The organism is Citrobacter sp. CK202, assembly GCF_030333225.1.
Taxonomy (GTDB): Bacteria; Pseudomonadota; Gammaproteobacteria; order Enterobacterales; family Enterobacteriaceae; genus Citrobacter_B; species Citrobacter_B koseri.
Genome location: NZ_JAOWGI010000019.1, coordinates 56,710 through 114,380, shown reverse-complemented (window position 1 = coordinate 114,380; position 57,671 = coordinate 56,710). Strand labels below are relative to the sequence as shown.

Annotated in this window: 46 protein-coding genes (2 of these 46 only partly in view); 30 read left to right on the top strand and 16 right to left on the bottom strand. The window is 53.1% G+C overall.

Annotation, left to right across the window (positions count from 1 at the left end):
- From aroA to OGX84_RS03510, 11 genes are all read left to right on the top strand, one after another.
- Positions 1 to 631, top strand: partial view of a 3-phosphoshikimate 1-carboxyvinyltransferase gene (gene aroA, locus OGX84_RS03560; RefSeq protein ID WP_012133019.1) — the 3' end only. Its footprint begins 653 nt before the window's first position; only the last 631 of its 1,284 coding nucleotides appear in the window; its start codon lies beyond the left edge, outside the window; the stop codon is at positions 629 to 631.
- Positions 632 to 812: 181 nt separating this feature from the next.
- Positions 813 to 1,496, top strand: a complete 684-nt coding sequence (gene cmk, locus OGX84_RS03555) for a (d)CMP kinase (RefSeq protein WP_012133018.1) — start codon at positions 813 to 815, stop codon at positions 1,494 to 1,496.
- 113 nt (positions 1,497 to 1,609) lie between these two features.
- On the top strand, positions 1,610 to 3,283 hold the full coding sequence (rpsA, locus tag OGX84_RS03550) for a 30S ribosomal protein S1 (RefSeq protein ID WP_012133016.1): 1,674 nt from the start codon (positions 1,610 to 1,612) through the stop codon (positions 3,281 to 3,283).
- 157 nt (positions 3,284 to 3,440) lie between these two features.
- Positions 3,441 to 3,725 carry an integration host factor subunit beta gene (ihfB, locus tag OGX84_RS03545; RefSeq protein ID WP_000167332.1) on the top strand — a complete coding sequence of 95 codons (285 nt, stop codon included), beginning with the start codon at positions 3,441 to 3,443 and terminating at the stop codon, positions 3,723 to 3,725.
- 682 nt (positions 3,726 to 4,407) lie between these two features.
- Complete coding sequence (locus OGX84_RS03540) at positions 4,408 to 6,672, top strand: ComEC family protein (RefSeq protein ID WP_286457383.1); 2,265 nt, start codon at positions 4,408 to 4,410, stop codon at positions 6,670 to 6,672.
- 36 nt (positions 6,673 to 6,708) lie between these two features.
- Positions 6,709 to 8,457, top strand: a complete 1,749-nt coding sequence (gene msbA / locus OGX84_RS03535; RefSeq protein WP_012133012.1) for a lipid A ABC transporter ATP-binding protein/permease MsbA — start codon at positions 6,709 to 6,711, stop codon at positions 8,455 to 8,457.
- Positions 8,454 to 9,431 (top strand): tetraacyldisaccharide 4'-kinase, encoded by a 978-nt coding sequence (gene lpxK / locus OGX84_RS03530; protein ID WP_112002304.1) that lies wholly within the window; start codon positions 8,454 to 8,456, stop codon positions 9,429 to 9,431. The genes msbA and lpxK overlap by 4 nt, the downstream gene beginning before the upstream one ends.
- Positions 9,432 to 9,474: 43 nt before the next feature.
- Positions 9,475 to 10,707, top strand: coding sequence for a winged helix-turn-helix domain-containing protein (locus tag OGX84_RS03525; RefSeq protein WP_275166827.1), 1,233 nt, complete (start codon positions 9,475 to 9,477; stop codon positions 10,705 to 10,707).
- Positions 10,708 to 10,758: 51 nt separating this feature from the next.
- On the top strand, positions 10,759 to 10,941 hold the full coding sequence (ycaR, locus tag OGX84_RS03520; RefSeq protein WP_012133009.1) for a protein YcaR: 183 nt from the start codon (positions 10,759 to 10,761) through the stop codon (positions 10,939 to 10,941).
- On the top strand, positions 10,938 to 11,684 hold the full coding sequence (kdsB, locus tag OGX84_RS03515) for a 3-deoxy-manno-octulosonate cytidylyltransferase (RefSeq protein WP_012133008.1): 747 nt from the start codon (positions 10,938 to 10,940) through the stop codon (positions 11,682 to 11,684). The genes ycaR and kdsB overlap by 4 nt, the downstream gene beginning before the upstream one ends.
- A gap of 154 nt (positions 11,685 to 11,838) precedes the next feature.
- Positions 11,839 to 12,732 (top strand): YcbJ family phosphotransferase, encoded by an 894-nt coding sequence (locus tag OGX84_RS03510; protein WP_012133006.1) that lies wholly within the window; start codon positions 11,839 to 11,841, stop codon positions 12,730 to 12,732.
- Here the strand turns inward: OGX84_RS03510 and elyC are convergent.
- Positions 12,709 to 13,488: an envelope biogenesis factor ElyC gene (gene elyC, locus OGX84_RS03505; protein WP_012133005.1), complete on the bottom strand. Its 780-nt coding sequence runs from the start codon at positions 13,486 to 13,488 to the stop codon at positions 12,709 to 12,711. The two genes, OGX84_RS03510 and elyC, sit on opposite strands and share 24 nt — an antisense overlap.
- Before the next feature lie 135 nt (positions 13,489 to 13,623).
- On the opposite strand from elyC, the gene cmoM reads away from it, so the two are divergent.
- From cmoM to OGX84_RS03470, 7 genes are all read left to right on the top strand, one after another.
- The gene (cmoM, locus tag OGX84_RS03500) at positions 13,624 to 14,403 is read left to right on the top strand and encodes a tRNA uridine 5-oxyacetic acid(34) methyltransferase CmoM (RefSeq protein WP_115626555.1); all 780 of its coding nucleotides are present in this window, start codon (positions 13,624 to 13,626) and stop codon (positions 14,401 to 14,403) included.
- A 3-nt stretch (positions 14,404 to 14,406) separates the two neighbouring features.
- Positions 14,407 to 15,729: a chromosome partition protein MukF gene (mukF, locus tag OGX84_RS03495; protein ID WP_058668967.1), complete on the top strand. Its 1,323-nt coding sequence runs from the start codon at positions 14,407 to 14,409 to the stop codon at positions 15,727 to 15,729.
- Positions 15,710 to 16,414 (top strand): chromosome partition protein MukE, encoded by a 705-nt coding sequence (gene mukE, locus OGX84_RS03490; protein ID WP_024130476.1) that lies wholly within the window; start codon positions 15,710 to 15,712, stop codon positions 16,412 to 16,414. Before mukF ends, mukE begins: the two co-directional genes overlap by 20 nt.
- Complete coding sequence (gene mukB, locus OGX84_RS03485) at positions 16,414 to 20,883, top strand: chromosome partition protein MukB (protein WP_115609422.1); 4,470 nt, start codon at positions 16,414 to 16,416, stop codon at positions 20,881 to 20,883. The genes mukE and mukB overlap by 1 nt, the downstream gene beginning before the upstream one ends.
- 272 nt (positions 20,884 to 21,155) lie before the next feature.
- Positions 21,156 to 23,018 carry a L,D-transpeptidase gene (gene ldtD, locus OGX84_RS03480; protein ID WP_049009175.1) on the top strand — a complete coding sequence of 621 codons (1,863 nt, stop codon included), beginning with the start codon at positions 21,156 to 21,158 and terminating at the stop codon, positions 23,016 to 23,018.
- A 180-nt stretch (positions 23,019 to 23,198) separates the two neighbouring features.
- Positions 23,199 to 23,747: a peptidoglycan L,D-endopeptidase MepK gene (mepK, locus tag OGX84_RS03475; protein WP_012132998.1), complete on the top strand. Its 549-nt coding sequence runs from the start codon at positions 23,199 to 23,201 to the stop codon at positions 23,745 to 23,747.
- A gap of 28 nt (positions 23,748 to 23,775) precedes the next feature.
- Positions 23,776 to 24,423: an MBL fold metallo-hydrolase gene (locus OGX84_RS03470; protein WP_012132997.1), complete on the top strand. Its 648-nt coding sequence runs from the start codon at positions 23,776 to 23,778 to the stop codon at positions 24,421 to 24,423.
- Between the two features lie 73 nt (positions 24,424 to 24,496).
- Here the strand turns inward: OGX84_RS03470 and aspC are convergent, their stop codons facing one another.
- The 4 genes from aspC to pncB all read right to left on the bottom strand — a co-directional run bounded on the left by aspC (position 24,497) and on the right by pncB (position 30,404).
- Positions 24,497 to 25,687, bottom strand: a complete 1,191-nt coding sequence (gene aspC / locus OGX84_RS03465) for an aspartate transaminase (protein WP_047457753.1) — start codon at positions 25,685 to 25,687, stop codon at positions 24,497 to 24,499.
- Positions 25,688 to 25,871: 184 nt separating this feature from the next.
- A complete protein-coding gene (ompF, locus tag OGX84_RS03460) occupies positions 25,872 to 26,990 on the bottom strand; it encodes a porin OmpF (protein WP_047457749.1) in 1,119 nt (372 codons plus the stop codon).
- 595 nt (positions 26,991 to 27,585) lie between these two features.
- On the bottom strand, positions 27,586 to 28,986 hold the full coding sequence (gene asnS / locus OGX84_RS03455) for an asparagine--tRNA ligase (protein WP_024130475.1): 1,401 nt from the start codon (positions 28,984 to 28,986) through the stop codon (positions 27,586 to 27,588).
- A 215-nt stretch (positions 28,987 to 29,201) separates the two neighbouring features.
- Complete coding sequence (gene pncB / locus OGX84_RS03450; RefSeq protein ID WP_112002301.1) at positions 29,202 to 30,404, bottom strand: nicotinate phosphoribosyltransferase; 1,203 nt, start codon at positions 30,402 to 30,404, stop codon at positions 29,202 to 29,204.
- Positions 30,405 to 31,089: 685 nt separating this feature from the next.
- Here pncB and OGX84_RS03445 point away from each other — a divergent pair.
- Positions 31,090 to 32,097 carry a stealth family protein gene (locus tag OGX84_RS03445; protein ID WP_012132987.1) on the top strand — a complete coding sequence of 336 codons (1,008 nt, stop codon included), beginning with the start codon at positions 31,090 to 31,092 and terminating at the stop codon, positions 32,095 to 32,097.
- 214 nt (positions 32,098 to 32,311) lie between these two features.
- Complete coding sequence (gene pepN, locus OGX84_RS03440) at positions 32,312 to 34,924, top strand: aminopeptidase N (RefSeq protein ID WP_286457380.1); 2,613 nt, start codon at positions 32,312 to 32,314, stop codon at positions 34,922 to 34,924.
- 72 nt (positions 34,925 to 34,996) lie between these two features.
- Here pepN and ssuB read toward each other — a convergent pair whose 3' ends face one another.
- The 5 genes from ssuB to ssuE are packed head-to-tail and all read right to left on the bottom strand — an operon-like array spanning position 34,997 to position 39,248.
- Positions 34,997 to 35,764 (bottom strand): aliphatic sulfonates ABC transporter ATP-binding protein, encoded by a 768-nt coding sequence (gene ssuB / locus OGX84_RS03435; RefSeq protein ID WP_112002299.1) that lies wholly within the window; start codon positions 35,762 to 35,764, stop codon positions 34,997 to 34,999.
- Complete coding sequence (gene ssuC / locus OGX84_RS03430; protein WP_012132983.1) at positions 35,761 to 36,552, bottom strand: aliphatic sulfonate ABC transporter permease SsuC; 792 nt, start codon at positions 36,550 to 36,552, stop codon at positions 35,761 to 35,763. Before ssuC ends, ssuB begins: the two co-directional genes overlap by 4 nt.
- Positions 36,553 to 36,563: 11 nt before the next feature.
- Complete coding sequence (gene ssuD, locus OGX84_RS03425) at positions 36,564 to 37,709, bottom strand: FMNH2-dependent alkanesulfonate monooxygenase (protein ID WP_286457379.1); 1,146 nt, start codon at positions 37,707 to 37,709, stop codon at positions 36,564 to 36,566.
- Positions 37,706 to 38,680 (bottom strand): sulfonate ABC transporter substrate-binding protein, encoded by a 975-nt coding sequence (locus OGX84_RS03420; protein ID WP_012132981.1) that lies wholly within the window; start codon positions 38,678 to 38,680, stop codon positions 37,706 to 37,708. The genes ssuD and OGX84_RS03420 overlap by 4 nt, the downstream gene beginning before the upstream one ends.
- Positions 38,673 to 39,248: an NADPH-dependent FMN reductase gene (ssuE, locus tag OGX84_RS03415; protein ID WP_012132980.1), complete on the bottom strand. Its 576-nt coding sequence runs from the start codon at positions 39,246 to 39,248 to the stop codon at positions 38,673 to 38,675. The genes OGX84_RS03420 and ssuE overlap by 8 nt, the downstream gene beginning before the upstream one ends.
- A gap of 243 nt (positions 39,249 to 39,491) precedes the next feature.
- Here ssuE and pyrD point away from each other — a divergent pair, with 243 nt between their 5' ends.
- Entirely contained in the window at positions 39,492 to 40,502 is a 1,011-nt protein-coding gene (pyrD, locus tag OGX84_RS03410) for a quinone-dependent dihydroorotate dehydrogenase (RefSeq protein ID WP_049009865.1), read from the top strand.
- 170 nt (positions 40,503 to 40,672) lie between these two features.
- Positions 40,673 to 41,215 carry a cell division protein ZapC gene (gene zapC, locus OGX84_RS03405; protein WP_024130474.1) on the top strand — a complete coding sequence of 181 codons (543 nt, stop codon included), beginning with the start codon at positions 40,673 to 40,675 and terminating at the stop codon, positions 41,213 to 41,215.
- On the opposite strand, the gene OGX84_RS03400 is transcribed toward zapC, so the two are convergent.
- Positions 41,212 to 42,321, bottom strand: coding sequence for a YcbX family protein (locus OGX84_RS03400; protein WP_049009867.1), 1,110 nt, complete (start codon positions 42,319 to 42,321; stop codon positions 41,212 to 41,214). The genes zapC and OGX84_RS03400 overlap by 4 nt on opposite strands.
- Before the next feature lie 153 nt (positions 42,322 to 42,474).
- On the opposite strand from OGX84_RS03400, the gene rlmKL reads away from it, so the two are divergent.
- The 6 genes from rlmKL to rmf all read left to right on the top strand — a co-directional run bounded on the left by rlmKL (position 42,475) and on the right by rmf (position 50,400).
- The gene (gene rlmKL, locus OGX84_RS03395) at positions 42,475 to 44,583 is read left to right on the top strand and encodes a bifunctional 23S rRNA (guanine(2069)-N(7))-methyltransferase RlmK/23S rRNA (guanine(2445)-N(2))-methyltransferase RlmL (RefSeq protein WP_012132976.1); all 2,109 of its coding nucleotides are present in this window, start codon (positions 42,475 to 42,477) and stop codon (positions 44,581 to 44,583) included.
- Between the two features lie 12 nt (positions 44,584 to 44,595).
- Positions 44,596 to 46,503, top strand: a complete 1,908-nt coding sequence (locus OGX84_RS03390; protein WP_024130472.1) for an ABC transporter ATP-binding protein — start codon at positions 44,596 to 44,598, stop codon at positions 46,501 to 46,503.
- A 14-nt stretch (positions 46,504 to 46,517) separates the two neighbouring features.
- A complete protein-coding gene (pqiA, locus tag OGX84_RS03385) occupies positions 46,518 to 47,771 on the top strand; it encodes a membrane integrity-associated transporter subunit PqiA (protein WP_112002298.1) in 1,254 nt (417 codons plus the stop codon).
- Between the two features lie 4 nt (positions 47,772 to 47,775).
- Positions 47,776 to 49,416 carry an intermembrane transport protein PqiB gene (gene pqiB, locus OGX84_RS03380; RefSeq protein WP_047457720.1) on the top strand — a complete coding sequence of 547 codons (1,641 nt, stop codon included), beginning with the start codon at positions 47,776 to 47,778 and terminating at the stop codon, positions 49,414 to 49,416.
- Positions 49,413 to 49,976 (top strand): membrane integrity-associated transporter subunit PqiC, encoded by a 564-nt coding sequence (gene pqiC / locus OGX84_RS03375; RefSeq protein WP_012132972.1) that lies wholly within the window; start codon positions 49,413 to 49,415, stop codon positions 49,974 to 49,976. The genes pqiB and pqiC overlap by 4 nt, the downstream gene beginning before the upstream one ends.
- A gap of 256 nt (positions 49,977 to 50,232) precedes the next feature.
- Positions 50,233 to 50,400, top strand: coding sequence for a ribosome modulation factor (gene rmf, locus OGX84_RS03370; protein ID WP_012905338.1), 168 nt, complete (start codon positions 50,233 to 50,235; stop codon positions 50,398 to 50,400).
- Between the two features lie 142 nt (positions 50,401 to 50,542).
- Here the strand turns inward: rmf and fabA are convergent, their stop codons facing one another.
- On the bottom strand, positions 50,543 to 51,061 hold the full coding sequence (gene fabA / locus OGX84_RS03365) for a bifunctional 3-hydroxydecanoyl-ACP dehydratase/trans-2-decenoyl-ACP isomerase (RefSeq protein ID WP_012132970.1): 519 nt from the start codon (positions 51,059 to 51,061) through the stop codon (positions 50,543 to 50,545).
- 68 nt (positions 51,062 to 51,129) lie between these two features.
- Positions 51,130 to 52,890: an AAA family ATPase gene (locus tag OGX84_RS03360; protein ID WP_112002297.1), complete on the bottom strand. Its 1,761-nt coding sequence runs from the start codon at positions 52,888 to 52,890 to the stop codon at positions 51,130 to 51,132.
- Between the two features lie 185 nt (positions 52,891 to 53,075).
- On the opposite strand from OGX84_RS03360, the gene matP reads away from it, so the two are divergent.
- Positions 53,076 to 53,528, top strand: coding sequence for a macrodomain Ter protein MatP (gene matP, locus OGX84_RS03355; RefSeq protein WP_012132968.1), 453 nt, complete (start codon positions 53,076 to 53,078; stop codon positions 53,526 to 53,528).
- A 74-nt stretch (positions 53,529 to 53,602) separates the two neighbouring features.
- Here the strand turns inward: matP and ompA are convergent, their stop codons facing one another.
- The gene (gene ompA / locus OGX84_RS03350) at positions 53,603 to 54,649 is read right to left on the bottom strand and encodes a porin OmpA (protein ID WP_047463714.1); all 1,047 of its coding nucleotides are present in this window, start codon (positions 54,647 to 54,649) and stop codon (positions 53,603 to 53,605) included.
- Between the two features lie 355 nt (positions 54,650 to 55,004).
- The gene (gene sulA, locus OGX84_RS03345) at positions 55,005 to 55,514 is read right to left on the bottom strand and encodes an SOS-induced cell division inhibitor SulA (protein WP_012132966.1); all 510 of its coding nucleotides are present in this window, start codon (positions 55,512 to 55,514) and stop codon (positions 55,005 to 55,007) included.
- A 216-nt stretch (positions 55,515 to 55,730) separates the two neighbouring features.
- On the opposite strand from sulA, the gene OGX84_RS03340 reads away from it, so the two are divergent.
- Positions 55,731 to 56,354 carry a TfoX/Sxy family DNA transformation protein gene (locus OGX84_RS03340; RefSeq protein WP_112002296.1) on the top strand — a complete coding sequence of 208 codons (624 nt, stop codon included), beginning with the start codon at positions 55,731 to 55,733 and terminating at the stop codon, positions 56,352 to 56,354.
- Here OGX84_RS03340 and yccS read toward each other — a convergent pair.
- A protein-coding gene (yccS, locus tag OGX84_RS03335; protein ID WP_112002332.1) for a YccS family putative transporter crosses the window boundary here: on the bottom strand, positions 56,323 to 57,671 show its 3' portion. 799 nt of this gene lie beyond the right edge of the window; the window shows 1,349 of its 2,148 coding nt (coding positions 800-2,148); the start codon falls outside the window, past its right edge; its stop codon occupies positions 56,323 to 56,325. The genes OGX84_RS03340 and yccS overlap by 32 nt on opposite strands.

Here is a 57,671-nt window from a genome sequence, read left to right as displayed (position 1 = left end):
GAATTACCAGCGTTTTGTGGTGAAAGGGGAGCAGCAGTATCGTTCACCGGGTCAATATCTGGTGGAAGGCGACGCGTCATCCGCTTCTTATTTCCTTGCCGCTGGCGCCATTAAAGGCGGAACGGTAAAAGTGACGGGGATTGGCCGCAACAGTATGCAGGGCGATATCCGCTTTGCCGACGTACTGGAGAAGATGGGCGCCACCATCACCTGGGGCGATGACTTCATTGCCTGTACGCGCGGTGAACTGAACGCTGTGGATATGGACATGAACCATATCCCGGATGCGGCGATGACCATCGCCACGGCGGCGTTGTTTGCTAAAGGCACCACCACGCTGCGTAATATCTATAACTGGCGTGTAAAAGAGACTGACCGCCTGTTTGCGATGGCGACGGAATTGCGTAAAGTCGGCGCTGAAGTGGAAGAGGGGCATGATTTCATTCGTATCACGCCACCGGCTCAGTTGCAGTTCGCCGAAATCGGCACCTATAACGATCACCGTATGGCGATGTGTTTCTCGCTGGTCGCGTTGTCGGATACGCCGGTGACGATTCTCGATCCGAAATGTACCGCTAAAACCTTCCCGGATTACTTCGAACAACTGGCGCGTATTAGTACGCCTGCCTGATAAAAGTAAAACATTGTCATCTTTTGGGCTGGCTTTTCGCCAGCCCGCTATAATTGCGCAAATCTTCCTCATCTGATGACAGACAAAATGGGTTTTTGCATACAAAGATAACGATTGTGAGCGTTGGCGCGTATAATGCGCGGCGTTCACGTTAACGGTATGCCTGTTTAAGGAGAAAAAGATGACGGCAATTGCCCCGGTAATTACCATTGATGGCCCAAGCGGTGCAGGTAAAGGCACCTTGTGCAAGGCAATGGCGGAAGCATTGCAATGGCATCTGCTGGACTCGGGCGCGATTTATCGTGTACTGGCGCTGGCGGCCTTACATCATCATGTTGATGTCACCTCTGAAGACGCTCTTGTACCGCTTGCGTCTCATCTGGATGTTCGTTTTGTCTCAACCAATGGCAATCTGGAAGTCATTCTGGAAGGGGAAGATGTGAGCGGGGAAATCCGCACGCAAGAAGTCGCGAACGCGGCATCTCAGGTCGCTGCATTCCCGCGCGTGCGCGAAGCGCTTTTGCGCCGCCAGCGTGCGTTTCGCGATGCGCCAGGGTTGATTGCCGATGGCCGCGACATGGGAACGGTGGTATTCCCTGATGCGCCAGTAAAAATTTTCCTGGATGCGTCTTCTGAAGAACGCGCTCACCGCCGTATGCTACAGTTGCAGGAGAAGGGCTTTAGTGTTAACTTTGAACGCCTTTTGGCCGAGATAAAGGAACGTGACGACCGCGATCGTAATCGCGCTGTCGCGCCACTGGTTCCTGCTGCCGATGCTTTAGTTCTGGATTCTACCCGATTAAGCATTGAGCAAGTGATTGAAAAAGCGTTACAATACGCGCGCCAAAAACTGGCACTCGCTTAAGTGCGACCGAATTTGTAGTACCCCCGCTGCAATGGATTGACAGTGGGTATGTGAAACAACCCCATCCGGCATGGAGCCAGGTGGACGTTAAATATGAAACCTGAAGATTAAACATGACTGAATCTTTTGCTCAACTCTTTGAAGAGTCCTTAAAAGAAATCGAAACCCGCCCGGGTTCCATCGTTCGCGGCGTTGTTGTTGCTATTGATAAAGATATCGTACTGGTTGACGCTGGTCTGAAATCTGAATCCGCCATTCCGGCTGAGCAGTTCAAAAACGCCCAGGGCGAACTGGAAATCCAGGTTGGCGACGAAGTTGACGTTGCTCTGGATGCAGTAGAAGACGGCTTCGGCGAAACCCTGCTGTCCCGTGAAAAAGCGAAACGTCACGAAGCTTGGATCACGCTGGAAAAAGCTTACGAAGATGCTGAAACTGTTACCGGTGTTATCAACGGCAAAGTTAAGGGCGGCTTCACTGTTGAGCTGAACGGTATTCGTGCGTTCCTGCCAGGTTCCCTGGTAGACGTTCGTCCGGTGCGCGACACGCTGCACCTGGAAGGCAAAGAGCTTGAATTCAAAGTCATCAAGCTGGATCAGAAGCGCAACAACGTTGTGGTTTCCCGTCGTGCCGTTATCGAATCCGAAAACAGCGCAGAACGCGATCAGCTGCTGGAAAACCTGCAAGAAGGCATGGAAGTTAAAGGTATCGTTAAGAACCTCACTGACTACGGTGCATTCGTTGATCTGGGTGGCGTTGACGGCCTGCTGCACATCACCGACATGGCATGGAAACGCGTTAAGCATCCGAGCGAAATCGTAAACGTTGGCGACGAAATCACTGTTAAAGTGCTGAAGTTCGACCGCGAGCGTACTCGTGTATCTCTGGGCCTGAAACAGCTGGGCGAAGATCCGTGGGTAGCTATCGCTAAGCGTTATCCAGAAGGTACCAAACTGACTGGTCGCGTGACCAACCTGACCGACTACGGCTGCTTCGTTGAAATCGAAGAAGGCGTTGAAGGCCTGGTTCACGTTTCCGAAATGGATTGGACCAACAAAAACATCCACCCGTCCAAAGTTGTTAACGTTGGCGATGTAGTGGAAGTTATGGTTCTGGATATCGACGAAGAACGTCGTCGTATCTCCCTGGGTCTGAAACAGTGCAAATCCAACCCGTGGCAGCAGTTTGCGGAAACCCACAACAAGGGCGACCGTGTTGAAGGTAAAATCAAGTCTATCACTGACTTCGGTATCTTCATCGGCCTGGACGGCGGCATCGACGGCCTGGTTCACCTGTCTGACATCTCCTGGAACGTTGCAGGCGAAGAAGCAGTTCGTGAATACAAAAAAGGCGACGAAATCGCAGCAGTTGTTCTGCAAGTTGACGCAGAGCGTGAGCGTATCTCCCTGGGCGTTAAACAGCTCGCAGAAGATCCGTTCAACAACTGGGTTGCTCTGAACAAGAAAGGCGCTATCGTAACCGGTAAAGTCACTGCTGTTGACGCTAAAGGCGCAACCGTAGAACTGGCTGACGGCGTTGAAGGTTACCTGCGTGCTTCTGAAGCATCCCGTGACCGCGTTGAAGATGCGACTCTGGTTCTGAGCGTTGGCGACGAAGTTGAAGCTAAATTCACCGGCGTTGATCGTAAAAACCGCGCAATCAGCCTGTCTGTTCGTGCGAAAGACGAAGCTGACGAGAAAGATGCAATCGCAACTGTTAACAAACAGGAAGATGCAAACTTCTCCAACAACGCAATGGCTGAAGCTTTCAAAGCAGCTAAAGGCGAGTAATTCTCTGAAACTTCGGGTGTTTTATCCCGAAGTTTGATGAGTTTACTTGACAGATTACAAGATTCGTCCTGTAATCAAGCACTAAGGGCGGCTACGGCCGCCCTTAATCAATGCAATAACAGCAGCAGCCAATTTGCTTACAGGAACCGGAGGAATCATGACCAAGTCAGAATTGATTGAAAGACTTGCAACCCAGCAATCTCACATTCCCGCGAAAGCGGTTGAAGATGCAGTAAAAGAGATGCTGGAACATATGGCCTCGACTCTTGCGCAGGGCGAGCGTATTGAAATCCGCGGTTTCGGCAGCTTTTCTTTACACTACCGCGCACCTCGTACCGGACGTAACCCGAAGACTGGCGATAAAGTAGAACTGGAAGGAAAGTATGTTCCGCACTTTAAGCCGGGTAAAGAACTGCGCGATCGCGCCAATATTTACGGTTAAGTTTTAACGAAAAACTTGATCCAGAAAAAAGCACCTGAAAGGTGCTTTTTTCATTTCTGCATTCCGACCGGAAAAGAGACTTCAACGCCATCATCCGGCACAAAGCAGCGCCTGATGGCGCTACGCTTATCAGGCCCACAGATATGCTCCCGTGACTCCGTAGGCCGGATAAGACGCTTCGCGTCGCCATCCGGCATAAAGCAGCGCCTGATGGCGCTACGCTTATCAGGCCTACAGGTATGCTCCCGTGACTCCGTAGGCCGGATAAGACGCTTCGCGTCGCCATCCGGCACAAAGCAGCGCCTGATGGCGCTACGCTTATCAGGTCTACAGGTATGCTCCCGTGCCTCAGTAGGCCGGATAAGACGCTTCGCGTCGCCATCCGGCATAAAGCTGTGCCTGATGGCGCTACGCTTATCAGGCCTACAGGTATGCTCCCGTGACTCCGTAGGCCGGATAAGACGCTTTGCGTCGCCATCCGGCACAAAGCAGCGCCTGATGGCACTACATTCATCAGATCTACAGATACGTGCTCGTAGGCGTAACTGGAAAGCCTCTCGCATTTTTATGTGCATCTTGCATTCCCAACGCGAAAACCACGGAATTTGCGCCGAATAACCACAAATTGTCGCCAGACAAACGTTAGCTAAATCTGCACACTTCCTGTAACAGGGAGGTGTCTATGAAAATAACAACGGTCAGCGTGTGTGTATTATGCGGAATTCTTCCGCTAATATTCTTACCTGTACTTCCCGGTTCGTTGTGTCTCATTGGCATATTTTGTTTTGCCTGCGCGCTGTCCTTTGTTCCATATAAATATACGCAGTACGCCAGCTTGACCCTGCTGTTTTTTCTCTGGGGAATACTTGCTGCAAAGCAAGCTGTCTGGCCGGGTAATACCTTGCCTGGCGCAACACAAGAAGCCGTGGTGCAAATTACGGCGACCGATCATGCCACCACACATTACGGGCAAATTACCCATGTACAGGGGAAACGCCTGTTTCCCTCGGTGGGCGTTGTTCTTTATGGGCAATATTTGCCCAGCGAGGTGTGTGCAGGTCAACGTTGGGCGATGAAACTAAAAGTTCGTGCCGTGCATGGTCAGCTTAATGAGGGGGGATTTGATAGCCAGCGTTATGCGCTCACGCAACATCAGCCTCTGAGCGGCCGGTTTCTGCATGCGACGGTCATCGAATCGTCATGTAGTTTACGCGCGCGTTATCTTGCCTCCCTCAATACCACGCTGGCGCGCTACCCCTGGCAGCAGGTTATCCTGGCATTAGGCATGGGCGAGCGTTTATCAGTATCGCAAGAGGTCAAAAATATTATGCGCGATACTGGTACGGCGCACCTGATGGCCATTTCAGGGTTGCATATCGCCTTTGCTGCACTGCTGGCGGGAGGATTGATTCGTGGCGCGCAATTTTTACTTCCCACCCGCTGGATTCACTGGCAAACGCCGTTAGTGGGAGGGATTGTGTGCGCGACGTTTTATGCCTGGCTCACGGGGTTACAACCCCCCGCGTTGCGTACGGTTGTGGCGCTGGCATCGTGGGGATTACTGAAGCTGAGCGGTCGACAATGGAGCGGTTGGGAGGTCTGGTTCTGCTGTCTGGCGGCAATAGTGATTGCCGATCCGATTGCTGTTCTGTCGCAAAGTCTGTGGCTTTCGGCCTTTGCCGTCGCAGCGCTTATTTTCTGGTATCAGTGGTTTCCAGTATCGGCCTGGGCGTTGCCTCGGGCAGGGAAAGTCGTGTTGGATCTCGTTCACTTACAGTTGGGCATTACGCTTCTGCTCTTACCTGTGCAAATAGCGCTTTTTCATGGCGTAAGTGTGACCTCTTTTCTGGCGAATCTGTTTGCTGTTCCTTTGGTTACATTTATCTCTGTACCACTGATACTGGCGGGAATGATCGGCCATTTGATCGGGCCGCTGATGGCTGAAGAAGGTCTCTGGGCGCTGGCTGACGCCTCTCTGGACGTGTTGTTCCGGGCGCTGAAAAGTCTGCCGGAAGGGTGGATTAATATTGATTATCGCTGGCAATACCTGTCTTTGGCTCCCTGGTTAACGCTTATGGCGTGGCGATTGAATGTCTGGCGAACTTACCCGGTGATCTGTTTGTCTGGCGTGTTGCTGTTGAGCTGGCCGTTATGGCGTACGCCGCGCACGGAGGCGTGGCAGGTTCATATGCTGGATGTCGGACAGGGGCTGGCGATGGTTATCGCGCATAACGGGAAAGCGATACTTTATGATACGGGACGCGCCTGGCCGGATGGCGATAGCGCACAGCAGCTCATCATTCCCTGGCTACGCTGGCACAATCTGGAACCTGAGGGGATTATCCTGAGCCATGAACATCTGGATCATCGGGGTGGCCTGTCATCATTACAGAAGACGTGGCCTTCGCTCTGGATACGAAGCCCATTAGGCTGGAAGGGCCATCTGCCGTGCTTTCGTGCGGAGCAGTGGACGTGGCAGGGGCTATCCTTCAGCGCACACTGGCCGATTAAAGGAAACAGGGAAAAGGGCAACAACCATTCCTGCGTGGTTAAAGTGGATGACGGAAAGCAGAGTATTTTGCTGACGGGCGATATTGAATCTCCGGCTGAACAAAAAATGCTAAGTCGTTATTGGCGGCATTTGCAGGCGACAATTATTCAGGTTCCGCATCATGGCAGTAATACATCGTCGTCATTAGCGTTAATTCAACGGGTTGAGGGCCTGGCCGCGCTGGCGTCGGCATCGCGCTACAACGCCTGGCATCTGCCTTCCTGGAAGGTACAACAGCGCTATCAACAACAAGGTTATCAGTGGCTGGATACCCCGCATCAGGGGCAAATTTCGGTGGACTTTTCCCCGCAAGGCTGGCGCATACGAGGTTTACGGGAGCAAATTTTACCTCGTTGGTATCATCAGTGGTTTGGCGTGTCAGAGGATAACGGGTAGAATATGCGGCTATTTCAACAAATGCTGGTTTTTTGAATGCATAACGATAAAGATCTCTCTACGTGGCAGACGTTCCGCCGACTGTGGCCTACCATTGCGCCTTTCAAAACTGGGCTGATCGTGGCGGGTGTCGCGTTGATCCTCAATGCGGCCAGCGATGCTTTTATGTTATCGCTCCTCAAACCATTGCTGGACGATGGTTTTGGTAAAACAGATCGATCGGTGCTGCTTTGGATGCCGCTGGTGGTTATTGGCCTGATGATATTACGTGGTATCACCAGCTATATTTCCAGCTACTGTATTTCATGGGTATCGGGCAAAGTGGTGATGACCATGCGCCGTCGTCTGTTTGGTCATATGATGGGGATGCCTGTTGCATTCTTTGATAAACAATCAACGGGGACACTGCTTTCTCGTATTACCTATGACTCAGAACAGGTTGCGTCATCGTCTTCCGGGGCGTTGATTACGGTCGTGCGTGAAGGTGCATCGATCATCGCTTTGTTTATCATGATGTTCTATAACAGCTGGCAACTGTCGATCATTCTGGTCATTCTGGCGCCCGTTGTGTCTATTGCGATTCGCGTGGTATCGAAGCGTTTTCGTAGCATCAGTAAAAACATGCAGAACACGATGGGGCAGGTGACCACCAGTGCAGAGCAGATGCTGAAAGGCCACAAAGAAGTGCTTATCTTTGGCGGTCAGGAAGTTGAAACGAAGCGTTTTGACAAAGTCAGCAATAAAATGCGTCTGCAAGGGATGAAAATGGTGTCTGCATCATCCATCTCTGATCCGATCATTCAGCTGATCGCGTCTCTGGCGCTGGCCTTTGTTCTCTATGCGGCTAGCTTCCCGAGCGTAATGGACAGCCTGACTGCGGGTACGATTACCGTCGTATTCTCATCAATGATTGCCCTGATGCGTCCTCTGAAATCGCTGACCAACGTCAATGCGCAGTTCCAGCGTGGTATGGCGGCATGCCAGACGCTGTTTGCTATTCTGGATAGCGAGCAAGAGAAAGATGAAGGCAAACGCGTAATTGAACGTTCGACAGGCGATCTGGAATTCCGCAATGTGACCTTTACCTATCCGGGGCGTGAAACGCCTGCGCTGCGCAATATCAATCTGCATATTCCGGCGGGTAAGACGGTTGCACTGGTCGGGCGTTCCGGTTCAGGTAAATCAACCATTGCCAGTCTGATCACGCGCTTCTACGACATCAATGAAGGGAATATCCTGATGGATGGACACGATCTGCGTGAATATACCCTGTCTTCATTGCGTAATCAGGTCGCGCTGGTTTCGCAGAATGTGCACCTGTTTAACGATACGGTTGCGAACAACATCGCCTATGCGCGTACTGAAGAGTACAGCCGCGAGCAAATTGAAGAAGCGGCGCGTATGGCGTATGCCATGGACTTTATCAGCAAGATGGATGACGGTCTGGATACGGTTATCGGCGAGAACGGCGTACTGCTTTCCGGTGGCCAGCGTCAGCGTATCGCGATTGCCCGTGCGTTGCTGCGTGACAGCCCAATCCTGATTCTGGATGAAGCCACTTCTGCGCTGGACACCGAATCCGAACGCGCGATTCAGTCCGCGCTGGATGAGTTGCAGAAAAACCGTACTTCGCTGGTTATCGCGCACCGTCTTTCAACGATTGAACAAGCTGATGAAATTGTCGTGGTGGAAGACGGGATTATTGTTGAGCGTGGAACCCATCGCGAATTGCTGGAGCAGCGCGGTGTGTATTCGCAACTGCATAAAATGCAATTTGGCCAATGATCGCCCGCATCTGGTCTGGTGAATCGCCCCTGTGGCGTCTGTTGCTCCCACTCTCCTGGCTGTATGGCCTGGTGAGTGGGGGGATTCGCCTGTGCTACCGGCTGGGAATTAAACGCGCCTGGCGTGCGCCGGTGCCAGTTGTTGTCGTCGGGAACCTTACGGCGGGGGGCAACGGAAAAACGCCGGTCGTTATCTGGCTGGTCGAGCAACTGCAACAGCGCGGCATTCGCGTAGGGGTTGTTTCGCGGGGGTATGGCGGTAAAGCGGCGTCTTATCCGCTGTTGCTTACTCCACAAACGTCCTCTGCGGAAGCGGGTGATGAGCCGGTACTGATCTATCAACGAACCGGCGCGCCTGTTGCTGTCTCGCCGGTTCGCTCAGACGCAGTAAAAGCGATTCTCGCGCGTCACGATGTACAAATTATCGTGACGGATGACGGGCTACAGCATTATCGTCTGGCGCGCGATATTGAAATCGTTGTCATCGACGGCGTGCGTCGGTTTGGCAATGGCTGGTGGTTGCCCGCAGGGCCGATGCGTGAGCGTGCCAGCCGGCTTAAATCGGTAGATGCGGTGATCGTCAACGGCGGCGTTGCCAGACCAGGAGAAATTCCGATGCAGCTGGCACCAGAGCTGGCGGTCAATTTATGCACCGGTGAGCGCCGTCATGTCGCGGAGTTAAGCAACATTGTCGCGATGGCGGGGATTGGCCATCCTCCACGTTTCTTTGCTACGCTCGAAGCGTGTGGGGCGTCGCTACAGAAATGCGTTCCGTTGGCCGATCATCAGTCTCTCGCCTTTAACGATGTGAAGGCGTTAGTAACCGACGGGCAAACGCTGGTCATGACGGAAAAAGATGCCGTTAAATGCCGGGGATTTGCCGAGGACAACTGGTGGTATTTACCTGTAGACGCGCGTTTGTCGGGTGAACAACCTGATGCACTGCTTGAACAACTCATCTCGCTGGCTCGCTAGCACAAATTGATGTGGCGGCAGCGAACGATTCCCGGAGTTATACATGTCGTTGCCGCATCTCTCTCTTACGGATGTTCGTCATCTCCATCTTGCTGCGCAAGGTTTGCTGAAAAAGCCCCGCCGTCAGGCATTGCCTGCGGATATTCTCGCGACGATTTCGCGCATGTCTTTATTGCAAATCGATACGATCAACGTTGTGGCGCGCAGCCCCTATCTGGTGCTGTTTAGCCGTCTGGGCCACTACCCGCAACAGTGGCTGGACGACTCGTTGTCGCGTGGCGAACTCATGGAATACTGGGCGCATGAGGCCTGTTTCTTACCGCGTAGCGACTTTACGCTAATTCGTCACCGTATGCTGGCGCCTGAGAAGATGGGCTGGAAGTACAAAGCATCGTGGATGCAGGAACATGCCGATGAGATCGCGCAGTTGATCCAGCATATTCACCATAACGGCCCTGTGCGCTCAGCGGATTTTGCGCATCCACGCAAAGGCGCCAGTGGATGGTGGGAATGGAAGCCACATAAGCGCCATCTTGAAGGATTGTTCACTGCCGGGAAAGTCATGGTTGTAGAACGGCGCAACTTTCAGCGCGTGTATGACCTGACGCAACGCGTGATGCCGCACTGGGACGATAAACGCGATTTACTGTCGCAGGCAGAAGCAGAAATCGCCATGCTGGATAATAGCGCGCGTAGTCTGGGGATTTTTCGCGAGCAGTGGCTGGCGGATTACTATCGTCTGCGGCGACCTGAAGTGAAAACGTGGCGTGATATCCGCGTTGAACAAGGGCAACTGGTTCCCGTTCAGGCCGACAGGCTGGGGGCAATGTGGCTACACGCCGATCTGTTGCCGCTACTGGAGCAGGCGCTGAACAATAAGCTCACCGCTACGCATAGCGCGGTTTTATCCCCTTTTGATCCCGTCGTCTGGGACCGGAAACGGGCAGAGCAGTTGTTCGATTTTAGCTACCGCCTGGAGTGCTATACCCCGGCGCCTAAACGCCAGTATGGCTATTTTGTTTTGCCGCTGCTGCATCGGGGGCAGTTGGTTGGGCGCATGGATGCCAAAATGCATCGCAAAACGGGCGTTCTGGAAGTCATCTCGCTCTGGTTGCAGGAGGGGGTTAAACCGGGCCCGACGCTGCAAAAAGGGCTGTTGCAGGCGATTAATGCGTTCGCTCGCTGGCAACAGGCCAGCCGCGTCACGCTAGGGAGCTGCCCATCCTGCTTGTTTGCAGAAAATCGTCATGGCTGGGAAATAGACGCGGTCTCATAAACGATTATGTTAATATTGATGGATTCACAATCCGGTCCATCTGGAGGAACTATGGATCATCGTCTACTTGAAATCATTGCCTGCCCGGTATGCAACGGCAAACTCTGGTATAACCAGGAAAAACAAGAACTGATTTGCAAACTGGATAACCTGGCTTTCCCATTGCGCGATGGCATTCCGGTATTGCTGGAAACGGAAGCGCGTTCCATTACTGCTGATGAGAGTAAATCATGAGTTTTGTGGTCATTATTCCCGCTCGTTTTTCGTCCACGCGTCTGCCCGGTAAGCCTTTACTGGATATCAACGGCAAACCGATGATCGTGCATGTTCTGGAACGCGCGCGCGAATCTGGCGCTGAACGCATTATTGTCGCGACGGATCATGAAGATGTCGCTCGCGCGGTAGAAGCGGCGGGTGGGGAAGTCTGCATGACGCGCGCTGACCATCAGTCCGGGACGGAGCGTCTGGCGGAAGTCGTTGAAAAATGCGGTTTTAGCGACGATACCGTTATTGTGAACGTGCAGGGTGATGAGCCGATGATCCCGGCGGTGATTATTCGTCAGGTGGCGGAAAACCTGGCGCAGCGCCAGGTTGGTATGGCGACGCTGGCGGCGCCGATTCACGGTGCTGAAGAAGCTTTTAATCCTAATGCAGTGAAAGTTGTGCTGGACGCTGAAGGCTATGCGCTTTATTTCTCGCGTGCGACGATCCCCTGGGATCGCGATCGTTTTGCGAAAAGCCTTGAGACCGTGGGCGACACGTTCCTGCGCCATCTGGGAATTTACGGCTATCGCGCCGGGTTTATTCGCCGCTACGTGAACTGGCAGCCCAGCCCGCTTGAGCATATTGAGATGCTGGAGCAGCTTCGTGTGCTGTGGTATGGCGAAAAAATCCATGTTGCCGTCGCCAAAGAAGTCCCGGGAACGGGCGTTGATACAGCCGAAGATCTTGAGCGCGTTCGCGCCGAAATGCGCTGATATCCGCTATCGCACTCCTCTCACAAATGGGAGGAGTGTCGTATCGTTACGATTTTCCCTTCATTTTTCTTTTCATCAATTGATCTCATCCGGGTGACATCTGTCCATACGGCGCTCATTATAAAAGCAGTGGCGTTTATGAGGGCAATCTGAAATGGAACAGCTGCGAGCCGAACTGAGTCATCTGCTGGGCGAAAAACTCAGCCGTATAGAGTGCGTGAGTGAAAAGGCGGATACGGCCTTGTGGTCGCTGTACGACAGTCAGGGAAACCCGATGCCGCTAATGGCGAGAAGTTTTACGACCCCTGGCGTGGCGCAGCAACTGGCATGGAAAACGACCATGCTGGCGCGTAGCGGCACGGTACGCATGCCGGTTGTCTATGGCGTGATGACGCATGAGGAACACCCCGGGCCTGATGTCCTGCTGCTGGAGCGTCTGCGTGGCGTCTCTGTGGAAGCGCCCGCCCGCACGCCTGAGCGCTGGGAGCAGTTGAAGGATCAGATTGTAGAAGGGTTGTTAGCCTGGCATCGGCAGGACAGCCGGGGTTGCGTGGGCGCGGTGGATCATACGCAGGAAAATATCTGGCCGTCCTGGTATCGCCAGCGTGTTGAAGTGCTATGGACGACGTTAAACCAGTTCAACAACACCGGGTTAACCATGCAGGATAAACGCATTCTGTTTCGTACCCGGGAGTGCCTGCCTGCGCTGTTTGAAGGATTTAATGATAATTGCGTGCTCATCCACGGCAATTTTAGCCTGCGCAGTATGCTGAAAGACGCCCGCAGCGATCAGCTTCTGGCGATGGTGGGGCCTGGCGTTATGCTGTGGGCGCCACGAGAGTATGAACTGTTCCGACTGATGGACAATGCGCTGGCGGAAGGGTTGCTCTGGCATTATCTGCAACACGCGCCAGTGGCTGAATCGTTCATCTGGCGGCGTTGGCTTTATGTGTTATGGGACGAAGTCGCGCAGCTGGTCAATACCGGGCGTTTTAGCCGCTCCAACTTTGACCTCGCGACAAAATCACTGCTGCCCTGGCTCGCCTGACGCGCCTTTCAGCCACTGCCAGATGCGCCCCAGCGTTTCATAACCGGCGCGATCGCTATGCATCAACCATACCGGGGAGGGAATTGCTCGCTCCCACGGATTTAACGGTGAATCTATCGCCAGCTGATTGGCTGGCGCAGGCAGCGGATGTAACCCAACATGCTGGAAGAAGATCATGGCGCGCGGTAAGTGGGAGGCGGAAGTGACCAGCAGGAAAGGGGCATCGCCGATGGCCTGTTTCACCGCTTCCGCCTCTTCTTCGGTATCTTTTGGCTGATCCAGCGTGATGATATCGCTGCGCGGCACGCCCAGCGATTGTGCCACTCTTGCGCCCGCTTCTGCCGTACTCACGCGATTGGTTTTTGCCGCCGCGCCCGTAAAGATCAGTTTCGATCCCGGATTGGCCAGCCAGAGGCGTACGCCTTCGTTCAGACGTGGGAGGCTGTTATTGATCAGATTCGAACTGGGCGCCCACTGGGGGTTCCAGGTGTAGCCGCCGCCCAGCACCACGATATAGTCTACTTTTTGCGTTCCCTGCCAGGTGGGGTAACTGTCTTCAATCGGTTTGAGTAAACGGTCAGCAACAGGTTGCAGGCTTAACAGAAATATTGCCAGCCATCCCAGGCTGATAAACGCCTTCCCGGTTTTCTGAAAGCGGCTAAACCATACCAGCGCCAGCCCCACGCCCATGATGAGCAGCATAAAGGGAAGCGGCAGCAACAGACCGCCAGTCACTTTCTTCAGAGTAAAAAGCATCCTTTTTGGTTCCTTTTTTGACCATACAGCAGGGGATCAGCAGGGATATTACACCAGACAGGTTAAATATCGCCGCGACTATGACAAAATAGCTTCTTTTTAAAAGCACACCTGAGCCAGCCTGTGGAGAGTCCGATGCGGGACCGCAATTTTGATGACATTGCTGAAAAGTTTTCCCGTAACATCTACGGAACCACTAAAGGACAGCTGCGACAGGCGATTCTGTGGCAGGATCTTGATCGGTTGCTGGCGGAATTCGGCGAGCAAAAACTGCACATCCTGGATGCTGGCGGCGGAGAGGGGCAAACGGCCATCAAAATGGCGGAGCGTGGGCATCAGGTTACATTGTGCGATCTGTCCGGCGAGATGATCGCGCGTGCGCAGCAGGCGGCAGAAGCAAAAGGTGTGAGCGGAAACATGCATTTTATACAATGCGCCGTTCAGGATGTCGCTTCGCATTTGGAAACCTCCGCTGATCTGATATTGTTTCATGCTGTGCTGGAGTGGGTGGCGGAACCGGTCGGCGTGTTAGAGACGCTTTGGTCAGTTTTGCGCCCCGGCGGAGCACTGTCGTTAATGTTCTACAATGCTAACGGCCTGTTGATGCATAACATGGTGGCAGGGAACTTTGACTATGTGCAGGTGGGGATGCCAAAACGCAAAAAGCGTACGCTTTCGCCAGACTATCCACGTAAACCCGAGCAGGTTTATCAGTGGCTGGAAGATATTGGCTGGCAGATTACCGGTAAGACCGGCGTACGCGTATTTCATGATTATCTGCGTGAGAAGCATCAACAGCGTGACTGCTATGAGATGTTAGTTGAATTAGAAACGCGTTATTGCCGCCAGGAGCCGTATATTAGCCTTGGCCGCTACATTCATGTCACCGCGCGCAAACCGCAGATGCAAGGATAACTTATGAGTGAATTTTCCCAGACAGTCCCCGAACTGGTTGCCTGGGCCAGAAAAAATGACTTTTCCATCTCTCTGCCGGTAGACCGACTTTCGTTCCTGCTGGCGGTAGCCACGCTGAACGGCGAGCGCCTGGACGGGGAGATGAGTGAAGGTGAACTGGTGGATGCGTTCCGCCATGTCAGTGATGCGTTTGAGCAAACCAGCGAAACCATCGGCGTGCGCGCCAACAACGCGATCAACGATATGGTACGTCAACGTCTGCTGAACCGCTTTACCAGCGAGCAAGCGGAAGGCAACGCCATTTATCGCCTGACGCCGCTCGGGATTGGCATTACCGATTATTACATCCGCCAGCGTGAGTTTTCCACGTTGCGCCTTTCCATGCAGCTATCCATTGTCGCGGGTGAACTGAAGCGGGCGGCGGATGCGGCAGATGAGGGCGGCGACGAATTTCACTGGCATCGCAACGTTTATGCGCCGCTGAAATATTCGGTCGCGGAAATTTTCGACAGCATCGACCTGACCCAGCGCATCATGGATGAGCAGCAGCAGCAGGTAAAAGACGACATTGCGCAGTTGCTGAACAAAGACTGGCGCGCGGCGATTTCGAGTTGCGAACTGCTGCTTTCTGAAACATCCGGCACGCTGCGTGAGTTGCAGGATACGCTTGAAGCGGCTGGCGATAAATTACAGGCCAATCTGTTACGCATTCAGGACGCCACGATGGCGCATGACGACCTGCATTTTGTGGATCGTCTGGTGTTCGATCTGCAAAGCAAACTCGACCGCATTATTAGCTGGGGTCAGCAATCCATCGACCTGTGGATTGGCTATGACCGACACGTACACAAATTTATCCGTACTGCGATTGATATGGATAAAAACCGCGTCTTTGCCCAGCGACTGCGCCAGTCCATCCAGAGCTATTTTGATGAGCCGTGGGCGCTGACCTATGCCAATGCCGATCGTCTGCTGGATATGCGCGATGAAGAGATGGCGCTGCGCGATGAAGAGGTGACCGGCGAACTGCCGCCGGATCTGGAATATGAAGAATTTAACGAGATCCGCGAACAACTGGCGGCGATCATCGAAGAACAGCTGGCTATCTATAAATCCAGACAAGCCCCACTGGATCTCGGCCTGGTAGTGCGCGAATATCTGGCGCAATACCCACGAGCGCGTCACTTCGACGTGGCGCGTATTGTTATCGATCAGGCGGTACGTCTTGGCGTAGCGCAAGCAGACTTCACCGGACTGCCAGCCAAATGGCAGCCGATTAATGATTACGGAGCCAAGGTACAGGCGCATGTCATTGACAAATATTGAACAAGTGATGCCGGTTAAGCTGGCGCAGGCGCTGGCAAACCCGTTATTTCCGGCGCTGGATAGCGCATTACGCTCCGGCAGACATATCGGTCTGGATGAGCTGGATAATCATGCCTTCCTGATGGATTTCCAGGAGTATCTGGAAGAGTTTTACAGTCGCTATAACGTCGAACTGATTCGCGCGCCGGAGGGTTTTTTCTACCTGCGCCCGCGTTCCACGACGATTATCCCGCGCTCCGTCTTGTCTGAACTGGACATGATGGTGGGTAAAATCCTCTGTTACCTCTATCTCAGCCCGGAGCGGTTGGCAAATGAGGGGATTTTTACCCAGCAGGAACTGTACGATGAGCTGCTCGCCCTGACAGACGAAGCCAAATTGCTGAAACTGGTCAACAACCGCTCAACGGGGTCTGACGTGGATCGTCAGAAACTACAGGAGAAGGTGCGCTCGTCGTTAAACCGTCTGCGTCGCTTAGGGATGGTGTGGTTTATGGGCCATGACAGCAGCAAATTCCGCATCACGGAATCGGTGTTCCGCTTTGGCGCGGATGTGCGTACCGGTGACGATCCGCGTGAAGCGCAGCGTCGCTTAATCCGCGATGGGGAAGCCATGCCGGTTGAAAATCACCTGCAACTCAACGATGAGACCGAAGAGAATCAGCCGGACAGTGGAGAGGAAGAATAATGATTGAACGCGGTAAATTTCGCTCACTAACGCTGATTAACTGGAACGGCTTTTTTGCCCGCACCTTTGACCTCGATGAGCTGGTCACCACGCTGTCCGGCGGGAACGGCGCCGGTAAATCCACCACGATGGCGGCGTTCGTCACGGCGCTGATCCCGGACTTAACCTTACTGCATTTCCGTAACACCACGGAAGCCGGGGCCACCAGCGGATCGCGCGATAAAGGCCTGCACGGTAAGCTGAAAGCGGGCGTCTGTTATTCCATGCTCGACGTCCTCAATTCCCGCCATCAGCGTGTTGTGGTGGGCGTACGTTTGCAGCAGGTCGCCGGACGCGATCGCAAAGTTGATATCAAACCGTTTGCCATTCAGGGCTTGCCGATGTCGGTGCAGCCGACGCAGCTGGTGACGGAAACGCTGAACGAGCGCCAGGCGCGCGTGTTGACCCTCGCGGAGCTGAAAGAGAAGCTCGATGCGATGGAAGGCGTGCAGTTTAAGCAGTTTAACTCGATCACCGATTATCACTCGCTGATGTTCGATCTGGGCATCATTGCCCGCCGTCTGCGTTCTGCGTCCGATCGCAGCAAGTTCTATCGTCTGATTGAAGCCTCGCTGTACGGCGGGATCTCCAGCGCGATTACCCGTTCCCTGCGTGACTACCTGCTGCCGGAAAATAGCGGCGTGCGTAAAGCGTTCCAGGATATGGAAGCCGCGCTGCGTGAAAACCGTATGACGCTGGAAGCGATCCGCGTAACCCAGTCGGATCGTGACCTGTTCAAGCATTTGATTAGCGAAGCCACTAACTACGTGGCGGCGGACTACATGCGCCACGCCAACGAACGCCGGGTTCATCTGGATAAAGCGCTGGAGTTTCGTCGCGAGCTGTACACATCGCGTAAGCAACTGGCGGCGGAACAGTTCAAACACGTGGATATGGCGCGTGAACTGGGCGAGCACAACGGTGCGGAAGGGGATCTGGAAGCGGATTACCAGGCCGCCAGCGACCACCTGAACCTGGTGCAGACCGCGCTGCGCCAGCAGGAGAAGATCGAGCGCTATGAAGCGGATCTCGATGAGCTGCAAATTCGTCTCGAAGAGCAAAATGAAGTGGTGGCTGAAGCCGCCGACATGCAGGAAGAGAACGAAGCCCGTGCGGAAGCCGCCGAGCTGGAAGTGGATGAACTGAAAAGCCAACTGGCGGACTATCAGCAGGCGCTGGATGTGCAGCAGACGCGCGCGATTCAGTACAACCAAGCGATCCAGGCGCTTGACCGCGCCAAAGCGCTTTGTCATCTGCCTGACCTGACGGCGGACAGCGCCGCAGAATGGCTGGAAACGTTCCAGGCAAAAGAGCAGGAAGCAACGGAAAAACTGCTTTCGCTGGAACAGAAAATGAGCGTGGCGCAAACCGCGCACAGTCAGTTTGAACAGGCATATCAGCTGGTGGCCGCCATTAATGGCCCGCTGGCGCGTAATGAAGCCTGGAGCGTGGCGCGTGACCTGCTGCGCGAAGGCGTGGAACAGCGTCACCTGGCGGAGCAGGTTCAGCCGCTGCGTATGCGTCTGAGTGAACTGGAACAGCGCTTGCGCGAACAGCAGGAAGCTGAACGCCTGCTGGCGGAATTCTGTAAACGTCAGGGCAAACATTTCGACATTGATGAGCTGGAAGCGCTGCACCAGGAGCTGGAAGCCCGCATCGCCGCCCTGTCGGATAGCGTTTCTAACGCCCATGAACAGCGTATGACGCTGCGTCAGGAGCAGGAGCAACTCCAGTCCCGCATTCAGCACTTAATGCAGCGCGCCCCGATCTGGCTGGCGGCGCAAAACAGTCTGAATCAGCTGTGCGAACAGAGCGGCGAAGAGTTTACCTCCAGCCAGGATGTAACCGAGTATCTGCAACAGTTGCTGGAGCGCGAGCGTGAAGCGATTGTAGAGCGTGACGAAGTTGGCGCGCGTAAGAACGCGGTTGACGAAGAGATTGAACGTTTAAGCCAGCCGGGTGGCTCGGAAGACTCGCGTCTGAACGCGCTGGCGGAGCGTTTTGGCGGCGTGTTGCTGTCGGAAATCTATGATGACGTCAGCTTCGAAGACGCGCCGTACTTCTCCGCGCTGTACGGCCCGTCCCGTCATGCTATCGTGGTGCCGGATCTGTCGCTGATCGCCGAACAGCTTGAAGGGCTGACGGATTGCCCGGAAGATCTCTATTTCATCGAAGGGGACCCGCAGTCGTTCGATGACAGCGTCTTCAGCGTTGATGAGCTGGAAAACGCGGTGGTGGTGAAAACCGCCGAGCGTCAGTGGCGTTATTCCCGTTTCCCGACGGTGCCGATCTTTGGTCGCGCCGCGCGTGAAAACCGTATTGAAAGTCTGCATGCTGAGCGCGAAGGGCTGTCTGAACGCTTTGCGACGTTGTCCTTCGACGTGCAGAAAACTCAGCGTCTGCATCAGGCGTTCAGTCGTTTTATCGGCAGCCATCTGGCGGTCGCGTTTGAGGCCGACCCGGAAGCGGAAATTCGCCAATTGAATGGCCGTCGCGTTGAACTGGAACGCGCGCTGGCTACGCATGAAAACGACAACCAGCAGCAGCGTATTCAGTTTGAACAGGCGAAAGAGGGCGTCTCCGCTCTGAACCGCTTACTGCCGCGCCTGAACCTGCTGGCGGACGACACGCTGGCTGACCGCGTAGATGAAATTCAGGAACGTCTGGATGATGCGCAGGAAGCGGCGCGTTTTATACAGCAACACGGTAATCAGTTAGCCAAACTGGAGCCGATCGTCTCGGTTCTGCAAAACGATCCCGAACAGTTTGAGCAACTGAAAGAAGATTACGCATACTCCCAGCAAACGCAGCGGGATGCGCGTCAGCAGGCTTTTGCGCTGACCGAGGTCGTACAGCGTCGGGCGCACTTCAGCTATTCCGACTCGGCCGAAATGCTGAGCGGCAACAGCGATCTGAACGAAAAACTGCGCCAGCGTCTGGAACAGGCGGAAGCCGAGCGTACCCGTGCCCGTGAAGCGTTACGCGGTCATGCCGCGCAACTCAGCCAGTACAATCAGGTTCTGGCCTCACTGAAAAGCTCGTATGACACCAAGAAAGAGCTGCTGGGCGACCTGCAACGTGAATTACAGGATATCGGCGTGCGCGCCGACAGCGGTTCGGAAGAGCGCGCGCGTATCCGCCGTGACGAACTGCATACGCAACTGAGCAATAACCGCTCACGTCGTAACCAGCTGGAAAAAGCGCTGACCTTCTGTGAAGCGGAGATGGATAACCTGACCCGCAGACTGCGCAAACTGGAACGCGATTATCATGAAATGCGCGAGCAGGTGGTCACCGCGAAAGCCGGGTGGTGCGCGGTGATGCGGATGGTGAAAGATAACGGGGTAGAGCGCCGTTTGCATCGTCGCGAGTTGGCTTATCTGTCGGCAGATGAACTTCGCTCCATGTCGGATAAGGCGTTGGGTGCGTTGCGTCTGGCGGTGGCGGATAACGAACACCTGCGTGATGTATTACGTATGTCGGAAGATCCAAAACGACCGGAACGTAAGATCCAGTTCTTCGTGGCGGTTTACCAGCATCTGCGGGAGCGTATTCGCCAGGATATCATCCGTACCGATGACCCGGTTGAGGCCATCGAACAGATGGAAATTGAGTTGAGTCGCCTGACGGAAGAGTTGACCTCCCGCGAACAGAAGCTGGCGATCAGCTCGCGCAGCGTGGCGAACATTATTCGTAAGACGATTCAGCGCGAACAAAACCGTATTCGTATGCTGAACCAGGGGCTGCAAAACGTCTCGTTCGGTCAGGTGAACAGCGTGCGTCTCAACGTTAACGTGCGGGAAACGCATGCGACCTTGCTGGATGTTCTTTCCGAACAGCATGAGCAACATCAGGATCTGTTTAACAGCAACCGCCTGACCTTCTCTGAAGCGCTGGCGAAGCTGTATCAGCGCCTGAATCCGCAGATTGATATGGGGCAGCGTACGCCGCAGACCATTGGCGAGGAGTTGCTGGATTACCGTAACTATCTGGAGATGGAAGTCGAGGTCAACCGTGGTTCAGACGGCTGGCTGCGTGCGGAGTCCGGCGCGCTGTCTACCGGTGAAGCGATTGGTACCGGGATGTCCATTCTGGTGATGGTAGTACAAAGCTGGGAAGACGAAGGCCGCCGCTTGCGCGGAAAAGATATCTCCCCATGCCGCCTGCTGTTCCTTGATGAGGCTGCGCGTCTGGATGCGCGTTCCATCGCGACGCTATTCGAACTGTGCGAACGTCTGCAAATGCAGCTTATCATCGCAGCGCCGGAAAACATCAGCCCTGAGAAAGGCACCACCTATAAGCTGGTGCGTAAGGTTTTCCACAATACCGAACACGTTCATGTGGTCGGACTGCGTGGCTTCGCCCCACAACTGCCGGAGACCCTACCTGGCACTGGCACCGAAGATGCCTCGTCGCAGGCCGCCGGGTAAGTAAGATGAAGACGGCCTTCGCGCCGTCTTTTTTCATCATAAAATCGATCAATAGAAGTCTGAAAAGCACCTTACACCAGGTGCTTTTTCTTTAAACTTCTTTACATTAGGTTAGGCAAAACCTTTTTGATGTTTATATACTGAAGGTAAGCCTGACGAGTAAGCAGGCTTGCTCGTCATACTTCAGAAGGTATTGGCGTTTTCAGGTTTTTACCCAATGTGAGCGGGCAACCTGGCTATTCAAAGTATGATAAAGAAACAGGGGGCAAGGGATGTTGCTTAACAAAATTTGTAGTCGTCGGCTGTCGGCAATCAGTTTATGCCTGGCCGTAACATTTGCTCCACTGTTCAGTGTGCAGGCCGATGAGCCTGAAATGATTCCTGGCGACAGCTCAGCGACCGTCAGCGAACAGCCTACCGCGTTGTCACAGCCGCAAGCGCAATCGCCTGCGACAGCGGTAATGGCGGGGATTCAGCCGCTGCCGGAGGGGATCTCTGCGGAGAAAGCCCGGGCTGAATTACAATCGCAACTTCCTTCTGGTTATACGCCGGTTTATCTGAATCAACTGGAACTGCTGTATGCCGCCCGCGATATGCAACCAATGTGGGAAAATCGCGATGCGGTGAAAGCGTTTCAGCAGCAGCTGGCGGAAGTGGCCATCGCCGGGTTCCAGCCGCAATTTACCACCTGGGTCGCGCTGCTGACCGACCCGTCAGTCACCGGTCTGGCGCGAGATGCTGTTTTATCCGACGCCATAATGGGCTATCTCCATTTCATCGCCAATATTCCCGTAAAAGGGACGCGCTGGCTATACAGCGACAAACCTTATGCGCTGGCAACACCGCCGCTTTCGGTGATCAACCAGTGGCAGGTTGCGCTGGACAACGGTCAGCTGACGACGTTTGTCGCCAGCCTTGCGCCACAGCATCCGCAATACGCCGCGCTGCATGATTCACTGAAAAAGCTGGTTAGCGACGCTCGCCCCTGGCCGCAGTTGACCAGTACCGCGACGTTGCGTCCTGGTCAGTGGAGCAATGATGTGCCTGCGCTGCGTGAGATTTTACAGCGCACCGGTATGCTGGAAGGCGGGCCTAAGATAGCGCTCCCGGGGGATGACGTGGCGGCCGATGTGGTTGTCAGCCCTTCCGCCGTCGCGGTGGAGCCTGCCGCCGTGAAACCTGTTGCCCGGCAATCCACTCAGCGCAGCCAACCCGCTCCGGCAGTCCGTGCGGCTTATGATCGTGAGCTTGTTGATGCGGTGAAACGTTTTCAGACCTGGCAAGGGCTGGGGGCGGATGGCGCTGTCGGCCCGGCGACGCGCGAATGGCTGAATGTGACGCCTGCGCAACGTGCAGGGGTACTGGCGCTGAATATTCAGCGTTTGCGTTTACTGCCAGGAGAATTATCAACGGGCATTATGGTCAATATTCCGGCCTATTCGCTGGTTTATTACCAGAACGGCAACCAGGTGTTGGCTTCCCGGGTGATTGTTGGCCGCCCCGATCGGAAAACGCCAATGATGAGCAGCGCGCTTAATAACGTGGTGGTTAATCCGCCCTGGAATGTGCCGCCAACGCTGGCCCGAAAAGATATTCTGCCCAAAGTCTGGAATGATCCGGGGTATCTGGAACGCCACGGTTATACCGTTATGCGCGGCTGGAACAGCAAAGAGACGATTAACCCGTGGCAGGTGGACTGGTCGACCATTACGCCATCGAACTTGCCGTTCCGCTTCCAGCAGGCGCCGGGCGCGCACAACTCGCTGGGGCGTTACAAATTTAATATGCCAAGTTCAGACGCGATTTATCTGCACGATACGCCGAATCACAATCTGTTCCAGAAAGATACGCGAGCGCTCAGTTCCGGCTGCGTGCGTGTAAATAAGGCCTCTGAGCTGGCAAATATGCTGCTTCAGGATGCAGGCTGGAACGATACGCGGATTTCGGATGCGCTGAAGCAAGGTGATACCCGGTACGTCAACATCCGTCAGAATATTCCGGTGAATCTGTATTACCTGACGGCGTTTGTAGGAGCAGACGGACGCACTCAGTATCGTACAGATATTTACAATTATGATCTGACTGCGCGATCCAGCGCACAAATTGTGTCAAAAGCAGAACAATTAATCAGGTAAATGAAGAAGTTCTGATAAATCTGTTGTCGTAATATTGGTCATCGGCAGGGCTGATTCGCTGCAAGCCCCGCCGTTGCTGGGGATGGGCCACCTTGACGTCGGCTTTTTTGCCAGTTAAGGTGCCCCTCGTGCGCCAGAAGTGCATATTAACGAAAACATTTACCTGTAGACCTGATTATCATGGACAAATTTGACGCTAATCGCCGCAAGTTGCTGGCGTTTGGTGGCGTTGCTCTCGGCGCCGCCATCTTGCCTACGCCAGCATTTGCCACACTCTCCACCCCACGTCCGCGTATTTTGACACTGAACAACCTCCATACCGGAGAGTCAATTAAAGCGGAGTTTTTCGACGGAAGAGCCTATATTCAGGATGAATTAGCAAAACTAAACCATTTTTTCCGTGATTTTCGCGCGAATAAAGTGAAAGCCATCGACCCAGGATTGTTCGACCAGCTCTTCCGCCTGCAAGGCCTTTTAGGCACCCGTAAGCCCGTACAGCTCATCTCGGGTTACCGCTCACTGGATACCAATAACGAACTGCGTGCGCACAGTCGTGGAGTGGCGAAAAAAAGCTACCACACGAAAGGGCAGGCGATGGATTTCCATATTGAAGGCGTTTCATTAAGTAATATTCGCAAAGCTGCGTTATCTATGCGCGCAGGTGGTGTAGGATACTACCCACGCAGTAACTTTGTGCATATTGACACCGGGCCGGCACGGCACTGGTGATCCGCAGACTTAACGAAACAGGAGCAGTATGAACTATCGTATTATTCCGGTCACCGCATTCTCCCAGAACTGTTCATTGATCTGGTGTGAGCAAACCCGTCTGGCCGCGCTGGTCGATCCCGGCGGCGACGCACAGACCATCAAACAGGAAGTGGACGCCAGCGGCGTGACGTTGATGCAGATCCTGCTTACGCACGGTCATCTCGATCATGTTGGCGCGGCGGCGGAACTGGCAAAGCATTATGGCGTGCCAGTGATCGGCCCGGAAAAAGAAGATGAGTTCTGGCTACAGGGTTTACCGGCGCAAAGTCGCATGTTTGGTCTGGAAGAGTGTCAGCCGCTGACGCCTGACCGTTGGCTGAATGAGGGAGATCGTATTAGCGTAGGGAATGTGACTTTACAGGTGTTGCATTGTCCTGGGCATACGCCGGGCCATATCGTCTTCTTTGATGAGTCTTCACGGCTACTGATTTCCGGTGACGTGATCTTCAAAGGCGGCGTTGGGCGCAGCGATTTCCCGCGTGGCGATCACGCTCAACTGATTGATTCGATCAAGCGTAAATTATTGCCGTTGGGCGATGATGTGACGTTTATTTCGGGTCATGGGCCGATGTCGACGCTTGGTCATGAGCGACTGCATAACCCGTTCCTGCAAGATGAAATGCCGGTCTGGTAAATTCTTGTCCGGTCTGCAATGGGAAACCACTGTAGGCCGGGTAAGCGCCAGGCACTACCTGGCGCTATGATACTTACAGTACGGCGACAATGGCTTCGCACAGCGGAGCCATGTTATCCGGCGTCATTCCAGCCACGTTGACGCGACCAGAAGCCACCGCATATACGCCAAACTCTTCACGCAGACGCAGTACCTGCTCTTTCGTCAGGCCGCTGAATGAGAACATGCCATTCTGTTTGGTGATAAAGCTGAAATCGCGATCTGCGCCTTTTTCCTGCAACGTATTAACGAACAACAGACGCATGCGCTGAATACGCTGGCGCATATCGGTCAGTTCCTGTTCCCAGATAGCACGCAGGGCATCGTTGCTCAGGATAGTCGCTACAACGGATGCGCCGTGTGCCGGAGGGTTAGAGTAGTTGGCGCGAATGGCGGATTTCATCTGGCTGAATGCGCGGTCAACGGTTTCCGCATCTGCGGCAACCAGCGTACAGGCACCGACACGCTCGTTATACAGGCCAAAGTTTTTAGAGTAGGAACTGGCGACGATCAGCTCTTTATGCAGCGCTGCGAACGCACGCAGACCTTCCGCATCCTCTTCCAGACCGCGAGCAAAACCCTGATAGGCGAAGTCAAACAGCGGCAGCCAGCCTTTTTCGACAGAAAGCTGAGCCAGCGTTTGCCACTGTTCCAGCGTCGGATCGATACCGGTTGGGTTATGGCAGCAGCCATGGAACAGAACGACGTCACCAGCCTGCGCGTTATTGAGGCTTGCCAGCAAGGCATCGAAATCAAGCGCGTGATTTTCTGCATCGTAATAAGCGTATTCGCACACTTCCAGACCGGCGGAATTAAACACGCCCTTATGGTTTGGCCAGCTTGGATTACTTACCCACACGCGTTTTACCGCCGTATTTTTTGCCAGGAAGTCCGCGGCAACACGGAGCGCGCCAGTACCGCCTGGCGTTTGCGCGGTGCGAGCACGTTTGTCATTGATCAGCGCGCTACCTTTGCCAAACAGTAATTCCTGCGTGCAACGGCCGAATTCTGGAATACCATCAATACCGAGATAGTTTTTGGTGGTTTCATTTTCCAGTAAATACTGTTCGGCTTTTTTAACGCTGGTTAACACCGGCGTTTTGCCTGTCTCATCTTTATAGACACCGATACCAAGGTTAATTTTTCCGGGACGGTCATCGACACGAAACAGATCGGCCAGGCCCAGAATAGGGTCGGCAGGGGCGGCGGTAATGTTCTCAAACATGACGAGGTTCCATTGTGGTTACAGAAGGGAAATCCGTAATCAGGTTAACGGCAGATTTACAAAATGCCAACTGTTAGTGACAAAAAGCCTGAGTGTTTTTTTAAGACGCCAGATTTTGCTGGCAGACATAAAAAAACAGGACCGAAGTCCTGTTTTTTAGGCATTTAACAAAGAGGTCTGCTGATTAGAACTGGTAAACGATACCTACAGCAACCGTGTCGTCAGAGCCTACGCCCAGTTTGTTGTCAGAATCAATCTGGTTGATGATGTAGTCAACATAGGTGGACATGTTTTTGTTGAAGTAGTAAGTCGCGCCAACTTCTACGTAGTTGACCAGATCTTCGCTACCCACGCCTTCAACGTTTTTGGCTTTGGACTTGGTGTAAGCGATGGACGGACGCAGACCGAAGTCGAACTGATACTGAGCAACTAACAGGATGTCCTGAGTTTTGTTGGCGAAGCCGCCGTCGATAGCCGTGGCGTTACGGGTTTCACCGTAGTTGGCTGCCAGGTAGATATTGTTGGCGTCATATTTCAGACCAGTAGCCCACTGCTCAGCGGTTTTACCACGACCAGCAAGGCGAGAATCTTGCTGAGCGTTGGTGCGGTCAGCGGCACCGTAAGCACCAACGATACCAAAGCCTTCGAATTCATAGCTCAGAGATGCACCCCAGCCGTCGCCGTTAGAGCGCTGTACGTCGCTGAAGTTACTGGAATCGTCTGCGTTAACAACGTAGTTGCTTGCGCGCTCGTTTTTGCCCAGATACTGAACGCCGAAGTTCAGGCCGTCAACCAGACCGAAGAAGTTGGAGTTACGGTAGGTTGCCACACCGCCAACACGGCCAACGAAGAAGTTATCGCTGTATGCAGTGTCACCACCAAATTCTGGCAGCATATCGGTGTAGCCCAGTGCATCGTAAACGATACCGTAGTTACGACCGTAGTCCAGAGAACCCGCATCGCCGAGTTTCAGACCCGCGAATGCCAGACGGGTTTTGTTGCCTTTCTGAGAGTCAGAACCACCTTCGGATCTGTTACCGCTGAACTGGTATTCCCACTGGCCGTAACCGGTCAGTTGATCGTTAATCTGGGTTTCACCTTTAAAACCCAGACGTGCATAGGTCTGGTCGCCATCACCGCCGTAGCTGTTTTTGCCGTTGTCTTTAGAGAAGTAGTGCAGACCTACCGCTTTACCGTAGAGGTCCAGTTTATTGCCATCTTTGTTATACACTTCGGCTGCGTTTGCGGCGCCAGCTGCCAGCAGGGCAGGGATTACCACTGCCAGGATATTACGCTTCATCATTATTTATTACCCTCATTGGTTTTTATATGACACCTGCCACTGCCGCCAATAAATTCTGTCAATAAAAATTTACGGAACTATTGATGAGAGTTTGGTGTCTTTATGTGTCTGACAAGCATCTTTCCATTCAAACCACCGTTTCGCTACCGTGAAAGTGCTACAAAGATAAAGAATTAGTTTCAAAAAGAAAAAATATGTAACTAAATGTTTTATTTTTGACGCTTTGTGAACGACTTCAAATTTCAGGCCAATTTCAGCCACCATTTCCCATTTTTATTTCTATTTATATGATTTCCTTATGTTTAATTTTTCTAAACATAGCACTTACTGCAAATGTGATTGAACGAGGGTGTGATTGATAACTTTTTTCAGACGTCTGGAATGCCGTGCGATTGATTAAAAATTATGCTATCAGGTGAGGAAAAACTAATCCGCAATGATCGGAGGGATTATTTTTTGTACTGAGATGTTGCAATGAAATATCAGGTAACAGGAAGGGAGAACTGAGGGGCTTGTTTTTAGATTTGTTTACTTCTTATCCATAAAACTTGACATTCTGAGAGAGAAAAAGGCCAGCAATGCTGGCCTTTTAAAATCAGAAACTGGCGTTACGTGGAGTACGCGGGAACGGAATCACATCACGAACGTTTTGCACGCCGGTGACATAAGCGATCAGACGTTCGAAGCCGAGACCGAAACCTGAATGCGGAACAGTACCGTAGCGGCGCAGATCGCGATACCACCAGTAATCTTCTTTATTCAGGCCCATTTCCGCCATACGGGCATCCAGTACGTCCAGACGCTCTTCACGCTGGGAACCACCAATGATTTCACCAATGCCCGGCGCCAGAACATCCATTGCCGCCACGGTTTTACCGTCTTCGTTAAGGCGCATATAAAACGCTTTAATGTCTTTCGGGTAGTTTTTCACTACCACTGGCGCTTTAAAGTGCTCTTCTGCCAGATAGCGTTCGTGCTCAGAGGAGAGATCCACACCCCAGTAAACCGGGTTTTCGAATTTCCTACCGCAGTTTTCCAGAATTGTGACCGCATCGGTGTAATCAACCTGGGCAAAGTCTGCATCAATAAAACGTTCCAGACGAGAAATTGCATCTTTATCGACACGCTCGGCGAAGAATTTCATATCATCCGCGCGTTCATCCAGTACGGCTTTGAAGACATATTTCAGCATCGCTTCGGCAAGGCCAGCTACGTCATTCAGGTTGGCAAAGGCGACTTCCGGCTCCAGCATCCAGAACTCAGCCAGGTGGCGGCTGGTGTTGGAGTTTTCTGCACGGAATGTAGGGCCAAAGGTATAGATTTTGGACAGGGCGCACGCATAGGTTTCGCCGTTCAACTGGCCGGATACGGTCAGGAAGGACTCTTTACCAAAGAAGTCTTTATCAAAATCGACTTTGCCCTGGTCGTTACGCGGCAGGTTTTCCAGATCCAATGTTGATACACGGAACATTTCACCCGCGCCTTCGGTATCGGAGGCGGTAATCAGCGGCGTCGAAACCCAGAAGAAACCCTGCTCGTCAAAGAAACGGTGCAGCGCTTGTGCCAGCGTATGGCGCACGCGCGCGACTGCGCCAATCATATTGGTGCGCGGACGCAGGTGCGCGACTTCACGCAGATATTCGATACTGTGGCGTTTCGCCGCCATCGGATAGGTATCAGGATCTTCAACCCAACCGGTTACTTCAACCGTGGTGGCCTGAATTTCAAAACTTTGCCCTTGTCCTGGAGACGCAACGACTTTACCCGTGACGATAACCGAGCAGCCGGTTGTCAGACGCAATACGTCTTCATTGTAATTGGGCAGAGAATTATTAATGACAGCCTGTACAGGATCAAAGCAGGAACCGTCATAAACGGCGAGGAAGGAGATGCCAGCTTTTGAATCTCGGCGGGTACGCACCCATCCGCGCACGGTGACTTCGCTGTCAACGGCTACGCGGCCCTGGAGTACGTCGGCTACAGGCACAACGCTCATAATATTCTCTCTGTTAATAGTCGGAAAAAATAAACACTTGTCCACCCTGCTTGGGGGGATACCTATGTTACCTGGCATCTGCAATCAGACAAGCAGAATTCGCAGCTGGAGCGAAAGATTTCGGAAATAAACATGAAAAGGGAAGCAAAGTCGCGATAAGACGCGCTTTCTGTCGACCGGATAGCGGCGCAAGCGCGTTATCCGGCCAACAATGATTAACTGGCTTTCTTTATATGAGGAAGGTCAAAAGCTTTACGTAATGCACGCACAAAAGCTTTGTCATGACAGATTGTTTTCCCCGGGCTGTCTGACAATTTGGCGACCGGTTTGCCGTTACATTCCACCAGCTTGATGACAATATTGAGCGGCTTCACCTGCGGGATATCGCAGGTCAGACGGGTGCCAATACCAAAGCTCAACTGCACGCGTGAAGAGAAGTGACGATAGAGATCGACCGCTTTCTTCAGATCGAGGTTATCTGAGAAGACCAGCGTCTTACTCAGCGGGTCAATGCCCAGCTTCTGGTAATGGGCGATGGCTTTTTCACCCCATTCAACCGGATCGCCAGAATCGTGGCGCAAGCCCTGATAACGCGTGGCAAATTCGGTGCCGAAGTCACGTAAGAAAGCGTCCATCGTGATGCAGTCCGTCAGCGCGATACCGAGCTGGTTAGGGTATTCATTCAGCCAGGCGGCGAGAGCTGCGCGCTGACTGGTTGCCAGATCCGGGCTGATTTGCTGATGCGCCTGGAACCATTCATGCGCCTGTGTGCCCATAGGCGTAAGCGACAGCCGACGGGCGAGATCGTAGTTACTGGTGCCGACAAACCACGGTTCCTGCTGAAGGCGTTTGACGATGGCCTGCTGCACTTCGCGAGAGAAACGGCGACGGGTGCCGAAATCCATCAGATGGAAGCGGGACATATCGAGATCGGCGGTTAATGCAGAGAAATCGACGAGTTTACTTTCCAGCGCATCAAGCGCCTGCGCCACACCCATTTCCGGCGAGCGGTAACGGTGCACCAGTTCGCTGATCACCGCCAACAGCGGGACTTCCCACATGATGACTTCGCGCCACGGACCGGTTAAGCGGATGTTTAGCTTCCCGTTATCGTTGGTCACGCAGACCTGTTCCGGGTTATAGCGGAAGTCACGTAACCAGTTGAGATAATCAGCTTTAAAGAAGGGCAGGCCGGAGAGCCACTGGAACTCGTCCTCCTGAAGTTGCAGGTGTTGCATTGCATTCACCTGCTCGCGAATAGCGTCGGCGTAAATACCGAGCAGGTCGTCACCACGGCAACGAAATTCAGCCGCTACTTGCACATCATAGTAGTGGTGAAAAACGGCTTGCTGCATATGCAACTTATAAGCGTCTGTATCCAGCAACGAGTGCAGAACAGGAGAAGCGAATTGTGTCATAGGTGCGCAGTAGCATCCTCTCACGGGAGCGTTTAGTACAATAAACAACTAAGAAAACCGCTGGAGTATACCTTGTTTAGCGATTTATTGAACCCCGATCACAACATAAGCTGTCTTTGCGGTCGAGTGCATTTCGTGCCGCGTGTTATGAAAATGTAGAACGTATGCTATTAACTCTTTGAATTTAATCACTGTTAGCCCCCGATGCCGCGCCCCGAGGGGCTGGTGGAGACAATGTTCATCCCGCCCCCAATAATCAAATTGATCAGATCGTGAAATATCGACGTGTAAGAATCATCTTATCGTTTATTTTTTCTTCAAAAATCATTCTGCATTACCGGATAACAGGGCGATTCTATGACTTCTGTCCTTGATTTCATCTGAATCCGTCATGTATCATTTTCGCGATAAAGTATCGCAGAGCCTGTTCGAACCCAGGAAAACCCTCTATTACCTGGGCTTATCAATATTGAATCTTTATTCTCAAAGGCTTAAAGGGTATGAAAACGTGCCCGGCTGATGCTTTTATTACCTGATTATTTATGCGCGACTCACCGCTCCGGCGGGTTCATCGTCAGGCAATTTAACCGTGCTCATCTTGTTTGCCTTTGCCTTGATGGGGTTAAAAATAGCCTTTCGGACTTGTTATATTTTATGAGCGCAATGATTATTTGAGATAAAAACGATGAGTGATATTGATTTTGTTGTTTTATGGGTTGATTCAACCGATGTAGCCTGGCAAGAAAAGTTTACTGAGTTCAAAGGAAAAGGTAGCCACGGTGAGAGAGCCGTCCACCCTGCGCGGTTCAGGGATATGGGTATCTTTAAATATTGGTTCAGATGTGTCGAAAAATATGCGCCATGGGTAAGAAAAGTACATTTGGTTACCTGTGGACAAATTCCGTCATGGATCAATGTAGAACATGAAAAATTAAATATTGTCTTTCATGATGAGTTTATTCCGTCTGAATATTTACCAACGTTCAACTCTAATACGATAGAGCTAAATCTTCATCGGATAAAAGATCTCAGTAATAAATTTGTTTTATTTAATGACGATACGTTCATTACCTCTCCTTTGCGGGAAGATTTTTATTTTGATAATGGCTATCCTAATGACTTCCTCATCATAAAAAAACAATCACCTAAAAATAAAGATGAGATCATAATGAGGTCGTCAGAATTTCTTAATGTCAGTGTTTTAAATACGCATATTAATAAAAAAACAATAATCAAAGAAAACAGACGTAAATACTATAGCTTACGTTATAAAAAAGGTCTGTTGAAAAATTTTATGAACCGCCGTGCAAGTTATTTTGAAGGCTTCTACGGTAAGCATCTTCCCCAGCCATTCCTGAAAAGTACATTCACTGAGATATGGCAGGCCGAAGAGGAGTTGTTGAAAAAATCATCAAGCAAAAGGTTCAGAGAGCCATTATGTTTAACGCAGTATTTATTCAGGTACTGGCAACTGGCCCACGGTAACTTTAATCCTAAGAACCCGGAAGGGCGTGGAGTATATTTCAATTTGTCGTCCAGTAACATAAACGAGGCCATCAAGACGCTGTCAAATGGCACCGCGCAGGCCTGTTTTAATGACACTGAAAAGTTACACGATTTTGAAAAGGTAACGACTACGCTAAGAAATGCCTTTGAAATGAGGCTTGGTCATAAATCAAGTTTTGAGATTTAAGCCTGTGGTTCTCATTGTACTGGCGATGTGACGTTTTCATTTGGCTGGTGGGCGCCTGAACGGCCTCCGTGATTTTAAACGTGACGCCTTTATGTTATAAAAATGTAGCAAAAAGAGTGTTTGTGTCTGAAAAGATGAACATTCTGCATAGCGCGATTTCGACAACAGGAATAGACTGGAGTCGGGACTCTACAAAAGATGCTAAAGGTTTTTTATGACACAACAGCCACAAGCCAAATACCGTCACGACTACCGTGCCCCGGATTACCAGATTACTGACATTGATTTGACCTTTGACCTGGATGCTGAGAAAACCGTCGTTACAGCACTGAGTCAGGCTGTCCGTCATGGCGCATCTGATGCGCCCCTTCGCCTGAACGGTGAAGATCTGCGACTGGTATCCCTCCATGTAAACGATGCGCCGTGGACCGACTACAAAGAAGAAGAGGGCGAGCTGGTGATCGGCAGCCTGCCCGAGCGCTTTACTTTGTGCATTGTGAATGAGATCAGCCCGGCGGCGAACACGGCGCTGGAAGGCCTGTACCAGTCAGGCGACGCGCTGTGTACGCAGTGTGAAGCGGAAGGTTTCCGCCACATAACCTGGTATCTTGACCGCCCGGATGTGCTGGCGCGGTTTACCACCAAAATCATCGCCGATAAATCCAGATATCCGTTCCTGCTTTCCAACGGCAACCGTATTGCGCAGGGTGAACTGGATAATGGCCGTCACTGGGTGCAGTGGCAGGACCCGTTCCCGAAACCCTGCTACCTGTTTGCGCTGGTGGCGGGCGATTTCGATGTACTGCGCGATACCTTCATCACGCGTTCTGGCCGGGAGGTGGCGCTGGAACTGTACGTTGATCGCGGCAATCTGGACCGTGCGCCGTGGGCGATGACTTCGCTGAAAAATTCCATGAAATGGGATGAAGAGCGTTTCGGCCTGGAGTATGACCTCGACATCTACATGATCGTGGCGGTGGACTTCTTCAATATGGGCGCGATGGAGAATAAAGGTTTGAACGTCTTTAACTCCAAATATGTGCTGGCCCGCACCGATACGGCGACCGACAAAGATTATCTCGACATTGAGCGCGTTATTGGTCACGAATATTTCCACAACTGGACGGGTAACCGCGTTACCTGTCGCGACTGGTTCCAGTTGAGTCTGAAAGAAGGCCTGACCGTTTTCCGCGACCAGGAATTCAGTTCCGATCTCGGCTCCCGCGCGGTGAACCGCATCAGCAACGTGCGCACCATGCGCGGTCTGCAATTTGCTGAGGACGCGAGCCCAATGGCGCATCCTATCCGCCCGGATAAGGTCATTGAGATGAACAACTTCTACACCCTGACCGTCTACGAGAAGGGCGCGGAAGTGATTCGCATGATCCACACGCTGCTGGGCGAAACGAATTTCCAGAAAGGGATGCAGCTTTATTTTGAGCGTCATGACGGCAGCGCCGCTACCTGTGATGACTTTGTGCAGGCAATGGAGGATGCGTCGAATGTCGATTTGTCTCACTTCCGCCGCTGGTACAGCCAGTCCGGCACGCCGGTTGTCAGCGTACGGGACGACTATAACCCGGAAACGGAACAGTACACGTTGACCATTAGTCAGCGTACGCCTGCGACGGCGGATCAGGCAGAAAAGCAAGCGCTGCATATTCCGTTCGCGATTGAGCTGTACGACAACGAAGGCAACGTTATTCCGTTGCAGAAGGGCGGTCATCCGGTCAATTCCGTGTTGAACGTGACCCAGGCGGAGCAAACCTTTGTCTTTGACAATGTGTATTTCCAGCCGGTGCCAGCACTGCTGTGCGAATTCTCCGCGCCGGTGAAACTGGAGTACAAATGGAGCGATCAGCAACTGACGTTCCTGATGCGTCATTCGCGCAATGACTTCTCACGTTGGGACGCGGCGCAAAGCCTGTTGGCGACGTATATTAAGCTGAACGTTGCGCGCCACCAGCAGGGGCAGCCGCTGTCGCTGCCGGTACATGTGGCGGATGCCTTCCGGGCGGTTCTGCTGGATGAGAAAATCGATCCGGCGTTGGCGGCGGAAATTCTGACGTTGCCTTCGGTGAATGAGATCGCGGAACTGTTCGAGATCATCGATCCGCTGGCGATTGCCGAAGTCCGCGAAGCGTTGACCCGCACGCTGGCGGCGGAACTGGCAGACGAGTTCCTGGCAATCTATAACGCGAATCATCTTGATGAGTACCGCGTTGAACACACCGACATTGGCAAGCGTACGCTACGCAATGCCTGCCTGCGCTTCCTGGCCTTTGGTGAAACCCACCTGGCGGATACGCTGGTGAGCAAGCAGTACCATGAAGCCAATAATATGACCGATGCGCTGGCGGCGCTGTCGGCGGCGGTCGCGGCGCAATTGCCGTGCCGTGACGCGTTGATGCAGGAGTATGATGATAAGTGGCATCAGGACGGACTGGTCATGGATAAATGGTTTATCCTGCAATCCACCAGCCCGGCGGATAACGTGCTGGAAACGGTGCGTGGCCTCCTGAAGCATCGTTCTTTCAGTATGAGCAACCCGAACCGTATTCGTTCGTTGATTGGCGCATTTGCCGGGAGCAATCCGGCGGCGTTTCATGCTGAAGACGGCAGCGGCTATCAGTTCCTGGTCGAAATGCTGACGGACCTCAACAGCCGTAACCCACAGGTGGCATCACGCCTGATTGAACCGCTGATTCGTCTGAAACGTTACGATGCGAAGCGCCAGGAAAAAATGCGCGCCGCGCTGGAGCAACTGAAAGGGCTGGAAAACCTCTCTGGCGATCTGTTCGAGAAGATTACCAAAGCGTTAGCCTGATAATATTGCCGGATGCATCCGGCCTACCATTTACGTGTAGGCCGGATAAGCAACAGCGCCATCCGGCATTTTTTAACCGTGCTTGCGTAGCGGAGACTCATTTTCACCACGTTGCATCACCCGACCCAACACTTCCGCTTCCAGTTCCGCTAAACGTACCGTCCCCAGACGGCGCGGCCTCGCGATATCCACCGTCAAGTCCAGACCAATTTTCCCGTCCTCGATCAACAGAACCCGATCGGCCATCGCCACGGCCTCGCTGACGTCATGCGTGACCAGCAGCACTGTAAAACCGTGCTCTTGCCATAACGAGACGATCAAATCCTGCATCTCCAGCCGGGTCAGGGCATCCAGCGCGCCGAGAGGTTCATCCAGCAGCAATAATCCAGGCCGGTGGATCAGCGCGCGGGCCAGCGCGACACGCTGTTTCTGCCCGCCGGACAGCGCCGCAGGCCACTCCGTCGCCCGGTTTTCGAGACCGACCGCCGCCAGCGCCTGACGCGCCGCATCCCGCCAGCCGCCTTTCAGACCCAATCCAACATTATCGATCACCGACTTCCACGGCAGCAGACGCGCATCCTGGAACATCATACGCGTGTCGTCCTGGATCTCGGCCAGCGGCGTTGTTCCGGCAAGCAATTCGCCAGCCGTAGGGGATTCCAGACCGGCCAGCAGACGCAGCAGCGTACTTTTCCCGCCACCGCTGCGTCCAACCACCGCCACAAATTGCCCGGCGGGAATATGCAGATCCAACTGGTTCAGCACCGTGTTGTCAGCATATTGTTTGGTTACCGCGTTGAGCAGTAGCGGCGTTCCCTGATTAAGACGAGCGGTATTCATACGGTTGCCTCTTTCGTGTAATAAGCAGGATTCCAGCGCAGCCAGACGCGCTCTAACAGCTGCGCGCTGACGTCGGCGAGTTTACCGAGCAGGGCATACAAAATAATCGCGACCACGACGATGTCCGTTTGCAGGAATTCCCTGGCGTTCATCGCCAGATAGCCGATCCCGGCGTTCGCCGAAATGGTTTCCGCCACAATCAGCGTCAGCCACATCAACCCGAGCGCAAAACGGACGCCAACCATAATAGAGGGCAGGGCGCCGGGGAGGATCACATGCACAAACAGCGGGAAGCCGGATAAGCCATAGCTGCGAGCCATCTCCACCAGACCCCGATCGATATTACGAATCCCATGCCAGGTATTGATATAAATTGGAAACAGCGTTCCCAGCGCCACGAGAAAAATCTTCGCGCTTTCATCAATCCCGAACCATAAAATCACCAGCGGGATCAGCGCCAGGTGCGGCACGTTACGCAGCATTTGTACTGAAGTATCCAGCAGACGTTCTCCCCACCGCGACAAACCGCTGATCAGCCCCAGCGTCAGACCGATAGAACCGCCAATTGAAAAGCCGATGAAAGCGCGCCACGAACTAATGGCCAGATGCTGCCAGAGTTCGCCGCTGGCGGAGAGTGTCCAGAATGCCGCGATCACCCCTTCGGGAGAGGGGAGTATGCGGGTTGACAACCAGCCCATCGAAGAGGCTATTTGCCAGACCGCCACGATGCCCACCGGTAAAAACCAGGGGGCAACGCGCAATAACCATTTGTTTGTGGGCGTTGCCATTGGCGTACTCCTTAACTCTGCGCGGCTTTACGGGGGATAAATTCATTGGCAACCGCTTCGCCTTGCTGATGCAGAGGCTGCGGCTGCGGAATTTCCGGGATGGCGACGTCCAGATGCGGGAACAGCAGTTCGCCCACGTTGTAGGCTTCTTCCAGATGCGGATAACCGGAGAGCACAAAACTGTCGATACCCAGCGCCGCGTACTCATTAATACGTGCGGCGACGGTCGGGCCATCACCCACCAGAGCGGTTCCCGCGCCGCCGCGCACCAGCCCGACGCCTGCCCACAAGTTAGGGCTGATCTCCAGTTGATCACGCTTACCGTTATGCAGCGCGGCCATCCGGTGCTGACCGACAGAATCCGTTCTGGCGAATGCGGCTTGTGCTTTGGCGATCGTATCGTCATCCAGGTGAGCAATCAGGCGATCGGCCGCACGCCAGGCCTCTTCATTGGTTTCACGCACAATGACGTGCAGGCGGATGCCGAAACGGATTTTACGCCCGCGAGCCGCCGCTTTGGCGCGTACCTGTTCAATTTTCTCTTTTACCTGCGCAGGCGGTTCGCCCCAGGTGAGATAGAGATCGACCTGCTCAGCGGCGAGATCCTGTGCGACATCCGATGAACCGCCAAAATAGAGCGGTGGATACGGTTGCTGAATGGCAGGGAAGAACAGTTTTGCGCCACGAACATGAATATGTTTACCGTTGAAGTCCACCGTCTCGCCTTGCAGCAGGCGTCGCCATACCTGCGTAAACTCGGATGAGGCTTCATAGCGTTCGGTGTGGTCAAGGAAGACGCCGTCACCGGCCAGTTCCTGCGGATCGCTACCGGTAACCAGATTAAACAGCGCGCGGCCATTGGAGAGTCTGTCCAGCGTTGCGGCCTGACGGGCGGCAACCGTTGGCGACGTGACGCTTGGGCGCAGGGCGACCAGGAATTTCAGTCGCTGTGTGACCGGAATCATTGAGGCGGCAACCAGCCAGGCGTCTTCGCAGGAACGCCCGGTTGGGATCAATACGCCCGTAAAGCCCAGGCGGTCCGCCGTTTGCGCGATTTGTTGCAGGTAACAGTGATCGACCGGGCGCGAGCCTGCTTCGGTTCCCAGATAATGCCCGTCACCGTGGGTAGGTAAAAACCAGAACATATTCAGGCTCATAATTTTGCTCCTTCTTGTTGAGTGGGCTGCCAGATACGCTGGCGAATATCAATTTTTTTCGGCACCAGACGGTTGTCGTAAAACAGATCGGCGGTTTGCTGCTGCAAGGTTGCGACAGAGGCGCTCACCGGCGTAATGGTGGTTGGCGGGCGATGATCCAGATAGGTGGCAATCACCGGTTCAGGCAATCCCATCGTTTTTGCCAGCAGGGTGATACTTTGTTCACGCTGGCTTATCGTTAACGCATCGGCCTGGCTGAAGGTGTCCAGAACGCCCTGAATGAAGCTGCCGTTCTTTTCGGCATAAGGGCGCGCCGCCAGATAGAACGAACCGGTTTGTTTCAGGTCGGTCCCGTCTTTCAGGACGCGAACGCCACCCTGCAACAGCGCAGCGGAATAGTAAGGGTCCCAGATTGCCCACGCATCGACATTCCCTTGCTGGAACGCGGCGCGGGCGTCTGCTGGCGTCAGGTATGTGGCCTGGATATCGGTAAATTTAAGTCCGGCCTGTTGCAGTGCGCGCAACAGCAGATTGTGCGAACTGGAACCTTTCTGGAAGGCGACTTTGTGTCCTTTCAGATCCGCGACGGTTTTTATCGGACTGTTTTCAGGGACGAGAATGACCTCGGCTTTTGGTTTGGGAGGCTCAACGCCAACATAAACCAGGTCCGCCCCGGCAGCCTGCGCAAAAATAGGGGGGATATCGCCGGTACTGCCGAGATCGATACTGCCGACATTCAATGCCTCCAGCATTTGCGGGCCCGCCGGGAACTCAACCCAGGAGATTTTGGTTTGCGGGTAACGCTTCTCCAGCAGTTGGTGGCTTTTCGCCAGCACCATACTGATGCTGCCTTTCTGATAGCCGATGCGCAGTGCGTCAGGCGCTGACTCTGCCGCGTGTGACCAGGCCGAAAGCGAGAGTAATCCGGCCAGCGCCAGCCATTGAGGACGATGTCTGAAAAATTTAAACATGGGCAACGCCTCGTGGTGAATGAATGACGGGAACCGGCACATCGCGGCGGTGCAACGCTTGCCAGAATGTTTCAAGCGCGCTGTCAAGGCGATGTTGTAAGTTAGGGGTGAACTGCGGTTTATGCTGGTAATCAATCACCTGGGAATCGTCGGCAAACACGCCGTGCAGGATCTCTTGTGCTTTCAGCGCGCTCAGCACCGGCTTGAGCGCGTAGTCAACGGCCAGTAAATGGGCGACAGTACCGCCGGTTGCCAGCGGTAATACGGCTTTGCCTTCCAGCGCTCGTTCAGGAAGCAGGTCGAGCAACGTTTTTAACGCCCCGGAATAGGCGGCTTTATAAACCGGCGTTGCGACGATCAGTCCGTCTGCATCCTGTAATTGTTCAATAAATGTTTTTAACGCCGGGCTGTCGAAACGCGCATATAGCAAGTCTTCGGGGTCAAAGTTATGCAAATTCCAGTGGCTGACTTCGACGTCCAGACTGTTCAGTTTTTCCCGGGAATATTCCAGTAACGCACTGGAACGAGAGGGAAAGCGTGGGCTTCCCGCCAGAGTGATGACGCGCATAATCTCAATCTCCCCTTATAACTAATTATTCTATTTTCATTAACATTGATAACAATTTGTGCAGTCTGACAGAGAGATTTTGTTTACCGAAATGATTTATGCGGGATAGAAAAGTTGGAAATTGAATAAAAAGAGGACAACAAGGAAAACGATTGCTATTTATTGCCGCAAGTCAATTCCCTTTTTGCTGGATATCGCACATAATACGCCCCCGGTCTGCACACCGGGAATCTAGGAGAGTTCATGTACTACCCCTTCGTTCGTAAAGCCCTTTTTCAGCTCGATCCAGAGCGCGCTCATGAATTTACGTTTCAGCAATTACGCCGTGTAACAGGCACGCCGCTGGAAGCGCTTGTCCGACAGAAAGTCCCTGCGAAGCCAGTAAGCTGCATGGGGCTGACATTTAAGAATCCGCTCGGCCTTGCTGCGGGTCTGGATAAGGACGGAGAGTGCATCGATGCTCTGGGCGCAATGGGATTCGGATCGATTGAGATCGGAACCGTGACGCCGCGCCCTCAGCCTGGTAACGATAAGCCGCGCCTTTTCCGCCTGGTTGATGCCGAAGGGTTGATCAACCGGATGGGCTTTAATAATTTGGGCGTTGATAACCTGGTAGAGAATGTCAAAAAAGCGCATTTCGACGGTATCCTCGGAATTAATATCGGCAAAAATAAAGATACGCCGGTAGAGAATGGCAAAGATGACTATCTGATTTGTATGGAAAAAATCTATGCATATGCCGGTTATATCGCCATTAATATCTCTTCGCCAAATACCCCAGGGTTACGTACGCTACAATATGGCGAGGCGCTGGATGATTTGCTGACGGCAATTAAAAATAAGCAAAATGATCTCCAGACGATCCACCATAAATATGTTCCGATCGCGGTAAAGATCGCCCCGGATCTTTCTGAGGACGAATTGATCCAGGTGGCCGACAGTTTAGTTCGCCATAATATTGATGGTGTGATTGCGACAAATACGACGCTCGATCGTTCTCTGGTTCAGGGAATGAAAAATTGCGATGAAACGGGTGGTTTAAGCGGTCGACCATTACAGTTAAAAAGTACAGAAATTATTCGCAGACTGTCCCAGGAATTGAAAGGACAGTTACCGATTATTGGCGTCGGCGGGATAGATTCTGTCATCGCGGCGCGTGAGAAGATGGCTGCTGGCGCTACGCTGGTACAAATTTATTCCGGCTTTATTTTTAAAGGCCCGCAACTGATTAAAGAAATCGTTACCCATATTTGATTCTTTTCTCTCATTATCAGACAACCAGGGCTTTATTTCCGGCCCTGGTTGTTTTATATTCCTTCATTGTTGCTTATTTAAACATTTTAGGCTTTGCTTATTAAGGTAATAAACGAAGCGGTGAAAAAGGACATTTTTGCAACAGGGTGATGGAAACGGGAGAGAGTACAATGCGAATTAAACCTGACGATAACTGGCGCTGGTATTATGATGAAGAGCATGACCGAATGATGCTCGATTTAGCCAATGGCATGTTATTTCGCTCGCGCTTTGCTCGCAAAATGCTCACGCCGGATGCATTTTCGCCGTCTGGTTTTTGTGTCGATGACGCCGCGCTCTATTTCTCTTTTGAAGAAAAATGTCGCGATCTCGAATTATCGAAAGAACAAAAAGCGGAACTGGTGCTCAATGCGCTGGTGGCGATCCGTTATCTGAAACCACAGATGCCAAAAAGCTGGCATTTTGTCGCACACGGCGAGATCTGGACGCCAACGGTGGGTGATGCCGCCTGCGTGTGGCTTAGCGATACCGAAGAGCAGGTGAATTTACTGGTGGTTGAGCCGGGTGAAAACGCGGCGCTGTGCCTGCTGGCCCAGCCCGGTGTCGTCGTGGCTGGACGCACTATGCAGCTTGGCGATGCGATTAAGATCATGAACGACAGACTGAAGCCGCAACAGCGACTCGCCAGCTTCAGCCTTGAACAAGCGGTTTAATTTCCCAGCCTGAGTGCGGTTTTTGGCACGCAGCTACAGCTAAGAATCGTTCCGTCATCGTTAATCGCTGATTTTTTCAGCGGACTCACTTCGCCTTCCAGCAGCGTTATCCGGCAACTGCCGCAGATCCCGGCCCGACATGAATAAGGGATGCGGATACCCTGATTCTCCAGTTGTTCAAGCAGCACCTGTTGGTTATTCCCACGAAAGGTTTGCCCCTGCCAGTCGATAGTGACTGTTGTATCAGGCTGTTTTTCCGGCGCCACCGCATCATCAGAATTTGCGGCGCCATAAGGTTTGGCGGGGGCGGTTGCGAGAATGTCAACCTCATCGCCTACGCGAATGACGCCGCTGTTACGCGCAATCAGGTTCTGCCCGAAATCAACATCGCCGTTGTCCTGCGCCGTGCGAAAGGTTTGCAAGGTTGCCAGCGGCTCACCCGTTGGGTGTTTTTGCCCTTTCTCAGGGCTGACGGTGGTGAAAATACAACGGCTGCACGGTTTTGCGACATCAAAGATGACGTCGCCGATACGAATGACTTTCCAGGTGTCTTCTTCCCAGGGCGCCGCGCCGGAAACGACCAGATTGGGACGAAACTGTTCGATTTTCACGCCAGCCGGGCAACGCTGCTGTAAGTCGCGCAGTGAGGCTTCGTTGGCCAGCAGAAAGGGATAACCATCGGCAAATGACAACGGCACGTCGTCGCGGCGTTTGACTCTACGCGTAAGTTGGGGGCCGACCCAGCGTAATTGCACGTCACGGGAAAAGAATCCGCTTAACCACTGATTTATCGCGTCCGGGGCGATACGGGCAGTAAAATGGTTTCCCCAGACTTCGGTTGGCGCATCCTGCGCGGCGAAATCAGCAAAGCGCACCACCACGCTGCTGCCATCCGGGGCGCTAAGATGTAATCCGTCGTGTAGCGGAGAAGGCGTAAAGCGCACCATTTGCGGAAACTGGCGGGCGGTAATAAAGGTGCCATCAGGTTCAGTAACCATAAAGATACGATCGAAAGCCAGGCCACTGATGTCTGCCAGCGCATGCGTCAGGCCGATGCCGCGCATCGATTTGACCGGATGAATAAAAAGCCGGGTTAACGTCACCACTGTACAGCCCTCGAACGAAAATAAGCTTTCAATCTTATGACATGAGCGCCAGATTAGCTATATAAGCCCCATCCTTCACGCTTGTCGCTGCGAGGCAACGCGAAAGATTTTGTGTATAATGCGCAGCAATTTTCTTAGAGTAAAAGTGACAATATGAATTCTCTGTTTGCCAGTACGGCCCGCGGGCTGGAAGAGCTGTTAAAAACTGAACTTGAAAACCTGGGCGCTGCGGATTGCCAGGTGGTTCAGGGTGGTGTCCATTTTCAGGGCGACACGCGGCTTGTGTACCAGAGTTTAATGTGGAGCCGCCTGGCCTCGCGCATTATGCTGCCGATGGGAGAGTGCAAGGTCTACAGCGATTTAGACCTGTACCTCGGCGTGCAGGCAATCAACTGGACAGAGATTTTTAATCCAGACGCCACCTTTGCCGTGCATTTTAGTGGGCTGAACGACACCATTCGCAACAGCCAGTATGGTGCAATGAAAGTAAAGGATGCGATTGTTGATGCGTTCACGCGTAAAAACCTGCCGCGTCCTAATGTCGATCGTGAATCTCCAGATATTCGCGTTAACGTCTGGCTGAACAAAGACACTGCCAGCATTGCCCTCGATCTGAGCGGCGATGGTCTGCACCTGCGCGGCTATCGCGATCGTACCGGTCTGGCGCCAATTAAAGAGACGCTGGCGGCGGCCATCGTGATGCGTTCCGGCTGGCAGCCGGGAACGCCGCTGCTCGACCCGATGTGTGGTTCCGGTACGCTGCTGATCGAGGCCGCAATGTGGGCGACCGATCGCGCGCCGGGTCTGCATCGTGGTCACTGGGGCTTTAGCGGCTGGGCGCAGCATGATGAGGCTATCTGGCAGGAAGTCAAAGCAGAAGCGCAAACCCGCGCCCGTAAAGGGCTTGCGGAATATAGCTCGCATTTTTATGGTTCTGACAGCGATGCCCGCGTGATTGAACGTGCGCGCAGCAACGCCCGTCGCGCAGGCATCGGTGAGTTGATTACCTTCGAGGTAAAAGATGTCGCCCAACTGAGCAACCCGCTGCCGAAAGGGCCGTACGGTACGGTAATCAGCAACCCGCCGTATGGTGAGCGTCTGGACAGCGAACCGGCGCTGATTGCGCTGCACAGCCTGCTGGGGCGCACCATGAAAAATCAGTTCGGCGGCTGGAGCCTGTCGCTGTTCAGCGCCTCGCCGGATCTGCTGAACTGCCTGCAACTGCGCGCGGATAAGCAATTCAAAGCCAAAAACGGCCCGCTGGACTGCGTGCAGAAAAACTATCATCTGGCGGAAAAAACGCCAGACAGCAAGCCTGCGACGGTGGCGGAAGATTACGCCAACCGCCTGCGAAAAAATATTAAGAAGCTGGAGAAATGGGCGCGCCAGGAAGGGATCGAATGCTATCGCCTGTATGATGCCGATCTGCCGGAATACAATGTGGCGGTCGATCGCTACGGCGAGTGGGTGGTGATTCAGGAATATGCGCCGCCGAAAACGGTTGATGCGCAGAAAGCGCGTCAGCGTCTGTTCGACATCATCGCCGCCACGCTGTTGGTACTGGAGATTGCGCCGAATAAACTGGTGTTAAAAACTCGTGAGCGCCAGAAAGGCAAAAGCCAGTATCAAAAGATGAACGAGAAAGGTGAGTTCATTGAAGTCAGCGAATATAACGCGCGTTTATGGGTTAACCTGACCGACTATCTTGATACCGGTCTGTTCCTCGATCACCGTATTGCGCGCCGGATGCTGGGTCAGATGAGCAAAGGCAAAGATTTCCTTAACCTGTTCTCCTATACCGGCAGCGCCAGCGTACATGCGGGGCTGGGCGGCGCACGCAGCACCACTACGGTGGACATGTCTCGTACCTATCTGGAGTGGGCTGAACGCAACCTGCGTCTGAACGGGCTGAGCGGCCGTGCGCACCGCCTGATTCAGGCCGACTGCCTGGGCTGGCTGCGTGAGGCGAATGAACAGTTCGATCTGATTTTTATCGATCCGCCGACGTTCTCCAACTCAAAACGGATGGACGAGTCGTTTGATGTGCAGCGCGATCACCTGGTGTTAATGAAAGATCTGAAACGTCTGCTGCGCAAAGGCGGCACGATCATGTTCTCCAACAACAAACGCGGATTCCGTATGGATCTGGACGGCCTGGCGGCGCTGGGACTGAAAGCACAAGAAATTACGCAAAAAACGCTTTCTCAGGACTTTGCCCGTAATCGTCAGATCCACAACTGCTGGCTGATTACCGCAGCCTGAAAGGAAAAGTAAATGTCATTAATCAGTATGCATGGCGCATGGCTGTCGTTTAGCGACGCGCCGCTTCTCGATAACGCAGAGCTGCATATCGAGGATAACGAACGCGTGTGCCTGGTGGGCCGTAATGGCGCCGGGAAGTCAACGCTGATGAAGATCCTCAACCGCGAACAGGGACTGGATGATGGACGCATCATTTATGAGCAGGATTTGATCGTCGCGCGTCTGCAACAGGATCCGCCGCGTAATGTCGAAGGCAGCGTTTATGATTTTGTTGCGGAAGGGATCGAGGAGCAGGCTGAATACCTGAAACGTTACCACGATATTTCCCGCCTGGTGATGACCGACCCCAGCGATAAAAATCTCAATGAGATGGCGCGGGTGCAGGAACAGCTCGACCACCACAACCTGTGGCAACTGGAAAACCGTATTAATGAAGTGCTGGCGCAGCTTGGGCTCGATCCTAACGCGGCGCTCTCTTCGCTTTCCGGCGGCTGGCTGCGTAAAGCGGCGCTGGGCAGGGCGTTGGTCAGCAACCCTCGCGTATTGTTGCTGGATGAGCCGACCAACCACCTGGATATTGAAACGATCGACTGGCTGGAAACGTTCCTGAAATCTTTCAACGGGACGATTATTTTCATTTCCCACGACCGTTCATTTATTCGCAATATGGCTACCCGCATCGTCGATCTCGATCGCGGCAAGCTGGTTTCTTATCCGGGAGATTACGATCAGTATCTGCTGGAGAAAGAAGAAGCCCTGCGCGTGGAAGAGTTACAGAATGCCGAGTTCGATCGCAAACTGGCGCAGGAAGAAGTCTGGATCCGCCAGGGTATTAAAGCGCGCCGTACCCGCAATGAAGGTCGCGTACGCGCCCTGAAAGCGATGCGCCGCGAGCGTAGCGAACGCCGTGAAGTGATGGGGACGGCGAAGATGCAGGTCGAAGAAGCGGCCCGCTCCGGTAAGATTGTTTTCGAAATGGAAAACGTCAGCTATCAGGTTGACGGCAAGCAGCTGGTAAACGATTTCTCCGCGCAGGTGCAGCGTGCCGACAAGATTGCTTTAATTGGCCCTAACGGCTGTGGGAAAACCACGTTGCTGAAACTGATGCTGGGCCAGCTTCAGGCGGACAGCGGACGTATTCATGTCGGCACGAAGCTGGAAGTGGCTTATTTCGATCAGCATCGCGCGGAACTGGATCCCGATAAAACCGTGATGGATAACCTTGCTGAAGGTAAGCAAGAGGTGCTGGTTAACGGTAAGCCGCGTCATGTGCTGGGCTATCTTCAGGACTTCCTGTTCCATCCTAAGCGCGCCATGACGCCGGTTCGCGCCCTGTCTGGCGGAGAACGTAACCGCCTCTTACTGGCGCGTTTATTCCTGAAACCCAGCAATTTGCTGATTCTCGATGAACCGACCAACGATCTGGACGTTGAAACGCTGGAACTGCTGGAAGAGTTGATTGACGGCTATCAGGGAACTGTCCTGCTGGTGAGCCATGACCGTCAGTTTGTGGATAACACCGTGACCGAGTGCTGGATCTTCGAGGGCGGCGGTAAGATTGGTCGCTATGTCGGCGGATATCATGATGCGCGTGGTCAGCAGGAACAGCATCTGGCGTTTAAACAACCCGTCGTCAAGAAAACTGAGGAAGTGGTTGCCCCGAAAGCAGAAATTGTAAAGCGCGGCAGTAACAAACTAAGCTATAAACTGCAACGCGAACTGGAACAGCTCCCCCAGTTACTGGAAGAGCTGGAGGCCAAACTGGAAGCGTTGCAGGCGCAGGTGGCGGATGCCGCCTTTTTCAGCCAACCGCATGATCATACGCAAAAAGTTCTGGCCGATTTGAGTCACGCAGAGCAGGAACTTGAACAAGCCTTTGAGCGCTGGGAGTATCTTGAAGCCTTGAAGAATGGCGCATAATTAAAGGAGCGCATATGTGCGAACATCATCATGCTGCGAAGCACATTTTATGCTCGCAATGTGACATGCTGGTGGCGTTACCCCACCTTGAGCATGGGCAGAAAGCGGCATGTCCAAGATGTGGCACAACGCTGACGACCGAGTGGGACGCGCCAAGGCAGCGTCCCACCGCCTATTCGTTAGTGGCGTTGTTTATGCTGCTGCTTTCCAATCTTTTCCCTTTCGTGAATATGAACGTCGCGGGTGTAAGGAGCGAAGTCTCGCTGCTTGAAATCCCCGGCGTCATGTTTTCGGAAAATTACGCCAGCCTTGGCACCTTCTTTTTGCTGTTTGTCCAGCTGGTTCCGGCTTTTTGCCTGGTGACGATATTATTGCTTGTGAATCGTGTCGAATTGCCGCTACGTGTAAAAAAGGTTCTGGCGCGCGTGTTGTTCCAGCTAAAAACCTGGGGAATGGCGGAGATCTTCCTCGCAGGCGTGCTGGTCAGTTTTGTTAAGCTGATGGCTTACGGGGATATCGGGGTTGGAAGCAGTTTTATTCCGTGGTGCTTTTTCTGCATCCTGCAATTACGCGCGTTTCAGTGCGTCGATCGCCGTTGGTTATGGGACGATATTACGCCGATGCCTGTGCTGGCGCAGCCGCTGAAACCTGGCGTTACCGGCATCCGCCAGGGACTGCGTTCCTGCTCCTGCTGTACGGCCATTCTCCCGGAAAATGAATTAGTGTGTCCGCGCTGTCATGCAAAGGGTCATGTGCGACGCAAAAACAGCCTGCAATGGACGCTGGCCCTGTTATTTACGTCGATCATGCTTTATCTGCCCGCGAATATCATGCCGATCATGATCACCGATTTACTGGGATCAAAGATGCCTTCTACGATCCTCGCCGGGGTCGTTTTGCTCTGGAGTGAAGGGTCTTATCCGGTGGCGGCGGTTATTTTTATTGCCAGTATTATGGTGCCAACGCTAAAAATGATTGCGATTGCCTGGCTGTGCTGGGATGCGAAAGGGCATGGCAAACGCGACAGTGAAAGAATGCACCTGATTTATGAGGTGGTGGAATTTGTTGGCCGTTGGTCAATGATTGATGTGTTTGTAATTGCCGTACTCTCTGCGCTGGTGCGCATGGGGGGGTTAATGAATATTTATCCAGCGATGGGTGCATTGATGTTTGCTTTAGTCGTCATTATGACAATGTTTTCTGCGATGACCTTTGATCCGCGTCTGTCGTGGGATCGTGAACCTGAACCAGGCCATGAGGAGTCCTGACAGTATGGAATCTAAAAATGGGGAAGCCAAAGTGCAGAAGGTAAAAAACTGGTCTCCCGTGTGGATATTCCCTATCGTCACTGCGCTGATTGGGGCATGGGTGCTGTTTTATCACTACAGCCATCAGGGGCCTGAAGTCACCTTGATCACCACGAATGCCGAAGGTATTGAAGGCGGTAAGACCACCATCAAGAGCCGTAGCGTGGATGTGGGGGTGGTGGAAAGCGCGACGCTGACCGACGATCTTACGCATGTAGAGATCAAGGCCAGACTGCATTCCGGCATGGAAAAACTGCTGCACAAAGATTCGGTCTTTTGGGTAGTGAAACCGCAGGTCGGGCGTGAAGGGATCAGCGGCTTAGGCACGTTGCTGTCCGGGGCATATATTGAGTTGCAGCCGGGGACGAAAGGTAACAGGCTGGAGGATTACCAGTTGCTGGATTCCCCACCTCTGGCGCCGCCAGATGCGAAAGGCATTCGCGTTATTCTTGACAGCAAAAAAGCCGGGCAGCTCAGTCCGGGCGATCCGGTGCTTTTCCGTGGTTACCGCGTTGGCTCGGTTGAAACCAGCACCTTCGATCCGCAAAAGCGCTCCATCAGCTATCAACTCTTCATTAATGCGCCAAACGATCGCCTGGTGACCAGCAACGTCCGTTTCTGGAAGGACAGCGGTATCGCGGTGGATCTGACTTCTGCCGGTATGCGGGTTGAAATGGGATCGCTAAGCACGTTGTTTGGCGGTGGCGTGAGCTTTGACGTGCCGGAAGGGCTTGAACTGGGGCAGCCGGTTGCGGAAAAAACCGCTTTCAGCCTGTATGACGATCAGCGAAGCATTCAGGATTCGCTGTATACCGACCACATCGACTATCTGATGTTCTTCAAAGATTCGATTCGCGGCCTGCAACCGGGCGCACCGCTGGAGTTCCGCGGGATTCGCCTGGGTACGGTCAGCAAAGTGCCTTTCTTTGCGCCGAATATGCGTCAGGTGTTTAACACTGACTACCGTATTCCGGTGCTGGTACGCATTGAGCCGGAACGCCTGAAAGCACAATTGGGTGAAGAGACGGATGTCGGCGCGCATCTGGCCGAACTGCTCAAACGCGGCCTGCGCGGTTCACTGAAAACGGGCAATCTGGTGACCGGCGCGCTGTATGTTGATCTGGACTTCTATCCGAAAGAGCCGCCAATTACGGGCATTCATGAGTTTAACGGTTATCAGATCATCCCGACGGTAAGCGGTGGTCTGGCGCAAATCCAGCAGCGTCTGATGGAAGCGCTGGATAAAATTAATAACCTGCCGCTGAACCCGATGATTCAACAGGCGACCAATACGCTGTCGGAAAGCCAGCGGACGATGAAGCATCTGCAAACCACGCTGGATAATATGAACAAGATTACCTCCAGCCAGTCGATGCAGCAGCTTCCGGCGGATATGCAGAACACCTTGCGCGAACTGAACCGCAGCATGCAGGGCTTCCAGCCAGGCTCTGCGGCGTATAACAAGATGGTGGCGGATATGCAGCGTCTTGATCAGGTTCTCCGTGAACTGCAACCGGTATTGAAAACGCTGAACGAAAAGAGCAACGCGCTGGTATTTGAAGCGAAGGACAAGAAAGATCCAGAGCCGAAGAGGGCGAAACAATGAAAAAGTGGCTAGTGGTGATGATGGCGTTCTGGTTAACGTCATGTAGCAGTAGCGGAGAAAACAAGAGCTACTACCAGCTACCCGTCGCGCAAGGGGGCGTACAGAGTACGGCAAGCCAGGGAAACCGCTTATTGTGGGTGGAACAGGTTTCGGTGCCGGACTACCTGGCGGGCAACGGCGTGGTGTATCAAACCAGTGATGTGCAGTACGTGATTGCGAGTAACAATCTTTGGGCCAGCCCGCTGGACCAGCAGTTGCGCAATACGCTGGTGGCGAATCTGAGCGCCCAGCTTCCGGGCTGGGTGGTTGCCTCACAGCCGCTGGGCAGCGTGCAGGATACGCTTAACGTGACGGTGACGGGATTTCATGGCCGTTATGATGGCAAAGTTATCGTAAGCGGGGAGTGGCTGCTGAACCATCAGGGGCAGTTGATTAAGCGCCCATTCCACATCGAAACCGCGCAGCAGCAGGACGGGTATGACGAAATGGTCAAGGTGCTGGCAGCCGCCTGGAATCAGGAAGCCGCCGCTATCGCTCAGGCGCTGAAGCAAATACCATAAGTTAAAAATATTGTAAATTTAACCGCTTTCGGCACGTCGCCGGGGGCGGTTTTTTTGTTTTTCTGCCTGGTGAAAATAGCTGTTCTGGCTCACAATTTTTGTACAAATGATTTATTGAGTAGCTCACAAATATGACAATGGCGTGAATTTTGCGCATTGACGGGACAACTTTTTCGCGGTATTCGTTTACTGTGATTGCACATTTCGTAATCACTGTTTTCTTTTCCACCAGACATGAAGATGAGGGAAACGAGGCATGAAGAGACAAAAACGAGATCGCCTGGAACGGGCACATCAACGTGGATATCAGGCCGGCATTGCCGGACGCTCAAAAGAAATGTGTCCCTATCAGACGCTGAATCAGAGGTCGCACTGGCTGGGAGGTTGGCGAGAAGCCATGGCGGACAGGGTAGTAATGGCCTGATTCTGTCTCTTTAGAAAAAAGAAACCTCCGCAGTGCGGAGGTTTCGCCTTTTTACAGGCAGGTCAGATAACGTGGTTATGCTGCCATCCGGCAATGACGCCACGCTTATGGCAACGCTTATCAGACCTGGAAATATCTGCGATTAGAACGCTGACGTGTCCTGGAACAGACCTACTTTCAGGTCGTTGGCGGTGTAGATCAGACGGCCATCAACCAGAACTTCGCCATCCGCCAGACCCATGATCAGACGACGGTTAACGATACGTTTGAAGTGAATACGGTAGGTCACTTTCTTCGCGCTTGGCAGAACCTGACCAGTAAATTTCACTTCACCTACGCCCAGCGCACGGCCTTTACCTTCGCCGCCCAGCCAGCCGAGATAGAATCCAACCAACTGCCACATTGCGTCCAGACCCAGGCAGCCCGGCATAACCGGATCGCCGATAAAGTGGCATCCGAAGAACCAGAGATCTGGATTGATATCCAGCTCAGCTTCAACATAACCTTTGTCGAAGTTACCGCCAGTCTCTGTCATTTTGATGACACGGTCCATCATCAGCATGTTTGGTGCCGGCAGTTGTGGGCCTTTAGCGCCAAACAGTTCACCGCGACCAGAGGCAAGAAGGTCTTCTTTTGTATAGGATTCGCGTTTATCTACCATGTTCTCTGTAAGCCTTATTTTATTGAAGCACGCAGGATAGCTAACACGTGTACGCTGAACAAGTCCGATCAGTTCGGTATAAACCAGTTTAGCCAACGTAGCGGCCAGGGAAAACGATGACGTCCTTCCTGTTGTGTAGCCTGGGCAATACGTTCCTGGATGGTCTGCATCAATGTTGTCTGACCTTCGCCATCCCACACCAGATTAAGCAGAAGCGGCAGTGCGTCTGTTACGTCGTCTACCGCCCAGATGCTGAATTTCTCTTCTTCCACGGCCTGCAACAGCGCAGGCTGGAGGCTGAGGTGTCTCACGTTAGCCGCCGGAATAATAACGCCTTGTTTACCCGTCAGTTCACGCTGCTGACAAATTGTGAAAAAGCCTTCAATTTTTTCGTTCAGGCCGCCAACAGGCTGGGCGCGTCCAAACTGATCGACGGAACCGGTAATCGCGATATTTTGATTTACCGGCACATTGGACAGAGCGCTGATCAATGCACACAGTTCTGCCATTGAGGCGCTGTCGCCATCCACTTCACTATAGGACTGTTCAAAGGTCAGCGAGGCGGAGAATGGGATTTGCTGTTCAAGCTGTAGTTCCGACATCAGGAAAGCCTGCATGATCATCATCCCCTTGGCATGAATGTTACCGCCAAGCTCGGCTTTTCGCTCGATGTCCGTGAATTCACCGTCGCCAATATGAACGACGCAGCTGATACGTGAAGGCTCGCCAAACGCGCGCGGATGGCCGGGAAATTCAATGACGGAAAGGGCGTTAATCTGACCAATGCGCTCGCCTTCCGTTTCAATCAGGATCTGCTCTTGCAGGATTTCGTCCTGCATGCGCTCCGCAAGATAGCCTTCACGCCATTCGCGTTGGGCAAGCATCAGGGCGAGCTGTTCGGCGCTGCATGTCCCGTCCTGGCACAACGGTGCAGCTTCTCTGAACTGGCGGGAAATCCATAGCGGACACAGTGGAAGCGTGTCCTGTTCTCCCGTGTAGCGAACGGCTTCGCGTACCAGCACTTGCCAGGCATCAGGCGTTGGCGCTGGCAGATTATTGCGTTTAAGCGTGTGCTGAACCCACTGACACCACTGGGTCATGGTTTCGGCATCCACTATTTGCAGATTATCTTCAAATTCGCTGTAAATCGCCTGTTCAGCCAGTTCCGGCTCCATCTCTTGGAAGTCGGCTAACGATTCACGTTCGCCGACCAACACGACTTTCAGCTTGAGCGGCATAGACGGCACAGAGACCGGCAACGGACGCGACTCGTCAAACGCGACCCAGTCGAATCGGTTATGGCTGACAATCGCCTTCAGACGCATCCACAGCAACGGCTGCGCCAGAAGGGTGCGTAAGGAAATCACCAGAACGCCGCCGTTAGCCTGATGTACCAGACCCGGTTGCAGCGTAATTTCGCCGTTAAACTGGCGCAGACAGCCAAACAGCTGTTCGGCTTCAACCCAGTCAGCGCTGACAACCTGCGCCGACGTGGCAAAATTGTCTTCTGCTTTTTCTGCTACGCGATAACGGATAGTGTGGCCCGAAATTTCGTAATGGCCCCCGGTCAGCTGACCGGCATCGGCTTGCAACGTTCTGGCCGCATCAGAAAGGAGAGTGAGATACTCGGGCTCTTCCGGCGCTTTCGCCAGCATAAAAGAGGACGACGCCCAGGGCTGGAGAAGTTGTTCCAGCGCAAATTGCAGTCGCGGTTGAGTATCGCTGAGTAGGGTGGCGCTTTCGTCAGTAAAGTGTGGCTGTGCAAATATTTCCTGATAACTGTCGGTATCAGGAACCAGATCACGCCATGCAAGTTTCGTAATGGTCAAAGTTGAGGTTTTTTAGTCTGTTGTAAAAAACGCGATTATACCGTAACAGGCAACGCTGCACACGCGGAAAGCGAATGTAAACGTGCAGGATGACGCGTGAGAGTTCACAGGCTGGATATTCTTTTCTTCAGATGCCCAAAAAACTGATATTCTGATAGGAGTTACACGGTAACGTTGAGAGCGCAATGAAATATCAACAACTTGAAAACCTTGAAAGCGGCTGGAAATGGAAGTATCTGGTGAAGAAGCACCGCGAAGGGGAGTTGATTACCCGGTACGTGGAAGCCAGTGCTGCCAAAGAAGCCGTTGATTTGTTGCTAACCCTCGAAAATGAACCGGTTCGGGTAAATGCCTGGATTGAAGAGCATATGAATCCTGCGCTGTTAAACCGTATGAAGCAGACCATACGAGCACGGCGTAAACGACACTTTAATGCCGAGCATCAACATACGCGCAAGAAGTCTATCGATCTGGAGTTTATTGTCTGGCAGCGTCTGGCGGGACTCGCGCAGCGACGTGGCAAAACGCTTTCAGAAACGATTGTGCAGTTGATTGAAGATGCGGAACATAAAGAGAAATACGCCAGCAAGATGTCGACCCTGAAGCAGGATTTGCAGGCATTACTGGGGAAAGAGTAGCGGTTCGTTTCTTCTTTCTTCTGGTTTCAGACGAAAAAAACCCCGCAGTGCGGGGTTTTTTATTAGACGGGAACTTAAGCCTGCGGCTGAGTTACAACGTCTTTAACGCCTTTAACTTCGATCTCAACGCGACGATCCGGGGCCAGGCAGTCGATCAGTGCAGCGCGAGCTTTCACGTTGTCACAGGTGTTGCCAGTAACCGGGTTGGATTCGCCCATACCGCGTGCGGAGATTTTGTCAGCCGGGATACCTTTGGAGATCAGGTAATCAACAACAGACTGAGCACGTTTTTCGGACAGACCCTGGTTGTAAGCGTCGGAACCGATACGGTCAGTGAAGCCCAGAACCACGACGGAACCGTCTTTCGGGTCCAAGTTGCTCAGTTGGCTGTACATCTGATCCAGAGCCTGCTGGCCTTCTGGTTTCAGCGTTGCTTTGTTGAAGTTGAACAGAACGTCAGACTTCAGAGTGAAGTGCTTGGTCTGTACTTCTGGAGCCGGTGCCGGAGCTGGAGCAACCGGAGCTGCTTCTTCCTGCTGGCCGAAACGGTAGGAAACACCAACGCTCAGCAGGCCGTTATCTGGACGACCGCCAACGGTGTTTGCGTCGCCGATGTTGTTAGTCCACTGGTATTCCAGACGGGTAGCGATGTCACGCGTTACAGCGTACTCTACGCCACCAGCGAATACTGGGGAAACACCGGTATCGTGATCTTTGAAGCCAGTGTTGTTCTGAGCGTCTGCGCGCCAAACCATACCACCCAGACGGGTGTAGACATCCAGATCATCAGTGATCGGATAACCCAGTTTAGCAGTCAGCTGAACGCCCTGAGCTTTGAATGCACCGTTTTGAGTGTTGCCTTTGTATGGCATACGACCTAACCAGTCATAACCCATTTCAAAACCAACGTACGGGTTTACCTGATAACCACCGAACGCACCGGCACCCAGTTGGCTTTCATGGGTCGGGCCGTTGTTGTCGATCTGGTTGTTGCCAACATCATGGAACTGAGACCAGCCCAGTTTGGCACCAGTGTACCAGGTGTTATCTTTCGGAGCGGCCTGCGCTACGGTAGCGAAACCAGCCAGTGCCACTGCAATCGCGATAGCTGTCTTTTTCATTTTTTGCGCCTCGTTATCATCCAAAATACGCCATGAATATCTCCAACGAGATAACACGGTTAAATCCTTCACCGGGGGATCAGCTCAATAGTTACTCTACCGATATCTGCGGCTTATGCCGAGCACCCCTGGCGATGTAAAGTCTACAACGTAGTTGAAAACTTACAAGTGTGAACTCCGTCAGGCATATGAAAAAAAAAGGCTTGTATACATAATATTTAACATTTCCTGCTGAGAAATCGCTCAGCGAAAATCGCGGAAACCGCTTCTGACAAGCATTCACACACAAAAAGTATTAAGCTTCAGAGCAGATGAAAGAGCAGAAAAAAAATTCCAGGATAAATCCTAATTTCACTCAATGATATAAATTTGAGTGAATTTTTAGCCCGGAATGGTGTCTCGTGGCATGAGCGTGTGCGCTCACAGGACGCATGATAAATCCCATCGCATTTCCCTCATCTGCCGCTTGCGCAAGCCGGGTGTGTTCTTCTTCGCTAAGCTCATCCGCCAGCCAGCCGATAACGACGCTGTAGTTGCCCGTCCGCAATGCGCGAATCATCGACTCCAGCGTATGGCATGGAGAAAGTTGGCTGATCTGCATCACTTTTGTTAAAGGCAGCCCCGCAGATTGAACCCATTCCCGGCTCAGCTTTTGTTGCGGCGTCAGCCAGAGCTGCCAGCGTGATTGCTGACCTAATTGTTGCAGCAGCGGTAAAAGCAGTAATTGCGTCATCATGGGCTGGTCCTCGCGATAGACCACTTCGCTAATAAGCCCGGCGGTGGTGTTCTCTGAAGAGACGCGCGCAATGCTGCCCGCAGTGGAAGAGAACAACGAAGAACGATTTGCATAGCCTGAAGTGTACATAATCAATCCAGCCCCGTGAGTTACTGTATGGATATACAGTAACCCTGCCGCCAATAAAGATCAACCCTATTTTCGGAAACAGACTCGCAATTTTTATCTGTTGTCACCGTAAAAATGAAATTCATCTTGCTCACTGAGAATAAGTTGCCTATTTTCGTCATTAACGGATCTGTTACTGCAAATCATTCTTTTACTTTATGATTTAAAAGGGATTTTATGAAATTACGTTCCTATGACAAGATCTATAAATCACAAGAATATTTAGCCTCTCTGGGCACGGTTCACTATCGTTCGCTGTTTGGTAGCTACAGCCTGACAATCGAGGATACGGTGTTTGCGATGGTGGCTGAGGGTGAGCTATACCTGCGCGCCTGTGAGCAAAGCGTCGCGTATTGCGTGAAGCATTCCCCCGTCTGGTTAACATTTATGAAACGTGGCCGTCCCGTTATGTTGAATTATTACCGGGTGGATGAAAGCTTATGGCGCGATCAACAACAGCTGGTGCTTTTATCGCAGTATTCGCTGGATGCAGCCATAAAAGAAAAACGTACCCGTTTTTCACAACGTCGATTGAAGAATCTGCCAAACGTGACGTTTCATCTGGAGAACCTTCTGCATGAGGCCGGAATTAATGATGAAAACACATTGCGGATACTCGGCGCAAAAATGTGTTGGCTGCGGCTAAGAGAGAGCAATAAGCTGCTAACGGTGAAAACTCTCTATGCGTTAGAAGGGGCAATCGCTGGCATACATGAAGCGGCGCTCCCGGCGGTACGCCGCCAGGAGCTTGCTGAGTGGGCGCAGTCGCTTATGCCGGAGCACCAGAAGGCGACGGCGTGATTTGCCGCTGTAAACGACCAATCTCAGGCAGTAATGCAATGAGCAGGCCGACTTGTTGCACCACCAGGGGTTCTTTACTGTCTGGTTTTGGCTCCAGGTGCTGAATCCGCTCTTTCAGGCTTGCCAGCTCCTGGTGAACACGCTGTTCATCGGCGGGTTGATGGTGAAGCGCATCATCGACATAACACACAGCATCATCCAGCAGCGCCAGGACATCCGGGTTGGTGAGCTGTTCGCGATGCGCGCCCAGAGCAGAGATATAGCTGGTAAAGGTATGATTGAGGCAGAGTAACCGAAACGCCGCCTCACGAGTTTCGGCAGTGACATCGGGTTCGCTGGACATATTCGACACCACCGAGGCCAGCTCGGCATCACGGTTGTGGGCGTCACGGCGGGCAATGCGGTAGGCCAGCCGGTTATCACGCCCCTGATGATACTGCTCAAGGATCGCGTCCAGGTAGCGGCAGTTCGCATCCGTGGCCCGTTGCAGGACACACGGCAGGTTACGAAAGCGCCAGTCGGGCCAGATAAAGCTGACGGCGGCCCACGCGATCGCACAGCCGATCAGCGTATCGATCACGCGCGGCAAGGCAACTTCGAAGCCTTCACCCAGCAGGTTAAAACAGAGTAGCACCAGCAGGGTGATGAACATCGTCGCATGGGCATACTGTACGTTTCGAAAAGCAAAAAACAGTACGCCGGTGATAACCAGCAGTATCAACTGGCCTTCAAGCGAGGGGACAAACCACAAGATTGGTATACCAATGGCGACGCCGACCAGCGTCCCGATGACCCTCAGCGCCAGCCGGTGCCGCGTGGCGTTATAGTTCGGCTGGCAGACGAACAGGCTGGTGAGCAGGATCCAGTAACCGTGAGTCATGCCGGTAATCTGGATCAGCGCGTAACCGACGCAGAGCACCAGCGACATACGCACCGCGTGGCGAAATAGCGCTGAATCGGGAGTGAAGTTACGGCTCAGACGTAGCCAGATATCACTGAACCCATGAGGACTGTCGTCGGCAAGCAGGTTTTCTGATTCGCTGCGCGGCATTGCCTGCGCCTGCTCGGATTCAATCGTCGCCAGTTGCGCATCAATCGCCCGCAGATTGGACAACAAAAAGCCCAGTGTTTTGAGTAAGTCAGAGGATGCTCCAGCGGCGCGCATACGTTCGAGCGCCGCATCAATATGGGTAAACGCGCGCTCGAAGTGTGGATCATGCTGATAAGGCGTACGCAGTAATATACAGCGTGAGAGCTGCATACAGGCTTGCCCCTGCATCGACATCAGGCGCTGGAAACGGAACATCACGTCGCTGT

What these genes read in the sequence shown, in the direction of transcription:
- matP (WP_012132968.1), top strand. Translation starts at nt 53,076, where the DNA reads ATGAAATATCAACAACTTGAAAACCTTGAAAGCGGCTGGAAATGGAAG.
- ompA (WP_047463714.1), bottom strand. Translation starts at nt 54,649, where the DNA reads ATGAAAAAGACAGCTATCGCGATTGCAGTGGCACTGGCTGGTTTCGCT.
- OGX84_RS03510 (WP_012133006.1), top strand. Translation starts at nt 11,839, where the DNA reads ATGGAACAGCTGCGAGCCGAACTGAGTCATCTGCTGGGCGAAAAACTC.
- rmf (WP_012905338.1), top strand. Translation starts at nt 50,233, where the DNA reads ATGAAGAGACAAAAACGAGATCGCCTGGAACGGGCACATCAACGTGGA.
- msbA (WP_012133012.1), top strand. Translation starts at nt 6,709, where the DNA reads ATGCATAACGATAAAGATCTCTCTACGTGGCAGACGTTCCGCCGACTG.
- pyrD (WP_049009865.1), top strand. Translation starts at nt 39,492, where the DNA reads ATGTACTACCCCTTCGTTCGTAAAGCCCTTTTTCAGCTCGATCCAGAG.
- ssuE (WP_012132980.1), bottom strand. Translation starts at nt 39,248, where the DNA reads ATGCGCGTCATCACTCTGGCGGGAAGCCCACGCTTTCCCTCTCGTTCC.
- elyC (WP_012133005.1), bottom strand. Translation starts at nt 13,488, where the DNA reads ATGCTTTTTACTCTGAAGAAAGTGACTGGCGGTCTGTTGCTGCCGCTT.
- mepK (WP_012132998.1), top strand. Translation starts at nt 23,199, where the DNA reads ATGGACAAATTTGACGCTAATCGCCGCAAGTTGCTGGCGTTTGGTGGC.
- OGX84_RS03470 (WP_012132997.1), top strand. Translation starts at nt 23,776, where the DNA reads ATGAACTATCGTATTATTCCGGTCACCGCATTCTCCCAGAACTGTTCA.
- ssuB (WP_112002299.1), bottom strand. Translation starts at nt 35,764, where the DNA reads ATGAATACCGCTCGTCTTAATCAGGGAACGCCGCTACTGCTCAACGCG.
- ompF (WP_047457749.1), bottom strand. Translation starts at nt 26,990, where the DNA reads ATGATGAAGCGTAATATCCTGGCAGTGGTAATCCCTGCCCTGCTGGCA.
- aspC (WP_047457753.1), bottom strand. Translation starts at nt 25,687, where the DNA reads ATGTTTGAGAACATTACCGCCGCCCCTGCCGACCCTATTCTGGGCCTG.
- mukE (WP_024130476.1), top strand. Translation starts at nt 15,710, where the DNA reads ATGTCATTGACAAATATTGAACAAGTGATGCCGGTTAAGCTGGCGCAG.
- OGX84_RS03340 (WP_112002296.1), top strand. Translation starts at nt 55,731, where the DNA reads ATGAAATTACGTTCCTATGACAAGATCTATAAATCACAAGAATATTTA.
- lpxK (WP_112002304.1), top strand. Translation starts at nt 8,454, where the DNA reads ATGATCGCCCGCATCTGGTCTGGTGAATCGCCCCTGTGGCGTCTGTTG.
- ldtD (WP_049009175.1), top strand. Translation starts at nt 21,156, where the DNA reads ATGTTGCTTAACAAAATTTGTAGTCGTCGGCTGTCGGCAATCAGTTTA.
- asnS (WP_024130475.1), bottom strand. Translation starts at nt 28,986, where the DNA reads ATGAGCGTTGTGCCTGTAGCCGACGTACTCCAGGGCCGCGTAGCCGTT.
- fabA (WP_012132970.1), bottom strand. Translation starts at nt 51,061, where the DNA reads ATGGTAGATAAACGCGAATCCTATACAAAAGAAGACCTTCTTGCCTCT.
- pepN (WP_286457380.1), top strand. Translation starts at nt 32,312, where the DNA reads ATGACACAACAGCCACAAGCCAAATACCGTCACGACTACCGTGCCCCG.
- ssuD (WP_286457379.1), bottom strand. Translation starts at nt 37,709, where the DNA reads ATGAGCCTGAATATGTTCTGGTTTTTACCTACCCACGGTGACGGGCAT.
- pqiB (WP_047457720.1), top strand. Translation starts at nt 47,776, where the DNA reads ATGGAATCTAAAAATGGGGAAGCCAAAGTGCAGAAGGTAAAAAACTGG.
- ihfB (WP_000167332.1), top strand. Translation starts at nt 3,441, where the DNA reads ATGACCAAGTCAGAATTGATTGAAAGACTTGCAACCCAGCAATCTCAC.
- ssuC (WP_012132983.1), bottom strand. Translation starts at nt 36,552, where the DNA reads ATGGCAACGCCCACAAACAAATGGTTATTGCGCGTTGCCCCCTGGTTT.
- rpsA (WP_012133016.1), top strand. Translation starts at nt 1,610, where the DNA reads ATGACTGAATCTTTTGCTCAACTCTTTGAAGAGTCCTTAAAAGAAATC.
- sulA (WP_012132966.1), bottom strand. Translation starts at nt 55,514, where the DNA reads ATGTACACTTCAGGCTATGCAAATCGTTCTTCGTTGTTCTCTTCCACT.
- OGX84_RS03445 (WP_012132987.1), top strand. Translation starts at nt 31,090, where the DNA reads ATGAGTGATATTGATTTTGTTGTTTTATGGGTTGATTCAACCGATGTA.
- mukB (WP_115609422.1), top strand. Translation starts at nt 16,414, where the DNA reads ATGATTGAACGCGGTAAATTTCGCTCACTAACGCTGATTAACTGGAAC.
- OGX84_RS03390 (WP_024130472.1), top strand. Translation starts at nt 44,596, where the DNA reads ATGTCATTAATCAGTATGCATGGCGCATGGCTGTCGTTTAGCGACGCG.
- zapC (WP_024130474.1), top strand. Translation starts at nt 40,673, where the DNA reads ATGCGAATTAAACCTGACGATAACTGGCGCTGGTATTATGATGAAGAG.
- rlmKL (WP_012132976.1), top strand. Translation starts at nt 42,475, where the DNA reads ATGAATTCTCTGTTTGCCAGTACGGCCCGCGGGCTGGAAGAGCTGTTA.
- pqiA (WP_112002298.1), top strand. Translation starts at nt 46,518, where the DNA reads ATGTGCGAACATCATCATGCTGCGAAGCACATTTTATGCTCGCAATGT.
- mukF (WP_058668967.1), top strand. Translation starts at nt 14,407, where the DNA reads ATGAGTGAATTTTCCCAGACAGTCCCCGAACTGGTTGCCTGGGCCAGA.
- cmoM (WP_115626555.1), top strand. Translation starts at nt 13,624, where the DNA reads ATGCGGGACCGCAATTTTGATGACATTGCTGAAAAGTTTTCCCGTAAC.
- pncB (WP_112002301.1), bottom strand. Translation starts at nt 30,404, where the DNA reads ATGACACAATTCGCTTCTCCTGTTCTGCACTCGTTGCTGGATACAGAC.
- cmk (WP_012133018.1), top strand. Translation starts at nt 813, where the DNA reads ATGACGGCAATTGCCCCGGTAATTACCATTGATGGCCCAAGCGGTGCA.
- kdsB (WP_012133008.1), top strand. Translation starts at nt 10,938, where the DNA reads ATGAGTTTTGTGGTCATTATTCCCGCTCGTTTTTCGTCCACGCGTCTG.
- OGX84_RS03420 (WP_012132981.1), bottom strand. Translation starts at nt 38,680, where the DNA reads ATGTTTAAATTTTTCAGACATCGTCCTCAATGGCTGGCGCTGGCCGGA.
- OGX84_RS03525 (WP_275166827.1), top strand. Translation starts at nt 9,475, where the DNA reads ATGTCGTTGCCGCATCTCTCTCTTACGGATGTTCGTCATCTCCATCTT.
- ycaR (WP_012133009.1), top strand. Translation starts at nt 10,759, where the DNA reads ATGGATCATCGTCTACTTGAAATCATTGCCTGCCCGGTATGCAACGGC.
- pqiC (WP_012132972.1), top strand. Translation starts at nt 49,413, where the DNA reads ATGAAAAAGTGGCTAGTGGTGATGATGGCGTTCTGGTTAACGTCATGT.
- OGX84_RS03540 (WP_286457383.1), top strand. Translation starts at nt 4,408, where the DNA reads ATGAAAATAACAACGGTCAGCGTGTGTGTATTATGCGGAATTCTTCCG.